Source organism: Streptomyces sp. HNM0574, from assembly GCF_012726235.1.
Classification (GTDB): domain Bacteria; phylum Actinomycetota; class Actinomycetes; order Streptomycetales; family Streptomycetaceae; genus Streptomyces.
In genome coordinates, this window is record NZ_JAASAH010000001.1 from 229,007 (window position 1) to 285,589 (window position 56,583).

Sequence of the window (56,583 nt, forward strand, 5' to 3'; positions counted from 1 at the left end):
GCCGTGGAAGCTCTTTCCGGTCTCCTGGACGACCGACAGGTCGGGCACCTCGGGCACCCGCATGGCCTGGAGCGTGCCGCCCGCGTGGAGGGAGCCGTAGCCGCCGCGCGGCACCTCGGGCAGGAAGCGGTAGAAGAGCCCGAACGGCTTCTCGAAGGCGTCCTCCGTCTCGTAGACGACGCCGGTGCGCGGGTCGAAGGCGACGGCCTCGTGCTGGAAGCGGCCCATCGCCTTCAGCGGTTCGGTGGACGTCGGCCTGTCCTCGTCGTACCCGACCTCGAAGACGAAGCCGTGGTCCTTGGTGTAGCCCTCCTCGCCGGCCTTGAACTCGGTCTCCTCGCAGGTCAGCCAGGTGCCCCAAGGGCTGGGCCCGCCCGCGCAGTTGGTGGAGGTGCCGGCGATGCCGACGCGTTCGCCGAGCACCTTGTCGGCGGCGCCCCCGCCGCTCCGGCCGAGCTCCAGCAGGGTGCAGCCGCCCATGGCCTCGGGGTCGTACGTCAGGCCCCTCGCGCGCGGGACGGCGTGCTCGGCGTCCATCCGGTTCTCGTGGTTGCGCACGAGCCAGACGGAGCCCGCGGAGTCGCCGGTGGGGCCGAACGCGGCCATCCCGTCCGGATGGCTGGGGACGGCGCCCTCGCCGGAGCGGAGCTGCTCGCCCTCGCGGGAGAGGACCGTGTAGCGGAATCCCTCGGGGAGGTCGAGCAGACCGTCCGGGTCGGGGACGAGGGGGCCGTAGCCGGAGCGGCCGCCGGTGCCCTGCGCCGAGGCCGTGCCGGAGAAGACTTCGGAGAGGGCGCCGGAGAAGGCGATCCCCGCCCCCAAGGCGCCGGATCTTGCCAGAACTTGACGTCGCGTCGTGGCCATACGGCAACTCCCTGTTGGCTGACAGGTGGTGAGTGAGCCGTGTTTACCACGCACCGGCCACGGGAGCACTACTGGCGACACACCCTCTACGCGCGTCGTGGCGCCCCGTCCGTCCGGGACGGGTGCGCCGGGTGTGCCGCGGGGGACGGCCCCGGCCGGGGGCCGCCGGGGTCAGAGGGACTTGGCGTCGCGGGCGAGCGCGGTGAGGCGGGAGATCGCGCGGAAGTACTTCTTCCGGTACCCGCCGTTGAGCATCTCCTCGCTGAACAGCCGGTCGAAAGAGGCGCCCGAGGCCAGCACCGGCACCTCGCGGTCGTACAGCCGGTCGGCGAGCACCACCAGCCGCAGCGCCGTCGACTGGTCCGGAACGGGCTCGACCCCGGTGAGGCAGACCGCCTCCACGCCGTCCACCAGCGCGCCGTAGCGGCTGGGGTGGATGCGGTAGAGGTGGTCGAGGAGGTTGGGGAAGTCGTCGAGCGAGGCGTGCGGCCTGCTGTAGGCGGCACGCGTGACCTCGTCGTCCGTCCGCGGGGCCGGTGCCTCGGGCAGACCGCGGTGCCGGTAGTCCTCGCCGTCGATCCGGAGCGGGCGGAAGTGCGCGGACAGGCCCTGGATCTCGCGGAGGAAGTCGGCGGCGGCGAAGCGCCCCTCACCGAGCTTGCCGGGCAGGGTGTTGGAGGTGGCGGCGAGCGCCACGCCCTCCTCGACGAGCCGGGAGAGCAGCGAGGAGACGAGGACGGTGTCGCCCGGGTCGTCGAGCTCGAACTCGTCGATGCACAGCAGCCGGTGGCCGCTGAGGGTGCGCACCGTCTGCTGGAAGCCGAGGGCGCCGACGAGGTTGGTCAGCTCGACGAAGGTGCCGAACGCCTTCCGCTCGGGCGGGGCCGGGGTGGCGTGCCAGAGGGAGGCCAGCAGGTGCGTCTTGCCGACGCCGTACCCGCCGTCGAGGTAGACCCCGCGCGGCCCGGAGGGCGCTGCGGTCTTGGGCGTACGGCGGAACCACCGCTTCATCCCGCCGCCCGAGCCCCCGTCGGACGTTCCGCCGAGCTGTTCGGCGAACCCGCCGAGCACCCGTACGGCCTCGGCCTGGCTCGGCTGGCCCGGGTCGGGCACGTAGGTCGAGAACCGGACTCCGTCGAAGCGTGGCGGCGGGACCATCTCGGCGACGAGCTGGTCGGCGGGGACCTCCGGCTCGCGGTCGCACAGCGACAGCGGCGTGGTCTCGGCGTCTTCGGGTATCCGGGCGGTGGTGATCGACACGCTTGCCATCGTAAAGGCCGGGCGGTGACCGGTGTGCCGGTCGTGTGCCGTGCCACACTGCCGCCCATGCGACGTCTGTTCCCATCCACCACTTCTGTCACCAAGGCACCCGCGTCCGGCGGGACCGTCACCGAATCCCCGCAGGGCCAGTGGAGCCTTGAGTCCCTCATGGACGCCTACGCGTACCCCGAGGCCCCGACCGGTCCCGGCGGCTCCTGGCTGCGCGCCAACATGGTCGCCTCGCTCGACGGCGCCGCGCACCACGAGGGGCGCTCGCAGCCGCTGTCCTGCGAGGCCGACATGCGGATCTTCGGGGTGCTGCGGGGCCTCGCCGACGCCGTCGTCGTCGGGGCGCAGACCGTACGGCAGGAGGGCTACCGGCCCGCGCGGCGCCGGGAGGCGTTCGAGGAGCGGCGGGCCGCCGCCGGTCAGGGGCCCGCTCCGGCCATCGCCGTGGTGAGCGCCGGCCTCGAACTCGACTTCGGCCTCCCGCTGTTCACCGAACCGCTCGTCCCCACCCTCCTGGTGACGGGCGCCGCGGCGCCGCAGCAGGGTCTGGCGGAGGCGCGCAGGCGCGGGGTGGAGGTGGTCTTCGCCGGTGACGGTGCCGCCGTCGACCCGGGCCGGGTCGCGGGCGCGCTGGCCGAGCGCGGGCTGCGGCGGCTGCTGACGGAGGGCGGGCCGCGGATGCTGGGCCAGTTCACGGAGGCGGACGCGCTGGACGAGCTGTGCCTGACGATCTCGCCGCGGATCACGGCGGGGGACGCGCCCCGGATCGTGAACGGGTGGGGACACACGGTCCCCGCGGACTTCTCCCTCGAAGGCCTGCTCGAAGAAAACGGCTTTCTCTTCACTCGTTACAGCCGCGTACGGCAATAAGCGGAATGACACGTTCCGCTTAGACTGAGTTGGGCAGACTGAGAGGCGCAAGCTCCCCGTGAGAGCGGGGCAGGATGGTTTCTGTCGGGGCCCCTGGCGGCCCCGCGTGGAAGAAGGGCACCCGTCCGTGTTCACGACTGTGCTGATGATCGAGAAGCCGCTGGTGTCCGCAGACGTCGAGCTCGTCACCACCCTCCACGGCGACGAGCCCGTCTCCTTCGTGGTGCTCATGCAGCCGCGCGGCGACCAGGACCGGCTGCTGCGCGCACTGGACGACATCGCGCTCGGCGAACTGGAGGACGCCGTCACCGAGGGCGACGAACCGGAGGACGAGGAGGCGCTCCCGCCCGCCCAGCGCGCGCTGGAGCACTCGCTGAAGGCCCTGCGGAACGCGGGCAGCGAGGCGATCGGGCAGGTGACCGAGAAGCACCCGCTGGACGTGCTCCAGACCGTCGTCGCGCAGACCCGCGCCGACGAGGTCATCGTGCTGACCGCGCCGCACCTGGTGGAGGAGTTCTTCCACCGGGACTGGGCCTCCAGGGCCCGGCACAAGGTCGGCGTCCCGGTGCTCAAGCTCTTCGCCCACACCGACGACGGCCCCGCCGCCGACGGCGACACCGGCAAGGACGGCACCCGCGACGGCGCCGGCTGACCCGGGGCTCCGTCACGGACCGCAGCGGTCCGTGGTCCGGACGGACCGGCCGTCCCGTGCCCGGGTCAGGGGCGGCCGGGGCCCGTGCACCGCATAGGCTGGAGCGGCGCGATCCACGCTGTGGCGCGTGTACCGCAGAGAGTCCGAGCCCTGGAGATACCCGCATGGCAGCCGACCCGTCCGTCCCGAGCGCCCCGCAGGCCATGGCACGACCGCACTTCATCGGCATCGGCGGTGCCGGGATGTCGGGCATCGCGAAGATCCTGGCCCAGCGTGGTGCGCAGGTCGCGGGCAGTGACGCCAAGGAGTCGGCGACCACGCGGGCCCTGCGCGAGCTCGGGGCCACCGTCCACATCGGGCACGCCGCCGGACATCTGGCCGCCGACGCCACCTCCGTCGTCGTCTCCAGCGCCATCCGTGAGGACAACCCGGAGCTCGCCGAGGCCACGGCCCGCGGCATCCCCGTCATCCACCGCTCCGACGCGCTCGCCGCGCTGATGGAGGGGCTGCGCCCGCTCGCCGTCGCGGGCACCCACGGCAAGACGACCACCACCTCGATGCTCGCGGTCGCCCTCCGCTCCCTCGGGCTCGACCCGTCCTACGCCATCGGCGGCGACCTGGACGAGCCCGGCTCGAACGCGCACCAGGGCCGCGGCGAGATCTTCGTCGCGGAGGCGGACGAGAGCGACCGCAGCTTCCACAAGTACGCGCCCGAGGTCGCGATCATCCTCAACGTGGAGCTCGACCACCACGCCAACTACGCGTCCATGGACGAGATCTACGAGTCCTTCGAGACGTTCACCGAGCGGGTGCGCCCGGGCGGCACCCTCGTCGTCGCGGCCGACCACGAGGGCGCGCGCGAGCTGACCCGGCGGGTGGCCGGTCGCGCGGACCTGCGGGTGGTCACCTACGGCGAGGCCGAGGACGCCGACGTCCGCATCCTCGACGTCGTCCCGCACGGGCTCACCAGCGAGACCACCGTCCGCTTCGAGGGCCGCGAGATCACCTTCGCGGTGTCCGTCCCGGGCCGGCACTACGCGCACAACGCCGTCGCCGCGCTCGCCGCCGGTGCCGCGCTCGGCATCCCCGCCGAGGAGCTGGCCAAGGCGCTCGGCACCTACACCGGCGTCAAGCGCCGCCTCCAGCTCAAGGGCGAGGCGGCCGGCGTGCAGGTCATCGACAGCTACGCGCACCACCCGACGGAGATGACCGCCGACCTGGAGGCCATCCGCGCGGGCGCGGGCGAGGGGCGCGTGCTGGTGCTCTTCCAGCCGCACCTCTACAGCCGCACCCAGGAGCTGGCCACCGAGATGGGGCAGGCGCTCGCGCTCGCGGACGCCTCCGCCGTGCTCGGCATCTACCCGGCCCGCGAGGACCCGATCCCGGGCGTCACCAGCGAACTGATCACCGACGCGGCCCGCGCGGCCGGCGCCGACGTGCGCCCCGTCGCGTCCATGGCCGAGGCGCCGGACGTGCTGGCGGGAATGGCGAGGCCGGGGGATCTCGTTCTCACCATGGGTGCGGGGGACGTGACGGACCTGGGGCCGGAGATCCTCGGCCGGCTGGAGAAGTGACAGCCGCCCGGGAGTTTGGAGCGAGCATGGCGTACGAGATCGACAAGCCGGACGAGCAGTGGCGGGCCGAGCTGACGCCCGAGGAGTACCACGTGCTCCGTGAGGCGGGCACCGAGCCGCCGTTCGTCGGCGAGTACACCGACACCACCACGACGGGCGTCTACGACTGCCGGGCCTGCGGTGCCGAACTCTTCCGTTCCACCACGAAGTTCGCCTCGCACTGCGGCTGGCCGAGCTTCTACGACCCGGCGCGCACGGACGCGGTGGAGCTGATCCGGGACGAGTCGCTCGGCATGGTCCGCACCGAGGTGCGCTGTGCGCGCTGCGGCTCGCACCTGGGGCACGTCTTCGAGGGCGAGGGCTACCCGACCCCGACGGACCAGCGGTACTGCATCAACAGCATCGCCGTCCGGCTCGTCCCCGGCGACGAGTAACGGCACTGGCGAGAAGCCCGGCCGCCCCCCCTCGGCGAGGGGGGCGCGGCCGGGCTCTTTTTGTGCGCGCGGGCGCGTGCGAGGGGCCGCACGCGCGGGCGGACGGGGGCAACCGGGCGGCACACGGGGCGAGTCGGTGCGTACGCGCGGGCGGCGCGTGTCACCGGGACGACACCGGGAGCTCATGTGCGCCACAGGAATAAGTGGCCGGGGCACAGCAGTTCGTTTGTACGCTGCACGAAGTACCCCCGCGATCGTTCTGTCCTGCCCCGCCTCCGTGCCCCGCCGTGGCCACGGGCGGGGCACCACCACGTACGGAGGCCCTCCTTCATGTCCCAGGTCCAGTCAGCCCGCCGGTTTCCGGCACCCGAGGAGCAACTCGCCGGCTCCGGGCCGGGAAGCGCGCCGGCCGGGGCGGTGGGCGAGGACGGGGGCGCGGCCGGGCGCTGGATCGTTCCCGTGCTCGCCTTCGCGGGCATCTCCGTCGCCGTCATGCAGACCCTGCTGGTGCCCGTCGTCGCCCAACTGCCCGCGCTGCTCGGCACCGCGACCTCCAACGCCGCCTGGGTGATCACCGCGACGCTGCTCTCCGGCGCGGTGGCGACGCCCATCATGGGGCGGCTCGGCGACCTCTACGGCAAGCGGCGCATGACCCTGGTCAGCCTCGGGCTGATGGTGGCCGGCTCGCTCGTCTGCGGCGTCACCTCGTCCCTCGTCCCGATGGTGGCCGGGCGGGTGCTCCAGGGCTTCGGCATGGGCGCCATCCCGCTCGGCATCAGCATCATGCGGGACGAACTGCGGCCGGAGCGGCTCGGTTCGGCGATGGCGTTCATGAGCTCCTCGCTCGGCGTCGGCGGCGCCCTCGGCATGCCGCTGGCCGCGTACGTCGCCCAGCACACCGACTGGCACGCGCTGTTCTTCGGCGCGGCCGGACTGGGCGCCCTCGCGATGGCCCTGGTGCTGTGGCAGGTGCCGGAATCGGCCCACCGGGCGCACGGGCGCTTCGACGTCCTCGGGGCACTCGGCCTCTCGGCCGGGCTCGTCGCGCTGCTGCTGCCCGTCTCCAAGGGCGGCGACTGGGGCTGGGGCAGCCCGCTCACCCTCGGGCTCCTCGCCCTCGCCGTCGTCCTCTTCCTGCTGTGGGGCGTCTTCGAACTCCGCACCACCGACCCGCTGGTGGACCTGCGCACCACCGCGCGGCGCCAGGTGCTGCTGACCAACCTCGCCTCCATCACGGTCGGTCTGGCCTTCTACGCGGCCACGCTCGTCCTGCCGCAGCTGCTCCAGCTGCCGCCGTCCACCGGGTACGGGCTCGGGCAGAGCATGCTCGTCGCCGGACTGTGCGTCGCCCCGATGGGGCTGGCGATGATGATGGTGTCCTCGCTGTCGGCGCGAATATCCGCCGCGCGGGGCCCGAAGGTCTCGCTGATGACCGGGCTGGTGCTGCTCGCCGTCGCCTATCTCGCCGGGACGCTGCTGATGGACGCCGCCTGGCAGGTGGTGATCACGGCCGTGCTGATCGGCGTCGGCATCGGCATCGCCTACTCCGCGATGCCCGCGCTGATCATCGGCGCCGTGCCGCAGTCCGAGTCCGGGGCCGCCAACGGGCTGAACACGCTGATGCGTTCGATCGGGACGTCGACGTCGAGCGCCGTCATCGGCGTCGTCCTCGCCCGGATGACCATTCCCCTCGGGGACACCCGGGTCCCCGACATCTCCGGCTTCCGCACGGCCTTCCTGATCGCCGCCGGAGCGGCCCTCCTGGGCCTCCTCATCGCGGCGTTCCTTCCCGGCCGGAGCGCGGGACGGCGGGAGGACGCGCCGGAGGAGGCGCCGTCCGTCCCGGAGCCCGTGGCGCGCACGGCCGTTCCGGACCGTGAGGTGCGGGACGGCGTCCTGCACGGAACGGTGTGCGACGAGGCGGGCGAGCCGCTGCCGCACGCGGTGCTCACCCTGCTCGACCACGCCGGACGGCAGCTGTCCCGCGCGGCCGCCGACGCGGACGGCACCTGGACGCTGTGGGCCGCCTCGCACGGAAGCCGCGTCCTCGTCGCCGCCGCCCCCGGCCACCTGCCCGAGGCCGCCACCGTGACGGTCGCGGGCGGCGGGCCGGTGCGGCGTGACCTGGTCCTCCGGCCCGGGGTCGCGGTGCGCGGCGCGGTCCGGACGCCCGCCGGGCGCCCGCTGGGGGACGTCCGGGTCTCGCTCGCGGACCGCAGCGGCACCGTCGTGGGGACGCACACCACCGGAGCCGACGGGGCGTACGTCTTCACCGGGCTCGCGGAGGGCGCCTACACGATCGTGGCCCACGGTTACGGGGCGGCCGCGGTGCCGGTGAGCGTCGACGGCGGCGCCGTGCACACGGGCCACGACATCCACCTCGGGCACGAGAGCGAGGAAGCCGGCCGGGTGTGCTGACCGGTGCGCCGTCGTGCCCGAAGCGGCCGGTTCGGGGACGCGGTCAGCCGAGCACCGCGGCGGACCGTGGGGGAAGGACGAGGGCGCCGTCGGTGTGGACGGGGCTCGCGCCGCTGTCCGGGTCGCGCCAGGCGGCCAGGAGGCCGGCCTCCGCCGCGGGGGACGGGACGTGTGCGGGCTCGCCGGAGAGGTTGACGGCGATGTGCAGCGGGCCGTTCCGCAGCAGGAACCAGCCCTCCTCGGCGCTGTACCGGGTGGCCGCCTCGCCCAGCGGGGCGCGCGCCACCGAGGGGTGGCGGTGGCGGAGTGCGATCAGGGTGCGGTGCCACTCCAGCAGCGCGTCGTGCGGGGGCCGCGCCGGTTCGCTCCAGTCGAGGCAGGAGCGGTCGCGGGTGGCCGGGTCCTGCGGGTCGGGCACGTCCCGTGCCGTCCACCCGTGCGCGGCGAACTCGCGTCTCCGGCCGGTCCGTACGGCTTCGGCCAGGTCCGGGTCGGTGTGGTCGGTGAAGAACTGCCAGGGCGTACCGGCGCCCCATTCCTCGCCCATGAACAGCATGGGGGTGCCGGGGGAGAGCAGGACGAGCGCGGCGGCGCAGGCGAGCAGTCCGGGCGGCAGGCCGGCCGAGAGGCGGTCGCCCCGGGCGCGGTTGCCGATCTGGTCGTGGGTCTGTGCGTAGGCCAGGAAGCGGTGTGCCGGGGTGGTGCCGGTTTCGGCGGCGGCGCCGTGCCGGCGGCCGCGGAAGGACGAGTACGTGCCGTCGTGGAAGAACGCGCCGGTGAGGGTCTTGGCCAGGGCCGCCATCGGGTCCCGCGCGAAGTCCGCGTAGTAGCCCTGGGACTCGCCGGTCAGCGCGGTGTGCAGGGCGTGGTGGAAGTCGTCGTTCCACTGGGCGTGGACGCCGTGCCCGTGCGCCGTCCTGGGCGCGGTGGTGCGCGGGTCGTTGAGGTCGGACTCGGCGACGAGGAAGAGCGGGCGGCCGGTGCGGTGCGCCAACTCGTCCACCGCGCGGGAGAGTTCGGCGAGGAAGTGGTCGGCCCGGGTGTCCGCCAGCGCGTGCACCGCGTCCAGCCGCAGCCCGTCCAGCCGGTAGTCGCGCAGGAACGCCAGCGCGCTGCCCGCCAGATACGCGCGGACCTCGTCCGACCCCGGCCCGTCCAGGTTGACCGCCGCGCCCCAGGGCGTGCGGTACCGCTCGGTGAAGTACGGGCCGAACGCGGGGAGATGGTTGCCCGAGGGGCCGAGGTGGTTGTGCACCACGTCCAGCACGACGCCCAGGCCGTGCCCGTGCGCGGCGTCCACGAACCGCTTCAGCCCGGCCGGTCCGCCGTACGGCTCGTGCACGGCCCACGGCGCCACCCCGTCGTAGCCCCAGCCGTGCGTGCCGGGGAACGGGCAGACGGGCAGCAGTTCGACGTGGGTCACCCCGAGCCGGGCCAGGTGCGGCAGCCGCGCGGCCGCCGCGTCGAAGGTGCCCTCGCGGGTGAACGTGCCGATGTGCAGCTCGTACAGCACCGCGCCGGGCAGCGGGCGGCCGCGCCACGCGTTCCGCCAGCCGTGCGCGCCGTGGTCGACGACGGCGCTGAGCCCGTCGGGGCCGTCGGGCTGGCGGCGGGAGCGCGGATCGGGCAGCACGGGCCCGCCGTCCAGCGCGAACCCGTACCGCGTGCCCGGCCCCGCGGGCGCCTGCCCGGCCCACCATCCGTCCCGCGCCGGGTCGCGCTCCAGTACGCGCTCATGGCCTCCCGCGTGGAGCACGACACGACGCGCCTGGGGCGCCCACACCTCGAACCGCATCCGCCCATCGTCGGCCGCCGCCGGCCCCCGCGCCATGACACCGGAGGGGGACGTGTCGCGGCGGCCGGCTCAGTGCTGGTGCAGGCCCCGTCCCGCGAGGGTCAGGTACGCCTCGCCGACCGCCTCCGACAGGGTGGGATGGGCGTGGATGTGCTGGGCCACGTCGGCCGGTTCCGCGTCCCAGCCGACGACCAGCTGACTCTCGGCGATCATCTCGGAGACGTGCGGGCCGACCAGATGGACGCCCAGGACCCGCCCGTCACCGCCCCGTTCGGCGACGACCTTCACCATGCCGCCCTGCCCGTGCACCATTCCCTTCGCCGTCGCGGTCAGCGGCAGCGTGTTGACGGCGACCTCGCGGCCCCCCTCGCGCGCATGCTCCTCGGTGAGGCCCACGGACGCCGTCTGCGGGCTGGAGTAGGTCACACGCGGGACGGCGGCGTAGTCCACGGGCCGGGACGGGAGTCCGGCGAGCGTCTCGGCCACCAACAGGCCCTCGGCGAAGGAGGCGTGGGCCAGCCCGAGGGACGGCGGCGGCAGCAGGTCGCCGACCACGTGCACGCCGGCGGCGGCCGTCTCCAGGCGGGACCAGTCGGCGGGCGGCAGGTGCCCGCGGCCGTCGGTGGCGAGGCCGGCGGCGGCCAGGCCGAGCCCGTCCGTCACGGGGGCGCGGCCGACGGCGACGAGGAGCCGTTCGGCCTCCAGCGCCGTGTCACCGCCGCGTGCCGTGTGCACCCGCGCGGTGACGCCGCCGGGGTGCCGGGTGGCGTCCGTCAGCCGCGCCGAGGTCAGCACCCGCACCCCGCGCTTCTTCAGCCCCCGCGTCAGATGGCGGCTCACGTCCGCGTCCTCCAGCGGCAGCAGCCGGTCCGCGGCTTCGACGAGGGTGACCTCGGCGCCCAGGGAGCGGTGGAAGGAGGCGTACTCGACGCCGATCGCGCCGCCGCCCAGCACCACCACGCTCGCCGGGAGCCCGGGCGCGAACAGCGCGTCGTCGCTGGTGACGACCCGGTGCCCGTCCGGCTCCAGGCCGGGCAGGACGCGGGGCGCCGAGCCGGTGGCCAGAACGACGCCGCGGCGTGCCGTGAAGGTGCCGCCCGGCTCGCCCGTGACGCGGACGGTGCGGGGGCCGGTCAGCTCCGCCGTGCCGCGCAGGACGCGCACGCCCGCGCGCTCCAAGTGGCCCTCCACACCACGGTGGTTGCGGGTGACGATGTCGTCGCGGGTGGCGGTGAGGGCGCCCCAGTCGACGCTGTCGAGGGACGCCTTCACGCCCCAGCGCTCGCGTGCCTCGGCGATCCCGTCGACGAGCTCGGCCGCGTGCAGCATCGCCTTGCTCGGTACGCAGCCGCGGTGCAGGCACGTGCCGCCGACCAGATCGCGTTCGGCGAGGGTGACGGTGAGCCCGAGTGCGGCGGCGCGCAGTGCGGTGCTGTAGCCGCCCGTGCCTCCGCCGATGACGATCACATCTGCGCTGTCTTCGCTCATGTCCCCAGCTTCCGCCGGGACTTCACGATGAGTCCAAGGCAATGTTTCGATGGGACGGATGAAGGGCGCTCATGCCCGGTCACCGTTCCGGGCACGGCTCACGGGGGAGAAGCATGACGCTGCGGCAGATGGAATACCTCGTGACCGTCACCGAACAGCAGTCCTTCACCCGGGCCGCCGAGACGCTCAACGTCACCCAGTCCGCGCTGTCCCACCAGATCAAGGCGCTGGAGGGGGAGTTGGGCGGTCCGCTGCTGGAGCGCCTGCCGCGCGGCGTACGGCTCACCGCGATGGGACGCGCCTTCCTGCCCGGCGCCGAACTGGCCGTGCGCAGCGCCCGCCAGGCGCGTCGGGCCGCGCGCGCCGCCACCGGGGCACGCGGTGGCGAACTCCAGATCGCCACCCTGCACGGACTGGCCATCGGCGTCCTGCCACCTGTACTGGCCCGCATGCGGCGGCTCTGCCCCGAAGTGCGGCTCGTACTGCACGAGTTCGCCACCGACGAGCAGCTGACCGAACAGATGGAGCGCGGCGTGGCCGACGTCGCCGTGGGCTACCGCACGGACGGGTGGAGCGGCCCGCTGTGGACGGTGGGGGAGGAGCGGATCGTGCTGGTGGTCCCGCGCGGTGACCCGCTGCACGGCAGGGCCTCTGCCCGGCTGGAGGAGCTCGCGGAACACGACTGGGTGCGCTGCGGAATGGAGCCGTGGGTGGAGGGCGAGCGGTTCCTCGACCTGGTCTGCGGCAGGGCCGGTTTCCGGCCGCGCACCGCCGTGTGGACGGAGCACTCCACCACGGCCGCGCGCGCCGCCGCCGAGGGCGCCGGAGTGGCGATGCTGGCCGCGCATCTGGTGCCCTCGCTCGTCCCCGCGGACCAGCTCCTCGCGGTCGACCCGCCGTGGCAGCGTCCCATCAGGGCGTTCTGCCGTACGGAGCCCGCCGGTGCCGCGGATGTCCTGCTTCGGACACTGAACGGGGCCCTGCCTGGACAGCGACTTTCCGCGTCCTGAAAATACTGCTCATGACATCGCTTGAGTCCGGCCCGAATCCGCCGCGGGTCTCCGACGCGGAACGGGAGCGTGCTCTGGAGGTGCTACGGGAGGGCGCCGTTCAAGGGCGCATATCCCAGGACACGTTCGTCCGGCGCACGGACGCCGTCCTGCACGCGCAGTGGCAGGACGATCTGGAGGCCGTGCTGCGCGATCTGCCCGGGCGCAGGCCGCGCGGCGGCCGGCTCACCGGTTTCGTCGGCCGGCTGGCCGCCTTCCCCCGGACGCTGCGCCGCGCCTGGCAGGCCGAGCGGCTGCCGGAACTGCTGCTGCCGCTCCAGCCCCAGCCGCTGTCCATCGGCCGCGCACCGGGGTCGATGCTGCGGCTCACCCACTTCACGGTCTCGCGGACGCACGCCCAGCTCCGCACCACCTCGCGCGGCGACTGGAGCCTGCGCGACCTGGGGTCGAGCAACGGGACGTGGGTCAACGGGAGCCGGCTCACCGGCTCGGTCTCCGTCCGGCCCGGTGACCAAGTACGTTTCGGCCAGGTCGCGTTCCGGCTCGCGCTGCCGCGGCAGCGCGGAGGACAGCCGCCCGGCGCGCTGTCCCCCGCGCACGGCCCCGGCCCGTACACCGGCGGCGCGACCCCGCCCCTCCGGCACCCGCACCGCCCCGACCCCCCTCCCGGGGCGCCGCCGCAGCCGCCGGGGCCACCGGCCGAGCCCCCGCCCCGCGCCTGACGCGGGCCGCTCTCAGGCGCGGACGAGCAGTGCCACCGGCGCGTCCTCGGTCAGCAGTCCGGACAGCGGGCAGCGGCCGCCCTCGACGGTCCGGCGGGAGAGCAGGTCGTGCCAACTGCCCTCCGGCAGCCGCAGTTCCGTCCGGCCCCAGCCGCCCGCCTCGCGCAGCCGCAGACCCAGCCGGGTCACCGCGGTGATCGCGCGGCCGCCCCGGACGAAGGCCACGCAGTGCCCGGCCGCCTCGCCCTCCGCGGTCAGCGGCTCGTACGTGGCGTGCTCCGTGAACCACTCGGGGTGGGCGCGGCGCAGCCCGAGCGCCGTCCGGGTCAGCCCCAGCTTCTCGCTGTCCAGTCCGGGACGTGCCGGTGCGCCGAAGGCGACGGGGCGCCGGTTGTCCGGGTCGACCAGCGCCGCGTACAGCCGCTCGGTCCCCTGGTAGACGTCCGGTACGCCGGGCACGGTCAGGTGCAGCAGGGTCTGGCCGAGCACGTTCGCCCGGACGTGGGGCGCCAGTTGGCGGGCGGCGCCGGCGAGAGCCCGCGCCGTGGGGTCGTCCTGCCCCGGGGCGGCGCGGCGGGCGACGGTCTCCGCGTAGTGGGCGACGGCCTCCTCGTACGCCATGTCGGGTTCGGTCCAGGTGGTGCGCAGGCCCGCCTCCCGCACGGACTTGAGCAGTGCGTCCTTCCAGCGCGCGGGGTCCGGGGGGCCGGGTTCGTCCACGGCGTGCAGGGCGAAGGCCGTCTGGAGGGCGGCCCATTCGGTGTGCCGGTCCGGTGGATCGTCCACTGAGCCACCGTCCGCCGCCCGTACCCCGGCGACGATCCCGGCCCAGCGCTCCGGGCACTCGCTGAGCACCATGAGCGCGGCCCGGACGTCCGCGCTGCGCTTGGTGTCGTGGGTGGAGAGCACCGTTCCCGTGGCCGGGTGGTCGCGGGCGACGTGGAGACAGTGCGCGTGGAACTCCGCCGGGGAGACGGCGGGTTCGCCCGGCGAGCCGCCGACCTCGCAGGCCGACAGCAGCGGCGCCCAGCGGTAGAACGCCCGGTCCTCGACGGCCTTGGCGCGCAGCGCCGAGGACACCTGCCCGAAGCGCCGCGCGAAGTCGTCCCGGTGCGGCCCCTCGCCGAAGCGGCCCAGCGCCAGCCCGAGCACGACGTCCACCGCGGCGGCCTCGTCCGGCGCCCCGCAGTCCGCCCGCGCGCCCTCCGCCGCCGACTCCAGCAGCGCCCGGTCCGCTTCGTCCACCGGCGCACCGGGCACGACGTACGGGCGGTACACGGGGAGCCGCACGAGGACGCGGTGCAGCGCGGTGTGCAGTGCCGCGTACGTGTGGTCGCGCAGGGCGAGTTCGGGAGCCGCGGCGCAGCAGGCGGCCGCCGCGCGGGCCAGCCGGGCGGTCTCGGCGGCCAGGTCGTGCGCGGCGACCTGCGCGGCGGCGTGCCGCTCGGTCGGCTCCCACTCGCCGCCGCTGAGCGGCTCGGCCCGGGTGGCGTGCTGGTAGACGGCCGTCAGTCCGGCGTGGCCGACCGGGTCGGTGAACAGGCCGTCGACGCGGTGCAGCGTGTCGTAGCCGGTGGTTCCGGCGACGGGCCAGCCGGCCGGGAGCGTCTCGTGCCGTCCGAGGATCTTCTCCAGGACGGTCCACCGTCCGTCGGTCGCCTTGTGCAGGCGCCGTACGTAGCCGCCCGGGTCCGCGAGCCCGTCCGGATGGTCGATCCGGAGCCCGTCGAGCACGCCCTCGTGCAGCAGGTGGAGCACCTTTCCGTGCACCGCGTCGAAGACGTCCGGCTCCTCCACCCGTACGCCGATCAGCTCGTGAACAGTGAAGAAGCGGCGGTAGTTGACCTCTGTCCTGGCCAGTCGCCACCAGGCGAGCCGGTAGTGCTGTGCCGCCAGCAGTTCGGGCAGCGGCAGGCCCCCGGTGCCGGGGCGCAGGGGGAACGTCCGGTCGCCGTAGTGCAGCGTTCCGTCCCCGGTGCGCAGCCGGGGCAGTTCCTCGTGCACCGGCCCGGCGAGGACGGGGAGCAGCAGCCTGCCGTCCTGTGCCGCCCAGTCGACGTCGAACCAGTGCGCGTACCGCGACTGGGGCCCCTCGCGCAGCACTTCCCACAGCTGGTGGTTGAGCCGGGTGTCGGCGGGGACGGCCATGTGGTTCGGGACGATGTCGAGGACGAGCCCGAGACCGCGCGCGTGCGCGGCGGCGGCCAGCGCCCGCAGCCCGTCCTCCCCGCCGAGTTCCGCGCGGACGGAGGAGTGGTCGGTGACGTCGTACCCGTGCGGTGAGCCGGGGACGGAGGTGAGGACGGGGGAGAGATGCAGATGGGAGACGCCGAGGGCGGCGATGTGGGGCAGCGCCTCCTCGGCGGCGGCGAACGGGAAGTCGGGCCGCAGCTGGAGCCGGTAGGTCGACCGCGGCGTGCGGGGGCGTGGGGGGACGGGTGGCGGCGTGGGCGTCATGCGGGCTGTGTACCCGCGTCCGGCCGCCGTGCCCGTCGCGTTCGGCCGCTCAGGTCCAAGTGCCCGCCGTCCCGGTGAGCGGGCGGCCCGAAGTTGACGGGGCGCCGGAGCCGGCCGTGACGTCCCGCCCGGGGAAGCGGCCCGGCGAGAGCGCCGGCGGAGCCGGGCGCCGCCTCACAGCGGCCGGCGGAGGACGACCAGGCTGCGGTCGGCGAGGGTGATCCGGTCGCCCGCGCCGACCTTGCACGGCTCGACGGCGGACGGCGGGCCCTCCTGGGCGGTGTCGAGGACGACGTGCCACTGCGTGCCGTGGTCGACGGGCGCGACGAAGTCCAGGGGCGCGTGGTGGGCGTTGAACAGCAGCAGGAACGAGTCGTCGGTGATCCGCTCGCCGTGCGGCCCCGGTTCGGAGATGGCGCTGCCGTTCAGGAAGACCGTCAGCGACTTGGCGTGCGCGGCCTGCCAGTCCTGCTGGGTCATGACCTCGCCCTCGTGGGTGAACCAGCCGATGTCCGACAGCTCGTCGCGGGTGCCCTCCACCGGACGCCCGTGGAAGAAGCGCCGCCGCCGGAACACCGGGTGGTCCCGCCGCAGCCACACCATCTCCCGGACGAACGCGCACATCTGCTCGTCCGCGCGGGCGTCGGTACCGGCGCCGGTTTCCGGCCAGTGCACCCAGGTGAGTTCGCTGTCCTGGCAGTACGCGTTGTTGTTGCCGTGCTGGGTGCGCGCGAACTCGTCGCCGTGGCTGAGCATCGGGACGCCCTGCGACAGCATCAGCGTGGCGACGAAGTTCCGCATCTGACGCCGCCGCAGCCGCAGCACCGCAGGATCGTCCGTCGCGCCCTCGGCGCCGCAGTTCCAGGACCGGTTGTGGTTCTCCCCGTCCCGGTTGCCCTCGCCGTTGGCCTCGTTGTGCTTCTGGTCGTAGGAGACGAGGTCGTGCAGGGTGAACCCGTCGTGGCAGGTGACGAAGTTGACGGACGCCAGCGGGCGGCGGCCGTCGTCCTGGTAGAGGTCCGAGGAGCCCGTCAGCCGGGAGGCGAACTCGGCCAGGGTGCGCGGTTCGCCCCGCCACATGTCGCGGACGGTGTCGCGGTAGCGGCCGTTCCACTCCGTCCACAGCGGCGGGAAGTTGCCCACCTGGTAGCCGCCCTCGCCCACGTCCCAGGGCTCGGCGATCAGCTTCACCTGGCTCACCACCGGGTCCTGCTGCACCAGGTCGAAGAAGGACGACAGCCGGTCCACCTCGTGGAACTGGCGCGCCAGTGTGGCCGCGAGGTCGAAGCGGAAGCCGTCCACGTGCATCTCGGTGACCCAGTAGCGCAGCGAGTCCATGATCAGCTGAAGCACGTGCGGGCTGCGCATCAGCAGTGAATTACCGGTGCCGGTCGTGTCCATGTAGTAGCGCGGATCGTCCGTCAGCCGGTAGTACGAGGAGTTGTCGAGACCCCGGAAGGAGAGCGTGGGACCCAGGTGGTTGCCTTCTGCCGTGTGGTTGTAGACCACGTCGAGGATGACCTCGATGCCCGCCTTGTGCAGCGCCCGCACGGCCTGCTTGAACTCCAGCACCTGCTGCCCGCGGTCGCCCCAGGACGCGTAGGCGTTGTGCGGCGCGAAGTAGCCGATGGTGTTGTAGCCCCAGTAGTTCGACAGTCCCGCGTCGGCCAGCCGGTTGTCCGTGACGGACTGGTGCACCGGCATCAACTCCAGTGCGGTGACGCCCAGTTCGGTCAGATGCTCGATGACCGCCGGGTGGGCCAGCGCCGCGTACGTGCCCCGCAGCTCCTCCGGAAGCTGCGGGTGCAGCATGGTGAGGCCCTTCACGTGCGCCTCGTACAGCACCGTCCGGTGGTACTCGGTGCGCGGCAGCCGGTCGTCGCCCCAGTCGAAGTAGGGGTTGACCACGACCGAAGCCATGGTGTGCGGCGCGGAGTCGAGGTCGTTGCGCCGCTCCGGGGAGCCGAAGTGGTAGCCGTAGACGGCCTCGTTCCAGTCGATGCTGCCGCTCATCGCCTTCGCGTACGGGTCCAGCAGCAGCTTCGCGCTGTTGCAGCGCTTCCCCTCCTGCGGCGCGTACGGGCCGTGCACCCGGAACCCGTACCGCTGTCCCGGCATGACGCCCGGCAGGTACGCGTGCCGCACGAAACCGTCCGACTCGCGCAGTTCCACGGCGGCTTCCGAACCGTCGTCCTGGAGCAGGCACAGCTCGATGCGGTCGGCGGCTTCGGAGAACACGGCGAAGTTCGTGCCGGCGCCGTCGTAGGTGGCGCCCAGGGGGTACGCCCGTCCCGGCCAGACCTGCATGCGGTCGTCTCTTCCTGTCGCGGTCACCTCGGATGTGCTGCCCCGGTGCATCCTTGCGCAGCGGCCGTGAAGCGGCCGGACCCCGGGGCCAACTTCCCCCGTACGGACGTACGAGAGCGGGAAGTTGATAGGGGTTCCGGGTGCGCGCGAACCGGCGCCGCAGTAGTCTTCCTTGATCGAACACAGGGGTCCGGAAGGCGGTGCACAGGTGGGCGCGGGAGGGCTTGAACTCCCCCCAGGTGAGAGCGGTGACGACGAGGGCGCCGAGGTACCGTCGGGGACGGTGTCCCTGGCGCGCCCCATGGAGATCGGCGCGGATCTCGACTGGGGCGCGGACGCCTGGGCGGAGGTGCGCACCAGGGCACAGCGTGCGGGACGCGCCTATATCTGGCTCAATCTGGTCGAACAGCGGCTCCGCGCCGTCGTCTCCGCCGTACTCCGCCCCATATACGAGCCCGTGCACGGCGACGAGTGGGTCATCGCCGCCGCCGGACCCACCGGGCAGGAATGGGTGCAGCGCGCCGTCGCCGTACGCGAGGTGAGCAGGCGCAAGGGCTATCTCCTCGACCCCGCCGACGACACCGTCCTCTCCTTCCTGACGCTGCCGCAGCTGCGCGAGCTGATGGTGCAGCACTGGCCCTGTTTCGAGCCGTACTTCGAGGACCGGCGGGAGCTCGAACTCGCCCTGGACGAACTGGAGGTGGCGCGCAGCGCCGTCGCCAGGAACCGCGCGCTGTCCGAGACGGTGCTCGCCCAGGCGGAGCGGATGTGCGCCCGGCTGCTGGAGCTGCTCGGCGCCTCGGGGGAGGGCCGGCGCTCCGCGCACCGGCTGCCCGTCGACGCGGTCGAGGAGCTGGTCGGCGACCGGTTCGCGGACGTCGTCGGCGTCCACGCGGACCGGGTGCGGCTCCAGCGGAGGCTGCCGGCCGAGGACCTCTTCGGCGGCGCCCGCCGGCTCGACGCGATCGGCATAGGGCTCAACCTGCTGGTGCAGAACTACTCGGGCCGCAGGCTGCTCAGGCTCGCCGAGTCGGGCTGCCGCGTCCGGCTGCTGTTCCTCAACCCGGCGAGCAGCGCGATGCGCAGGCGCGAGCGCGAACTGGGCATCAAAAAGGGCGAGTTGAGCCGCACCGTCGAGACGAACATCCTGCACATGCGGCGGGTGCGGGCCAGGCTGCGCGATCCGGGCGCGTTCGAGATACAGGTCTTCGACGAGACGCCGCGCTTCACCGCGTACATGGTCGACGGGGACGGCCCGGACGGGCTCGCCGTCGTCCAGTCCTATCTGCGCCGGGTGCGCGGGATGGAGGCGCCGGTGCTCGTGCTGCGGGGCGGCGGACGCGATCTCGTCCAGCGGCGCGAGGACCGCGACAAGCCGCAGGACGAGGGCGTGCACGGCCTCTTCGGCACGTACCGCGAGGAGTTCGAGGCCGCCTGGACGGACTCCCGCCCGGTGTCCTGACCTCGTACGGGGGTGACGGATGTGTCCCCGTGCGCTGTGCGACCTTGCGGTGCGCCCCCGCGCTCCGCGCCGCCGGTGGTGTCCCCGCGCGGTTCCGGCCGGAATTCGACCCCCCGAGGTGTCCGTCCCGCCCCGAACGGCCCCGTCCGCAACGGCCGTCGCTCTTCTAAGCTGCCTCGTATGACGACATATGTGGCACTGCTGCGTGGCATCAATGTCGGCGGCAGCAAGAAGGTTCCGATGGCCGAGCTGAGACAGCTGCTCACGGGGCTCGGCTGGACGGGCGTGCGCACGTACCTCCAGAGCGGCAACGCGGTCTTCATCACGGACGACGGCGACCCCGGCCCGTTACTGGAACGCACGCTCGCCGCGCACTTCGGCTTCGAGGTCAGGTGCCTGGTGCTCACCGCCGCGGAGCTGCGCGCCGTGGCCGCGGCCTGCCCGATCCCCGCCGACGAGCTGGATCCGGCCAAGGTGCTCGTCATGTTCCTCGAACAGGCCCCGGAACCGGGCGCGTTGGACGGAGTGGACCGGGAGGCCCACGCGCCGGAGGAGTTCCGTCTCGTCGACCGGGCGGTCTACTGCCACTTCCCCGACGGAATGGGACGCAGCAAGCTCCCCGACGCGCTCGCCGCCGCGCTGCCCGGGACGCTGATGACCGGCCGCAACTGGCGCACCGTCCGACGGCTGATCGAGCTCACCAGCTGACCGCGCGTGGCGCCGCCGGGCGTCCGTCCGTTCCGGAGCGTCCTCCGGGTGCGTGGGACGGCACCGGCCGGGGCGGTGCCGTCCCACGCGCCGTTCATCGCACGGGGGTGAAGTCGCGGGAGCCGAGGTACTCGGGGCGACGGGCGGGTGCGGCGAAGGGCTCCACCGTCGTGTTGTGCACGCTGTTGAAGACGATGAAGGCGTTGCACCGGGGGAAGGGCGTGATGTTGTCGCTGCTGCCGTGCATGCAGTTGGAGTCGAACATGACGGCAGAGCCAGCGGCGCCCGTGCAGAGCCGGATGCCCTGCTCCCCGGCGAAGCGGGCCACCGCCGCGTCGGAGGGCAGTCCCGCGCCCTGGTTCTGGAGCGAGGTCTTGTAGTTGTCCTCGGGGGTCGCGCCCGCGCAGCCCAGGAAGGTCTTGTGCGAGCCCGGCATGATCATGAGGCTGCCGTTGGTGTCCTCGTTGTCCGTCAGCGCGAGGGAGAGGGACAGCGTCCGGGGCGCGGGGAGCCCGTCCTCGGCGTGCCAGGTCTCGAAGTCGGAGTGCCAGTACCAGCCGGAGGCGCCGAACCCGGGCTTCATGTTGACCCGGAACTGGTGGAGGTAGACCTCGGAGCCCAGCACCTGCCGTGCGCGGTCCACCACGCGCGGGTCCCGCACCAGGTCGTCGAAGACGGCGCTGACCTTGTGCGGCTCGAAGATGCTCTTCACGGCGTCCGACTCCGGTTCGACGACGGCGCGGCCGTCGGCCCGCAGCCCCGGATCGGCGGCGAGCCGGGCCAACTCCCGGCGGCAGTCCGTCACTTCCGCGGGTGTGAGCAGCGCGTCGACGCAGAGGAAGCCCTCGCGCTCGTAGCGGGCCAGGTCCGCGGCGCCGACGGGGCCCGGAGCGCCGGGTTCCGACCACACCACCGGGTCGGTGCGGGGCATCACCACCTCGGACGATCCGCGCGTCGGATAGCGGTCGGTGAGGTGCTCGTTGACGGAGGTCACGGAATCACTCCTCGACACGGGGCCGGAAATTCGGTGCTGCGAGTATCCACCAGAGAAGCGGGCCGGCACCCGCATCACCGCGCGGGACGGGGCCGGACCGGCCACTGATCCGCCGGGGAATTCGTGTCCGGTGCGCGGGACGGAATCGTGAACGCGTTGACGCCGTACGGCATTTGCTGGCATGCTCGTCCGTGTGAATCAGTCTGCGAATCTTGTTGTGCGACTGCATGTCGATCTGCGACAGCACGCCAGCGCCATCTGTGCCGCCGGCCACTGAGTCGTGCCCGCGCGCCGTCACCGGCTGATTTCTCACCGCTCCTGACTCCACCCGCAGCATTCCGGCCGTTCAGCGGCTGACGAGCGGGCGTGGGCACCGGCTTTCCCCTCCGGGTGCCGCCGTTCTCCCGATGAACGCGGCACCCCGGTTTCCCCTGCCGTTTCCCGTCAATTCCCGGATTTCTCCGCGCCGTTCCCGTCCGCATTTCCGACGCTCCGTCCAGTGACGTGCCGAGCGTTCTCCGCGGCTGCCCGGGCGCGATTCCGCATACCCACGGAGCATTCCCGTGCGCAGCACTTCCCGACGAGATTTCCTCGTCCTGCTCGGCGCCGCGGCCGGTACGGCCGGCTGCGGCTCCGCCCTGGGCGGCGGCCCCAGGCCCACCTCCACCCTCCGGTACCAGGGCTGGGCCGGAGTCGTCACACCGGCCGAACTCGCCGAGGACCTGGGCTACCTGGGCGGCGTCACCCTCCAGTGGGTCGGCAACACCACCAGCGGCCCCCAGGACATCCAGTCGGCCGCCACCGGGGAGGTCGACTTCGGCGGGGCCTTCAACGGGGCCGTCGTGCGGATGGCCGCGGCCAAGGCCCCCGTGAAGGCCGTCATCAGCTACTACGGCACCGACGAGGAGCGCTACACCGGCTTCTACGTACGGGAGGACTCCGCCGTACGGGAGCCGCGCGACCTGATCGGCAAGAAGGTCGCCATGAACACCCTGGGCGGCCACTCCCAGGCGATGCTGGACACCTATCTGCGCAGACACGGTCTGGAACCGTCGCAGATCGATCAGGTCCAGCAGGTCGCGGTGCCGCCGGTGAACATCGAACAGTCCCTCAGGAAGGGGCAGATCGATGTCGCCGCACTCAGCGACATCACCCGGGACAAGCTGCTGGAGCGCGGCGGCGTCCGCGAACTCTTCAACGATCACGACATGCTGGGCAGCTTCAGCGCCGGCACCTACGTCATGGCCGACCGCTTCCTGGAGCTCAACCCGGAGACCTCCCGCACCTTCGTCACCGGCGTGGCACGGGCCCTGGAATGGGCGCGCGCGAGACCCCGCGAGGAGGTGATCGACCGGATGGTGCGCGTGGTCCGGCGCCGCAAGCGGAACGAGGACGCCGACCCGCTGCGCTACTTCCTCTCCTACGGCGTCGCCGGCACCGGCGGCCGTATCGCGGAGAAAGAGCTCACCGTCTGGGCCGACTGGCTCGCGGAACGCGGCGACATCAACCGTGACCGGTTCTCCGTCCGGGACATCTACACCAACGCCTACAACCGCTACCGGGCAGGGAGCCGAGCCGCATGACAGCGACGACAGAGGCGAGAGAGCGCACCGGAATCCGGCTGGAGGGCGTCGGCAAGACCTTTCCACCGCCCTCCGCGGCGTCCGGAGCACCGGGCCTGCGGCGGCTGCTGAGGCGCGGACGGGCGGGGCACGGCGGCGCGGAGGGGCGGAAACCGTCGCGGGTGACGGCGCTCACGGACATCGATCTGGACATCCCGGCGGGCGAGTTCACCGTCGTCGTCGGGCCGAGCGGCTGCGGGAAGTCCACCCTGCTCGACCTCCTCGGCGGGCTCAGCACCCCCACCTCGGGCCGCATCCTGCTCGACGGCCGGCCGGTCACCGGGCCCGGACTCGACCGGGGCATCGTCTTCCAGCAGTACGCGCTGCTGCCGTGGCGCACCGCCCTGGGCAACGTCGAGTTCGGCCTGGAGGCCACCGGCGTCCCGCGTGCGGAACGTACCGAACGTGCCATGGACGTGCTGGAGCTGGTCGGACTGTCCGGCTTCGAGGACCGGCACCCGCACGAGCTGTCCGGCGGTATGCGGCAGCGGGTCGCCATCGCCCGGAGCCTCGCCTACGACCCCGAAGTGCTGCTCATGGACGAGCCGTTCGCGGCGCTGGACGCGCAGACCCGCGAGTCGCTCCAGGAGGAGCTGCTGCGCATCTGGGAGCGCACCGGAAAGACCGTCGTCTTCATCACGCACGGCATCGACGAGGCGGTGCTCCTCGGTCAGCGCGTCGCCGTCCTCACCTCCCGCCCGGGGCGCCTCAAGGACGTCGTCACCGTCGGCCTGGGCAGCCGGACGGACGGCGGGGACGTGCGCTCCAGCGCGGAGTTCGCACGTCAGCGGCACCGGGTGTGGGAGCTGCTGCACGACGAGATCGCCACCGCGCACCGCCAGGAGAGGGAGCCGGAAACCCGATGACCGCCACCACCCGGAGCCGAACCGACGCTCCCCGCACCGCCGTTGACCCTCCTCGTCCCCCGCGCGCCGCCACCGCTCCTCTCCCCGGAGCGGAACGGCCCACCCTTCCTGCCACCCCGCTGTTCGCCGGTCTGTCCGGCGTGCTGCGGGCCGGGCTCACGCGGTCCGCCGCGGTGCTCGTGCTGCTCGCCGTGTGGGAGCTGGCACCGAGGCTCGCGCTGGTGGACCGTACGTTCCTGCCGCCGGTGTCCGAGGTGGCCGTCGCCTGGTGGGAACTCCTCCTCGACGGGCAGCTGCTGGAGGACACCGGCGCCAGCCTCGGCCGGTCGCTCACCGGTTTCGTGCTCGCCGTGCTCCTCGCCGTCCCGCTCGGGCTGCTGATCGGCTGGTACCGGCGCGCGGCCGACCTGCTCTCGCCCGTGCTGGAGATCTTCCGGAACACGGCGGCGCTGGCGCTGCTCCCGGTGTTCGTGCTGCTGCTCGGCATCGGTGAGACGTCGAAGGTGTCCATCGTGCTCTTCGCCTGCACCTGGCCCGTCCTGCTGAACACCATCAGTGCCGTGCGGAGCGTCGATCCGACGCTGCTCAGGCTGGCGGCCTCCATGGACCTGCCGCCGCTGCGGCTGTTCCAGAAGGTGATCCTGCCGGCCTCGGTGCCCACGGTCTTCACGGGCATCCGGCTGGCGGGCTCCTCGGCCGTCCTGGTGCTCGTCGCGGCCGAAATGGTGGGCTCCAAGGCCGGGTTGGGCTTCCTGATCAACAACTCGCAGTTCAACTTCGCCATCCCGCAGATGTACGCCGGGATCGTCACCATCTCCGCCGTCGGACTCGCCTTCAACCAGCTCCTCGTGGCCCTGGAACGCCGGTTCACCGCCGGCCGCCCCGAGGCACGGGGCTGACGCCCCACTGTCCGTACCTCCCGCACCTCCCGAGAGGAACACGTCATGACCAGTACCGCCTTCGACGTCCGCCGTGTCGGTGGCCGGATCGGTGCCGAGATCCTCGGCGTCGACCTGTCCGCCGAACTGGACACCGCCCTCGTCGCCGAACTGAACACCGCCCTGCTGGAGCACAAGGCGCTCTTCTTCCGCGGCCGGCACCTCCGGGACGAGGACCAGCTGCGGTTCGCCTCCCTCTTCGGCGAACTGACAGCGGCCCACCCCACCGTCCCCTCCGTGGAGGGACAGCCGCAGATCCTGCCCGTGGACGGCGGCGAGGGCATCCGGGCCAACCGCTGGCACACCGACGTCACCTTCGTGCGGACCCCGCCCAAGGCGAGCACCCTGCGCGGCCTCGTCGTCCCGCCGTACGGGGGCGACACGCTCATCGCCAACACGGCGGCCGCCTACGCCGACCTGCCCGAGCCGCTGCGGGAGTTCGCGGACCGGCTGTGGGCCGTCCACACCAATACGCACGACTACGCGGAGCCGAAGACGGAGGCCGCCGCCGAGCACCGCAGGGTGTTCACCTCCAGGAAGTGGGAGACCGCCCACCCGGTGGTCCGCGTGCACCCGGAGAGCGGTGAACGGGGCCTGTTCATCGGCGGGTTCGCGCAGCGGATCGTGGGGCTGGGCGCCGAGGAGTCCCGGGACGTGCTGCGCATCCTCCAGGCGTACGTCACCCGCCCCGAGAACATCGTGCGGTGGAGCTGGGAGCCCGGCGACCTGGTGCTCTTCGACAACCGCAGCACCCAGCACTACGCGCCCGACGACTACGGCGACCTGCCGCGCCGCCTGCACCGGGTGACCGTCGCCGGTGACGTGCCCGTCGGCGTCGACGGCGGGCGCAGCCGCATCGTGGAGGGCGACGCGGCGTCCCACTACACGCCCGCGCCCGCCGCCGCCTGAGCCGGGCCGGCCCGTGCACCACGGGCGCGGCGGCCCCCACACGCACCACCGCCGCGCCCGTTCCCGCCCCGCATCCCACGTCCCACAACCCCGAGGAGAGTCCCCCATGTCCGCACTTCCCGCAGCCGACGGCCGCCACCTCAGCGTCGTCCCCGGCGTCCGCTCCGCCCAGGCCCCCGCGCAGGGACGGCCGGACGGTGACGCCGCGCCGTCCTCGCCCGCGCCGCTGGTCGGCTATGTCGTCCTGGTGCCGGAGGGCACCGATCCCGCCGAACTCCTCGCCACCCAGGGCCTGCGCGCCGAGGTCCGCCCGCTGCTCCAGCCCGGCGAGGGCCCCGCCGCCCCGGCAGGGCGTCCCGCCGCCGTGACCACCGACGCCGGTCCGGTACCCGATCCGGCCGGGCCGCCGGGCGGCCTGCGGGTCGACCCCGTGCGGCACACCGCCGAGGTGGACGGTGCGCAACTGGACCTGACCTACCTGGAGTTCGAGCTGCTGGCCCACTTCGTCGCCCACCCGCAGCGCGTGCACACGCGGGACCATCTCGTCGCCACGCTCTGGGGCTACAGCCACATCGGCGACGGGCGCACCGTGGACGTCCACATCGCCCGGCTGCGGCGCAAGCTGGGGCCCGGACACCGCGACAGCATCGTCACCGTCCGCCGCGTCGGCTACAAGTACGTGCCGAGGACGGCCGAGTGAGCCCCGGGGACTGTCCCCGCCCCGCCTGTCCGCCCGACGTCCCCACGGCACACGGCTCGGCCCGTCACCGAAGACTCCGGTGACGGGCCGAGCCGTTTCGCTGCCGCCGGTCGGTCAGACCTGGTACCGCTGGGCGGCCGGGCGCCCGGTGACGTGCTCGGCGATCCAGCGCGAGGTCTCCGTCAGGCCGTCCCGGAGGGACATCTCCGGCCGCCAGCCGGAGAGTTCACGCGCGAGCCCGTTGTCCGAGAGCAGCCGCTCCACCTCGCTGCCGGCGGGCCGCAGCCTGGAGGTGTCGGTGACGATCCGCGCGGCGCTCCCGGTGATCTCGGTCAGGAGGGCGGCCAGGTCGCCGATGGAGATCTCCTCACCGGTGCCGAGGTTGACGGTACGGCCCACCGCGGCGGGGGCCTCGGCCAGCGCGAGGAACCCGGCCGCGGTGTCCGTGACGTAGGTGAAGTCCCGGGTGGGGGACGTCGAGCCGAGCCGTATCTCCTCGGCGCCCGCGTGCAGTTGGCGCAGGATCGCGGGGATGACGGCGCGTGCGGACTGGCGCGGACCGTAGGTGTTGAACGGGCGCACGACCGTCACCGGCAGCTCGAAGGCGTGCCAGTACGACAGCGCCATCATGTCCGCGCCGATCTTGGAGGCCGAGTACGGCGACTGCGGCTGGAGCGGGTGCGACTCGGAGATGGGCGCGGTGCGCGCGGTGCCGTACACCTCGCTGGTGGAGGTGTGCACCAGCCGGCCGACGGCGTGCCGCCGGCAGGCGGCGGCCACATGGTGCGTCCCGACCACGTTCGTCGCCACGTACGACTCGGGGGCGCGGTAGCTGTACGGGATGCCGATCAGCGCCGCCAGATGGAACACCGTGTCGCAGCCCGCGACGGCCTCGTCTACCACGCCCGCGTCCCGCACGTCGCCCGTGACGGCCTCCACCGTGCCGCTCTCCAGATGGTGGGCCAGAAAGCCGCGTTCCGCGTACGGCTTGTAGTGCGACAGGGCGCGGACGCGTGCACCGCGCCCGACGAGCAGGTCGACGAGTGCGCTGCCGATGAAGCCCTCGGCTCCGGTGACGAGAACCTTCCGGTTCTTCCAGTGGCCGTTCATGCGTGACTCCTTGTGCTGTCGGGGGTGGGGGCGGTCCGGGAGCACCGGGGCCGCGTGGGCGTTCCGGTGCGTCCCGTGGCCAGGTCGACGGCCCAGGCGGCGACGGACTCCGCGGCGCGCGCGTGGTCGTCGCGGCGGGCGAGGCGCGCCATCGTGCGCAGCCGCGCCGGGTCCGCGAGGAGCGGGCCGAGCGCCGCCTCCAGACCCGCCGCGTCCGTCTCCCCGTCCGGGAGGAGCAGCGCGGCGCCGGACGCGGCGAGCGCACCGGCGTTGCGGGTCTGGTGGTCGCCGGGCGCGTGCGGGTAGGGCACGAGGACGGAGGGCAGGCCGAGGTGCGTCAGCTCCGCGACAGTCGAGGCGCCGGCCCGGCACACGGCCACGTCGGCGGCCGCGTACGCCAGGTCCATGCGGTCCAGGTACGGCACGGCGGTGGCGGTCTTCTCGCCGCCGTTGCGGGCGAGTTCGGCGACGACGTCCGGGTGCCGCTCCGGGCCGGTCTTGATCAGCAGCCGGACGTCCTCGCGGCCCCGCCACCGCGCGGCCAGGCCGACGGCGGCGTCCGTGAGGCGGGTGGCGCCCAGGCTGCCGCCGTTCACCAGCACCAGCCGGCAGTCGCCCGGCAGCCCGAACCGGGCGCGGGCCCGGGCGCGCAGCTCCGCACGGTCCAGCCGCGCCACCGACTCCACCAGCGGCATGCCGACGACCCTGCGGTCCCGGCCGCCGGGGAGCTCGTGGCCCGCCTCGTCGAAGGCGAGCGCCACATGGTCGGTCAGCCGGGCGGCGAAGCGGTTGGCGCGGCCCGGCACGGCGTTCGACTCGTGCACCAGGCAGGGCACGCGCCCCATCCGGGCCCCCAGCACGGCGGGCGCGGACGGATAGCCGCCCATCCCGATCACCACCTGTGCGCCGGTGCGGCGGAGGACGCCGCGGGCCTGCGCACCGGCGCGCAGCAGGTCGGCGGGGAGCCCGAAGCGCCGTACCCCGAGCGACCGGTCGAAGGGGATCATGTCGACCGTGTGCAGCGGGAATCCGGCGCCGGGCACGAGTTCGGTCTCCAGTCCGCGCTCGGTCCCGATGAACGCCACGCGGCAGTCCGGCACCGCGCGGCGCAGTGCCTCGGCCACGGCGATGCCGGGATAGATGTGTCCTCCGGTGCCGCCCGCGCCGATGACGACGGACAGTGCCGGAGCTTTCCGGGGCGAGGGCCCGGGTGCGGACAGGGCGCGCGGCGTGTGCGCGGCGGGGCCCCGGCATCCGGTGTTCGCGGTGTGTGCAGCCATGCCACAGGACGGTGACCGTGCAGCCTGAGAGGAACCTGAGACCCCGGAGGGGGTCGTCTAAGGTGCAGATCCTCCGCCCACCCGCCCGTCCGCGGGCGCCGCCCCGGCGGCCCGGAAGAAAGCCGGCGCATGACTCACAGTCCGCACCCGAACCCGCCAGCCCAGCCCTCCCCGTTCTCGCCTCCGCCCGGCGAGGGGCACAAGGTGCTCGTCGTCGACGACGACCCCGAGGTCGCGGAGGCCATCGGAGCGGCCCTGGAGACCGAGGGCTACCGCGTGCACCTGGCGTACGACGGCGCGGAGGCCCTCCAGACGGTGGGCAACTGGGGCCCGGACGCGGTCCTCCTCGACCTGCTGATGCCCCGGCTGGACGGACTCGCCGTCTGCCGCAGGCTGCGCGCCCTCGGCGACCGCATCCCGATCCTCGTGGTGACCGCGCGGGACCGGGCCGGCGACCGGGTGGACGGCCTCGACGCCGGGGCCGACGACTACCTGAGCAAGCCCTTCGACGTGGCCGAACTCCTGGCCCGGCTGCGGGCCCTGGTCCGCCGCGCCTACCCGGAACCCCCGGCCGAACTCACCGTCGGCGACCTGTCCCTGCGCGCCGAGACGCGCAGCGGGCGGCGTGCGGGACGGCAGATGGACTTCACGCGCACCGAGTACGCCGTCCTCGATCTGCTCATGCGGAACGCCGGGAACGTCGTCCCGAGGGACGTGATCATGGATCACGTGTGGGGCTGGGACTTCGGCCCGGCCGCCAACTCCCTGGAGGTGTACATCGGTTACCTGCGCCGCAAGCTGGAGGCCGGGGGAGAGCCGCGGCTGATCCACACGGTGCGGGGCGTGGGCTACCGGCTGGACGCCGTGGAGCGGGCGTGAGCGGGGAGCGCGGGCGGCGGGTGGCGCTGCGGACCCGCCTCGCGGTGGTGACGTCCGCCGCCGTGGCGCTCGTCGTCGTTCTCACCAGCCTCGCCGCGTTCCTCGCCGTGCGGCACGAACTGGGGCGGCAGCTGGACCGCAACCTCGCCTCGGAGGCGGCCCGGGTGCGGGCGCAGGCGAAGGATCCGGAGGCGTGGTGGCCGTCCGGCTCCTGCCGGTACGCGGGCGGGCCGGCGTGCATCCAGGCCGTCGACGCCGACGGGGACGTGGTCACCGAGGGCGACGAAACCCTCCCCGTGGACGAGGGCGCCCGGCAGGTCGCGAGCGGCCGGCGCGGCGCGTACTACCGGGACATCACCCTGTTCGGCCGCCCCGTACGGCTGCTGACCGCGCCGATCCCGCACGACCGCGCGGTGCAGATCGGGCTGCGCTCCGATCCGGCGGACCGGGCGCTGCTCCGGGTGGGCGCGGTGCTCCTCGTCGTCAGCGTGGGCGGTGTGCTGCTGGCCGGGCTGCTGGGCTGGGCCATCGCGCGGCACGGGCTGCGGCCGGTGGGGCGGCTGACGGCGACCGCCGAGCGGATCGCCGCGACGCGGGACGCGAGCACGCCCATCGAGGTCACCGGCGCCGACGAACTCGCCCGGCTGGCGGCCTCGTTCAACACCATGCTGGCCGAACTGGACGCCTCGGTGACCGCGCAGCGGCGGCTCGTCGCGGACGCCTCGCACGAGCTGCGCACCCCGCTGACGAGCCTGCGCACCAACATCGCCGTCCTCGCCCGCGCCGACCGGATCAGCGAGGCGCAACGCGACCGCGCGCTGGACGCGCTGGACCGCGAACTGACGGAGATGACCGGCCTGGTGCGCGATCTGGTCGACCTGGCACGGGGCGAAGAACCGGCCGCGCTGCTGGAGGACGTCCCCCTGGTGCCGCTCACCGCCCACTGCGTACGGACGGCCGAACGGCACTGGCCGGACGTCACCTTCCACCTGCACACACCCGCGGACGGAAGTGGTTCAGCCACTGGGCCGGTGAGTGGCTCAGCCAGTGGGCCGGTGGAGGCCGCCGTCGTCAGCGGGTTGCCGGCCCGGCTGGAGCGGCTGATCGGCAACCTGCTCGACAACGCGGCCAAGTTCAGCCCGGACGGCGGCGCCGTCGAGGTCGCCGTGTCCGAGGAGCCGGGCGACTGGATCGAGCTGACGGTCCGGGACCACGGTCCCGGCATCGCGGACGAGGACCTGCCGCACCTGTTCGACCGCTTCTACCGGTCCCGTTCGGCGCGCGCCCTGCCCGGCTCCGGCCTCGGCCTCGCGATGGCCCGGCAGATCGCCCTCTCGCACGGCGCCACCCTCACCGCGGCCAACCACCCCGCGGGCGGCGCCCACTTCACCCTCCGTATCCCGTCCGCCGTCTGAGCCGCCCCGGCGCCGCCCGCGCCGTCTCAGGTTCTTCTCAGCCTCGGTCTCCAGCGTGGGGCACCTCACCGCCCCACTCGCTCCGGAGGTGCCGATGCGCGCACGCGAACCAGGTCACGGGACACGGGACGGGCGCGGACGCAGCAGGCACGCGCGTCCGCGCCGCAGGCCCCGCCGCCGTACGCTGCGGACCGCCGGAGCCGTGGCACTGGCCCTCATGGTGCTCGCGGGCGGACTGGCGTACTGGAAGCTCGGTGCGGGGCTGCGCACCGTCGACGTCAACGGGCTGCTGGGCGACCGCCCTTCGCACCGGGACGGCGACGGCTCGGTGAACATCCTGCTCATGGGCAGCGACACCCGCGGCGACGGCAACGGCGCGTACGCGGGAGGCGCGGACGACGGCGCCCGCTCCGACACCACCGTCCTGCTGCACGTCGCGGCCGGCCGGAAGCGGGCCACCGCGGTCAGCATCCCCCGCGACACGGTGGTGGACCGCCCGCGCTGCCGGACGGCGGAGGGGAGGACGGTGCCCGGATCGGCCCACGAACCGTTCAACTACGCCTTCGCGTACGGGGGTCCGGCCTGCACCGTGGCCACGGTGGAGCACGTCACGGGCCTGCCCGTGGACCATTTCGCGGTGCTCGAATTCCGGGGGATGGCGGCGCTGACCGACGCCGTGGGCGGCGTCGAGGTGGACGTGCCCGACGGGATAGCGCCCGGTTACGGGGTCGATCTGGAGCCGGGGAAGCGCCGGCTGGACGGCAGGCAGGCGGTGGCCTTCCTGCGCCTGCGGCACGTCGGAAAGGACCAGAGCGACCTCCGGCGGATCGAGCGGCAGCAGGAGTTCTTCTCCGGCTTCGCCCGCGCGGCCCGGAGCAGCGCCGTACTGACCCGGCCGGACCGGCTGACGGAGCTGATGGACGCCACCGGCAGGGCCGTGGTGACCGACGAGGAGCTGGGCAGCCCCTCGGCCCTGGTCGCGCTGGCCTGGAAACTGCGCGGGCTCGACCCCGACCGCATCCGGTACCTCACACCGGAGCTGGAGCCGGACCCGGACAACCCCCGCGCCTGGGTCCGGTTCGCGGACAGCGCGTCCGGTCTGTGGCGCTCCCTCCGATGACCGGACGTCAACCGACGGTTGACGTCACGAGGGGGTCAACCTACGGTTGACGCATGGATGACTCGACGCGGAATCCGACCCGACTCACGCATCCCGTACGGCTCGACGACCTGATCGCGGCCATCAGGGCGTCCCACGACACCACCCTCGACCAGCTCTCCGGGGCGGTCGTCGCGGCCGACCACCTCGGTGAGGTCGCCGACCACCTCATCGGCCACTTCGTCGACCAGGCCCGCAGGTCCGGCGCCTCCTGGACGGAGATCGGGCGCAGCCTGGGCGTCACCAAACAGGCGGCGCAGAAGCGCTTCGTCCCCAAGGACGAGCCGTCCGGACCGGACCCCTCGCAGGGCTTCGGCCGCTTCACCGACCGGGCGCGGAACGTCGTCGTCGCGGCGCAGAACGAGGCCGGCGCGGCGGGCGGCCGGGAGATCTCCCCGGAGCACCTGCTCCTCGGGCTGCTCTCCGAACCCGGGTCCCTGGCGTTCCGGGCGCTCACCGCCCGAAGCCTCACCCCGGACGCCGTCCGGGAAGCCGCCACCGAGCGGCTCCCCGCACCCTCGGGCGAGCCCGTCCCCGAGCTGATCCCGTTCGACGCGGGGGCGAAGAAGGCGCTGGAGCTCACCTTCCGCGAGGCGCTGCGGCTGGGCCACCAGTACGTCGGCACCGAGCACATCCTGCTCGCCCTCCTCGAACTGGAGGACGGGCAGGGCACGTTGTCCGGTCTCGGCCTCGGCAAGAGCGCCGTGGAGCACACCGTCGGCGAACTGCTCACCGCCCTCGCCGCCGAACGCGCCAAGCGTCCCACCGAACCGGGGCACTGACCCCGGGCGCGCGCCCCGGCTCAGGCGCTGAGCGCCCCCGCGGCGGCCGGCTGCCGCAGCGGTGTCGTCGCAAGGGTCTGCGTGTAGCGCAGCGCGAGCAGAGCGGCGAGTTGGGGGCAGTCGCCGAGCACGGGGGCCAGGACGTCGGCGCCCGCCTCCCGCGCACCCGCGGCGATGCGGTCGGGCAGGAAACCGGGCGCGATGACGTACGGAGCGACCACCACACGGCCGACGCCGTCCGCGCGCAGTGCGCGTACCGCGTCGGCCGTGCGGGGAAGGGAAGCGGAGGCGAAAGCAGGTCGCACGGTGCACCAATCAGCTGTGCGCCGCCACTCCCGCGCGGTTTCAGCGATGACTGCGATCGCCTCCGGGTCTGAGGATCCCGCCGAGGCCAGCACGACGCCGGTGGACGGCTCCGTGCCCGGCCGCACCCCGGCCTCGCGCAGGCGCCGCTCCAGCGCCGAGACGAGCAGCGGATGCGGCCCGAGGACGGGGGCCTGACGGATGGTGAGACCGGGCAGCGCGTCCGTCACCTCACGCAGCACGGACGGGATGTCCGACTTGGCGTGGAAGGCGCGCGTCAACAGCAGCGGGAGCGCGACGACTTCGCGTACGCCCTCGCGGTACAGCCGGCGCAGCACGCGCGGCACGGTCTCGGTGTGGAAGTCCAGATGGCCGACCTCGACCCGGAGCCCGCGGTGCATCGCCCGCACCCGCGCGCAGAGCGCGGCGACGGTCGCGGCGTGCCGGGGGTCGCGGCTGCCGTGGGCGATGACCACGAGTGCGGGCCGGGTCGTGTCGTACATGGTGAGCGGTTTCCGTTCTCCTGCGGCTGCGGCTGCGGCTGCGGCTGCGGTTCGGTCGGATGCGGCGGTGGTCAGGGGGCGTTGCCCAGCAGTCCCCGGTTGCGCAGGACGCGGCGTTCGACCGGCGCGAAGAGGAGCAGCTCGATACCGATGCCGACGAGCAGGATCAACAGGATCGCGCCGAGTACGAGTGGCATGTCCTGGAACGCCCGCCCGGTCTCCAGCAACTGGCCCAGCCCCGCGCCCAGTTCGGGCGAGGTCGCGATCAGCTCGGCCGCCATGAGCGAGCGCCACGAGAACGCCCACCCCTGCTTGAGCCCCGAGATGTACCCCGGCAGCGCGGCGGGGAGCAGCACGTGCCGGACGCCGCGGAGACCGGTGGCGCCGATGACCTTGCCGGCGCGCAGATGCAGCGGCTGGATCCGGTCGACGCCCGACACCAGACCGTTCGCGATGGACGGCACGGCGCCGAGCAGCACCACGGCGTAGATGGTGGCGTCCGTCAGCCCGAACCAGATGATCGCCGCCGGGACCCAGGCCACCGACGGCAGCGACTGGAGCCCGGACAGGATCGGACCGATCGCCGCCCGTACCGGCCTGACCCGGGCCACCAGCAGGCCCAGCGGCGTCCCCAGGGCGACCGCGACCAGGAAGCCCAGCGCGCCGCGCGAGATGCTCTGCCAGATGATCTGCAGGATCGTGCCCTTGTACCACTCCTCGGCGAGGGCGTCCCACACCATGAGCGGACTCGGCAGCTGGTGCGGCTCCTTGAGATGCAGCGCGAAGGCCAGCTGCCACAGGCCCAGTACGAGCACGACCGCGAGGAGCGGGGGCAGCACCTTGGAGCGCAGGATCTCGCTCACCGGGACGCGTGCCGCGGTGTGCGACTCCAGGGCGTCGAGCCCCGCCTCCAGCCCGGCGAGATCACCGGCCGCTTCCTGCCCGCCGTCCGCTGGGGCCGCGGCGCCGTCGGACGCGCGGTCCGTCCTGGTTCCGGGCTCGGTGTCAGTGCTGGCCATGGCGGCGGATCTCCCCCCTGAGCTGTTCGGTGATCTCTACGGACAGGCCGGCGACGTCCGCGTCCTCGATGCGCCGCGGCTGCGGGAAGCCGACCTGCCACTCGCGGGCCACGCGCCCGGGGCGGGAGGAGAGCAGCACGACGCGTTCGGCGAGACGCACCGCCTCCCTGACGTTGTGGGTGACGAAGAGGACGGAGACGTTCGTCTCGGCCCAGATGCGGGTGAGTTCCTCGTGCAGCACGTCCCGCGTGATGGCGTCCAGCGCGGCGAACGGCTCGTCCATCAGCAGCAGCCGGCTGTCCTGCGCGAGCGCGCGGGCGAGGGCGACGCGCTGGCGCATGCCGCCGGACAGCTGGTGCACGCGCTTGCCGTGCGCGCCCTTCAGCCGCACCAGCTCCAGCAGGCGCTCGGCCTCCTCCCGGCGGTCGCCCTTGGCCACCCCGCGCATCTTGAGGGCCAGTTCGACGTTCTTGCCCGCGGTGAGCCACGGGAACAGCGCGTGCTCCTGGAACATCAGCGCGGGCCTGCCGCCGGGGACGTCGATGGTGCCGGAGGTCGGCTTGTCGAGCCCCGCGACCTGGTTCAGCAGGGTCGACTTGCCGCAGCCCGAGGCGCCCAGCAGCGTCACGAACTCGCCCGGCGCGACGTCCAGACTGATGTCGTCCAGCACCAGCTGCTCGGCGCCGGGGCGGCCGAAGGATTTGGAGACACGGTCCAGACGGACCGCGTACGGGGCGTCGGCGCGCGCCCCCTCGGTTCCGGGAGCGGCGGACGCGCGGCTCCCGGCGGCTGCCGTGGCAGTGGTGTGGTGCTCCGGGGCCTGGGGCTCGCTGCTGAGCGTGGTGCTGGGCATCGCTGTCACCTCCGGTGCGGTGTGCGGCTACGGGTGAAGTGCGGTACGGGCGGGCGGAGTCGGCGGTGGGGCGTGCCGCCCGGCGTGCGGCGGGGGAGTCGGGCTCCCGGGGGAGCGGGGTGCGGAAGCTGTGGTCAGGGGCCCTTCTGGAGGCCCGCGTCGTCCACGGGCGGCCTGCCGTCGTCCCGCAGCACCGCGTTGAGCGGCCGCAGGTCGTAGATCCCGTCGATCCGGTCGGAGTCCGCGAGGCCGGTGGCCTCCGCGTGCTCGGCCTGCCGCTTGAGCGTCGAGGCCAGCGGGTCGTCGGTGATCTCGATGTTCCGGAACGCGCGGTCCAGGACGGGGCGCGGCAGGGGCTTGCCCGCGTCCCGCTCCAGCGCGGTGTTGAGCCGCTCCTTCGCCTCCGAAGGGTGCGCGCGGATCCACGCGTTGGTGCGCACGGAACCGCGGAGCACCGCCTCGACGGCGTCGGGGTGCTCCTTCAGGAAGTCCTGCCGCACCACCAGATGCGTGGTGACGAACCGGCCCTCGTCCCAGAGCTCCTTCTCGTCCAGCAGCACCTTGCCGCCCTTCGCGACGAGTGCCGAGGCGGTCGGCTCCGGGACCCAGGCCCCGTCCACCCCGCCCTGCTGGAAGGTCGTCGGGATCTCCTTGTTGTCCTGGCGGAGGACGGAGACGTCGCCCTCGCCGGTCCGCGCGTCGACCTTCAGGCCCCGCTCGGCGAGGTGGTGGAGCAGCGCCACGTCCTGGGTGTTGCCGAGCTGCGGGGTGGCGATCCGCTTGCCCTTCAGGTCGTCCGCCGACTTCACCCGGTCCGGGTCGACGACGAGCGAGGCGCCGCCGGAGGTGGCACCGGAGACGATCCGCAGGTTCTTCCCGCGCGCCTGGAGATAGCCGTTGACCGTCGGCGAGGGACCGACCCACGCCATGTCCACGGCCTTGGCGTTGAGCGCCTCCACCGCGGAGGGGCCGGCGTTGAACACCTGCGTGGTGACCCGGGTGCCGCCCAGCTCCTCGGGGATCGCACCGCCGGTACGCAGCCCCACCAGGGGCGTCGCGTGTGTGACGTTCGCGAAGTAGCCCAGCCGCACCTGGTCGAGACCGTCCGTCTTCGGCCCCTTGCCCGGCGCGGGCCCGCCGCTGTCGGGGACCGGCTTCGAGCCGTAGCCGCAGCCGGTGAGCAGCAGCGGAACGGTGACCAGGGCGACGGCCGCCACGAGGGCGCGCACGGGACGTGCGAGCCGCGGAGGGCGGCGGGACGGTCGGGATCGGCCTGGTGCGGTCACGGGGCGGGTCCTCTCAGCGGGGCGGGCGGTACGGCGGCGGGCGCGAGGGATGACGGGCGACGCCGGTGCGGGCGGCGGCCGTTGACGGCACCGGCGACGCCTGAGACGTCACCGGCACCGCCGTCGCCCTCGGCGGCACGGTCAGCGGCAGCATCGGCCGACCCCGCCCTGGCCGCTGCCGCGCATCCCGCTGCCGATCCGGCCGCCGGTCTGGTCGAACGTGGAGAAGACCTCCGTGGAGAGCAGCCTCCTCCCGGAGTTCCGCGCCCCCGGCACGCAACCCCGACCGCTCGCCGCCGCCCGCATGCTCAGAAGTCCCAGCCGTCGTCGTCCGCGCCGCCGGCCTCGTCCGCCGCTTCGCGGGCGCCCTGCGCGGCGTCGGCGAAGGCGCGGCCCGCCATGCCGGCGGTGAGCGTGGTGCCGTCGGAGGGGTCGATCAGGAGGAAGGAACCGGTGCGCCGCGAGTCGGTGTAGTGGTCCACGGGCAGCGGTTCGGCCGTGCGCACCACCACCCGGCCGATGTCGTTGGCCTCCAGCGCACCCGGCTCCGGGTGCTGGGAGAGGTCGTCGAGGGTGAGCCGGGAGGGGATCTCCTTGACGATCGCCTTGACCGTCCGGGTGGTGTGCTTCAGCAGCACCCGCGCCCCCGGCCGCAGCGGGCTGTCGGAGAGGTGGCACACGGTCGCGGTCAGGTCCTGGGTGGGACGCACGGCCGCGTCCACCGGGACGATCATGTCGCCCCGGGAGATGTCGAGTTCGTCCTCCAGCAGGACGGTCACCGACTGCGGCGCCCACGCCTCGTCGACCGACTGACCCAGTGCGTCGATTCCGGCGATGACGGAGGTGCGGCCCGAGGGCAGCACGGTGACCTCCTGGCCGACCCGGAGCACGCCCGAGGCGACCTGGCCCGCGTAGCCGCGGTAGTCCGGGTGCTCGGCTGTCTGCGGGCGGATCACGTACTGGACGGGGAAGCGCGCGGGGTCCTCGCCCGGGTCGTCGGTGACGGCGACGGTCTCCAGGTGCTCCAGCACCGTCGGCCCGCCGTACCAGTCCATGTGCGCCGAGGGCGTCACCACGTTGTCGCCGACCAGCGCCGAGATGGGGACGGCGGTCACCTCGGGGACGCCGAGCGAGGCGGCGTACTCGGTGAACTCCCGCGCGATACGGGCGAACACGGCCTCCTCGTAGTCCACCAGGTCCATCTTGTTGACGGCCAGGACGACGTGCGGCACCCGCAGCAGCGCGGCCACGGCGGCGTGCCGCCGGGTCTGCTCCACCACGCCGTTGCGGGCGTCCACCAGGACGACGGCCAGCTCGGCGGTGGAGGCTCCGGTGACCATGTTCCGGGTGTACTGCACGTGGCCCGGGGTGTCGGCCAGGATGAACCGCCGCTTGGGCGTGGCGAAGTAGCGGTAGGCGACATCGATGGTGATGCCCTGCTCCCGCTCGGCGCGCAGCCCGTCGGTGAGCAGCGCCAGGTCCGGCGCGTCCTGACCGCGGCCGAGGGAGGCGCGTTCGACGGCCTCCAACTGGTCGGAGAGGACGGACTTGGAGTCGTGCAGCAGCCGGCCGACGAGGGTCGACTTGCCGTCGTCGACGCTGCCCGCCGTGGCGAAGCGCAGCAGGGAGGTGGCGGCCAGGGCGTCCGCCACCGCGGGGGTGGTCTCGGATGCGGTCATGATCAGAAGTACCCCTCGCGCTTGCGGTCTTCCATGGCGGCCTCGGAGAGCTTGTCGTCGGCCCGGGTGGCACCCCGTTCGGTCAGCCGGGACGCGGCGATCTCCGTGATGACCTTCTCGATGGTGTCGGCGTCCGAATCCACGGCGCCGGTGCAGGACATGTCGCCGACCGTGCGGTAGCGCACCTGCCGCGTCTCGACCGACTCCGCACCCGCCGGACCGCCCCACTCGCCCGGAGCGAGCCACATGCCGTTCCGGGAGAACACCTCACGCCGGTGCGCGTAGTAGATCTCGGGGAGGTCGATCTTCTCGCGGGCGATGTACTGCCACACGTCCAGCTCGGTCCAGTTGGAGAGCGGGAAGACGCGGACGTGCTCGCCGGGGGAGTGGCGGCCGTTGTACAGCTGCCACAGCTCGGGCCGCTGCCGGCGCGGGTCCCAGCCGCCGAACTCGTCCCGCAGCGAGAACACCCGCTCCTTGGCGCGGGCCTTCTCCTCGTCCCGCCGGCCGCCGCCGAAGACGGCGTCGTACCGTCCGGTGCCGATCGCGTCGAGCAGCGGCACCGTCTGGAGCGGGTTGCGGGTGCCGTCCGGGCGCTCCTTCAGCTCGCCCCGGTCGATGAAGTCCTGGACGGAGGCGACATGGAGGCGCAGTCCGTGCTCCGCCACCACCCGGTCCCGGTACTCGATGACCTCGGGAAAGTTGTGGCCCGTGTCCACGTGCAGCAGCCCGAACGGCACCGGCGCCGGCTGGAACGCCTTCAGCGCCAGGTGCAGCATCACGATGGAGTCCTTGCCGCCGGAGAAAAGGATCACCGGCCGCTCGAACTCGCCCGCCACCTCACGGAAGATGTGCACACCCTCCGACTCCAGCGCGTCCAGGTGCGACAGCGCGTAGGGATCGCCGGTGTCCTGCGGCGCGGTGGTCACGCTCGCGTCGCTCATGCCAGTCCCCTCTCGGTGAGCAGCGCGTACAGCGCCGCCGCGGATTCCTCGACGCTCTGCCGGTGGGTCTCGATCCGCAGGTCGGGGACCCGGGGCGGCTCGTACGGGTCGTCGACGCCGGTCAGTCCGGCGATCTCACCCGCCGCCTGCCGCGCGTACAGGCCCTTCACGTCCCGCTCGGAGCACACGTCGACCGGGGTGGCCACGTGCACCTCCAGATAGCCGGTTCCCTCGGCCTGGTGCCGCTTGCGCACCGCCTCGCGACTGTCCTCGTACGGGGCGATCACCGGGACGAGCACCTTCACGCCCTGGGACGCCAGCAGTTCGGCGACGAAGCCGATGCGCTGCACGTTGGTGTCGCGGTCCTCGCGGGAGAAGCCCAGGCCCGCGGAGAGGAAGGTGCGGATCTCGTCGCCGTCCAGCACCTCCGTCCGGTGGCCCTCGGCGGCCAGCCGCTCGGCCAGCGCCGTCGCGATCGTCGTCTTGCCCGCGCTGGGCAGACCCGTCAGCCACACCGTGGCCCCCGTGTCCGCGCGGACCGACGTCTCGGTCATCTCCTGCTCCCTGCTCACTGTCTCTTCGCTCATCTGCTCTCCCGGTCCTCTGTCCAGGCACCGACTGGGGCACCGCGCCTCACCGCGCGGGACGCACCGGTCAGAGGTGGAGTCCGCACTCGCGCTTGCCGGTCCCCGCCCAGCGGCCGGCGCGGGCGTCCTCTCCGTCCCGTACCCGGCGGGTGCACGGGGCGCATCCGACGGAGGCGTAGCCGTCGGAGAGCAACGGATTGGTGAGGACGCCGTTTTCGGCCACGTACGCGTCCACGTCGTCCTGCGTCCAGCGGGCGATCGGGGACACCTTGACCTTCTGCCGCTTCTCGTCCCAGCCGACGACCGGGGTGTTCGCCCGGGTCGGGGACTCGTCGCGGCGCAGGCCGGTGGCCCAGGCCGTGTAGCCCTCCAGGCCCTCCCGCAGCGGCTGCACCTTCCGCAGCGCGCAGCAGAGGTCCGGATCGCGGTCGTGCAGCTTCGGCCCGTACTGGGCGTCCTGTTCGGCCACGGTCTGCCGCGGCGTCAGCGTGATCACCTCGACGTCCATGACGGCGGCGACGGCGTCCCGCGTCCCGATGGTCTCCGGGAAGTGGTAACCGGTGTCGAGGAAGACGACCGGAACCCCGGGGAAGGCCCGCGAGGCGAGGTGCGCCACGACCGCGTCCTCCATGGACGAGGTGACGCAGAAGCCCTTGCCGAAGGTGCCGGCCGCCCAGCGCAGGATGTCCGGCGCCGGGGCCTCCTCCAGTTCGCGGCCCGCTTCCTCGGCGAGCTGCCGCAACTCCTGTGCCGTGTACTCCCGCACGGTCGTCATGACGCGCGTCCCCCTTCCGGTGCATCCGGGACCCGCTGTGCGAGCCCCTTGCTGAGCAGGCCGAGGAAGGACAGCGCGAACGCGCGGTTGCACGCGGCGCACTCCCACGCGGCACCCTTCCCGCGCGCGTCCGCCTCGGACGGGCGCAGGTCCTCGTCGCCGCAGTACGGGCAGTGGAACGGGGCGGCACGCTCGCTCATTTGAGGGCACCTTCCTCGGCGCGGGCCGCCCACTGCGCGAAGCGTTCGCCGTCCTCGCGCTGTGCGTCGAAATTACGCAGCACCCGCTCGATGTAGTCGGGCAGTTCGTCGGCGGTGACCTTGAGTCCGCGGACCTTCCGGCCGAACCCGGGCTCCAGCCCGAGGGAGCCGCCCAGGTGCACCTGGTAGCCCTCCACCTGCTCACCGTCGGAGTTGGTGACCAGCTGGCCCTTGAGGCCGATGTCCGCGACCTGGATGCGGGCGCAGGAGTTGGGGCAGCCGTTGAGGTTGATCGTCACCGGCTGGTCGAACTCCGGGAGCCTGCGCTCCAGTTCGTCGATGAGGGACGCGCCGCGGCCCTTGGTCTCGACGATGGCGAGCTTGCAGAACTCCAGTCCGGTGCAGGCCATGGTGCCGCGCCGGAAGACGGAGGGCCGCGCCGAGAGGTCCAGCGCCTCCAGCCCGTCGATCAGCGACTCGACCTGGTCCTCCGCCACGTCGAGCACGATCATCTTCTGCTCGGCGGTGGTGCGGACGCGGCCGGAACCGTGCGCCTCGGCCAGGTCGGCGATCTTCGTCAGCTTGGAGCCGTCGACCCGTCCGACCCGGGCGGCGAACCCGACGTAGAACCGGCCGTCCTGCTGCCGGTGCACGCCGATGTGGTCGCGCCACTGCTGGACGGGCTTCTCGGGCGCGGGGCCGTCGGCGAGCTTGCGCAGCAGGTACTCGTCCTCCAGCACCTGACGGAACTTCTCGGGGCCCCAGTCGGCGACGAGGAACTTGATCCGGGCGCGGGTGCGCAGGCGCCGGTAGCCGTAGTCGCGGAAGATCGACACGATGCCCTCGTGCACGTCCGCGACGTCCTCCAGCGGCACCCAGGCGCCCAGCCGGACACCGATCTTGGGGTTGGTGGAGAGGCCGCCGCCGACCCAGACGTCGAACCCGGGCCCGTGGTCGGGGTGTTGGACGCCGACGAAGGCGACGTCGTTGATCTCGTGCGCCACGTCGAGCAGCGGCGAGCCGGAGATCGCGGTCTTGAACTTGCGGGGCAGGTTCGAGTACGCGGGGTTGCCGACGACGCGGCGGTGCACCTCCTCGACGGCGGGCGTGCCGTCGATGATCTCGTCGGCCGCGATGCCGGCGACGGGCGAGCCGAGGATGACGCGCGGGGTGTCGCCGCACGCCTCCGTGGTGGACAGGCCGACGCCCTCCAGGCGGCGCCAGATCTCCGGCATGTCCTCGACGCGGATCCAGTGGTACTGGATGTTCTGCCGGTCGGTGATGTCGGCGGTGCCGCGGGCGAACTCCTGCGAGATGTCGCCGATGACGCGCAGCTGCTGGGTGGTCAGCTGGCCGCCGTCGATCCGGACGCGCAGCATGAAGTGCTCGTCGTCCAGCTCCTCCGGCTCCAGCACGGCGGTCTTGCCGCCGGAGATCCCGGGCTTGCGCTGGGTGTAGAGGCCCCACCAGCGCATCCGGCCGCGCAGGTCGGCCGGGTCGATCGAGTCGAAGCCGCGGTGCGCGTAGATCGTCTCAATGCGTGTCCGCACATTGAGACCGTCGTCGTCCTTCTTCGTCTGCTCGTTGCCGTTCAGGGGCGTCATGTGCCCGGCAGCCCACTGGCCCTCGCCGCGGTGGCGTCCGGCCTTCCGGCGGGTCGGTGCGGAAGCGGGTTGCTTGGGGGTATCGGCCATGGCGGTGTGGTCCTTCGGGCAGGCGGGGGCAGTCATCGGGCAGGCGAGCAGGCAGGACCTGCCTCGGCCGGTGCGGGACACGGAAAGCGGCACACGTGTCCCCCGGCGAGGGAACTGCGGGAAATCAGGAGGCAGGAGCGCTCGCCTGCGACAGTGCGGGCGGCTCGGAAAACGGCGGTGCTGGGACTGTCAGCCCGCCAGACAGATGGCGCTGGACATGCGGCCCAGGTCGACGTGGCGTCGACTCACCAAGGCAATTCCGGCGCGAGACATGACGGAAGCGTTGCACGGGCGTGAGACGGCAGTCCACCATTATCCAGAATGCGAAACAGAAAATCTCACATACAGAGATCCTGTGGCTTCGGTCACATCTGCCGCACGCCCCCTTGTGCCCTCACCGGAAGCGCGCAACGGGCCCTGAAGTGCGGGGTGTTCGGCGCTCCTCCCGGCCGCCGGACGGCCCCGGACGGGAACGCGCGCGGGCCCGCCGGGGCGCCGTGCGGCGGCCTCCGGCGGGCCCGGAAAGAGGCGTCAGGCGTGGGCGCCGGGCCAGGGGCCCGGGGTCCGGAGCAGCGGCTCCTCGCCGGTCTCCGTCGCGAAGAGGCGGAAGCCGCGCCGCTGGTAGTTGCCCATCGCGTGCTCCCCGTCCTTGCTGCAGGTGTGCACCCACACCCGGCGGGTCGGGGTGCGGCCCTGGACGCGCTCGCCCATGTCCCAGGCGCGGGCCGTCCCTTGGGACAGCAGATGGCCGCCGAGCCCGCGGCCCCGGAAGGCGGGGAGCAGCCCGAAGTAGCTGATCTCCACCGTCCCGGCCCGCTGGGTCTGCGAGCCGTCCAGTTCGATGAAACCGGCCGGGGTCCCGTGCACGTGGGCGACCCAGGTCTCCACGCCGGGACGGCCGAGGAACTCGGCCCACTGCGCGTACGTCCACGGCAGCCGGTCGGTCCAGGTGACGTCGCCGCCGGCGGCCGTGTAGAGGAAGCGGCTGAACTCGGGGCTGGGCACCCCGGCGCGTTCGATCCGTATTCCGGACGCGTCGTCCGGCATGCGGGCCGGGACGAGGTCGTCCGGGGACGTCTGCTCCAGCGACCAGGTCGTCACCGTCAGCGTCGCCGCGCCCGCCGCGTTCTCCGTGCTGTCGATCCCGTTCATGCCGTTCATCATGACGCCCCGTTCCGGCGCACCCGGAGGCCCCGTACCCGGTTCAGCGCCGCGGCCGTCTCGAAGCGGCGCGGGACGGCGAAGTCCTCGTCCCGGACGGCCAGGAGGGGATCGGCGCCGTCCGCCGCGAGCGCGGCGTCCAGCAGGTCCAGGGCCTCGGCCAGGGTGCGTTCGCCGTCCAGGAAACCGCGCCGCACCATCAGCTCCAGCGCGAGCCCGATGCCCGACACCTGCCGGGCGTCCGCGATCTGCTCCACCGAGCGCAGGTCCACGTCGTGCTCGCCGAAGGAGAGCACGTCCTCGCCCCGCGCCCGGATCTTCGACCGCCCGCGCACCCCGGAGTCCAGGGAGGCCGGATCGGGCCGCCGGTGGACGACCGCGGGGAACGCCTCCGCCTCCGCGCGGCGGCCCGTCGGCACGGCGGCCACCTCGCGGGCGCGCTCCGTCGCGTCCGACGGGCGGTACGCGTCGAGCATCAGCACCTTGTCGGCGACCTCCAGATAGTCGCCGGAACCGCCCATGACCAGGACGGTGGAGACCCCGTGGTCGCGGTGCAGCGAGCGCACCGAGTCGACCAGCGGCGTGAGGGGCTCGCGGTCCTTCGCCACCAGGGCCTGCATCCGCGCGTCCCGGATCATCAGGTTGGTCGCCGCGGTGTCCTCGTCGATGAGCAGCACCCGCGCACCGGACTCCACCGCCTCGCACAGCGACGCGGCCTGCGAGGTGGAGCCCGAGGCGTTGTCGGTGGAGAAGTCGGTGGTGTCCGCGCCGGTCGGCAGATGGTCGACGAAGGCGTGCACGTCGACCCGCTCCACCGTGCGCCCGTCCTCGGCGCGCAGCTTGACCGTGTCGGGACGGGACACCACCAGCTCCCGCCCGTCGCCCGGCACGTGGTCCCAGATCCCGGTCTCCAGCGCGCGCAGCAGCGTCGACTTCCCGTGGAAGCCGCCGCCGACGATCAGGCTGACGCCCTCGGCGAGCCCCATGCCGGACACCGGGCCCGCGTGCGGCAGTTCGATCGTCACCCGCAGTTCCTCGGGCGAGGAGAACGGCACCACACCGGAACCCGTGGCGGGCCGGTCGTCCACCCCGCTGCGGCGCGGAAGGACGGCACCGTCCGCGACGAACGCGATCAGCCCGCGCTCCGGGAGCGCGGCGCGCAGCGCGTCGGAGTCCTCCACCGTGTCGACGAACCGCCGCACCGCCTCCGGGTCCAGCGAGGAATGGAGCAGCGCGCGCTCCGCGACGTCCGGGACGAGGCGGCACAGCAGCCGGTGCGCAGCGCGCCCGTCGATGCGCCGGCCCTGGCCGGGGAGCGCCGCGCCGAAGCGCAGCGTGACGCTGCCGTCCTCGGCGTCCACCCGGCACGAACTGCGGTCCAGCACCTCCTGGCCGCCGCCGTCGATCTGGAGGGCGCGTTCCCCGCGCGCGGCGGCGACGGCCCGCCGCGCGAGGTGGCTCGCCAGGGCGCGACGGCGCACGCGGGTGTTCCACAGGTCGCGCGGGAAACCGGCCACGTCACCGGGCACGTGCACCGCGAGACGGGCGGGCGGCGCGTACGGGTCGGACTGCCCGCGCACCAGCTCCAGGGTGGCGCCGGTCGACTCGGCGCCGGGCAGCCGCCAGGTACCGACGAGCCCCTTGTAGCGGCCGTACTGTCCGCCGTCGAGTGCGCGCAGTTCGTCGTCCAGCCCGGAGCGGATGCCCCGGGGGCGCGGAGCGGGACCGTCCGGCCGCCCCCTGCCCCGCTCCCGGGGGCCGCCCTGCCGGGGGCCGCGACTGCTGTGGGGACGAGGTCCGCCGCCGGAGCGTGGCACGTGCGTTGCACCTTCCTGTGGCCGTGCGCGGCCCGCCGGGCGGGCCGTCCGTCTTCCGCCCGGCGCGCTGGGGACGCCGGGCGTTCTCATCCTCCCCGCAGCGCCTCCGCACGGCCAAACGCGGGCCCGGGGGCTCAGTGCGTGACGGCGTGCTCCGTGAACCGGCCGCAGTCGCGGAACCCGAGCCCCCGGTACAGCGGTTCGCCCTCGCCGGACGCCTGGAGCACGGCGAGGGCGAACCCCTCCGCGCGGGCGGTGGCGAGGGCGGCGCGGGTGAGCGTGCTGCCGTGGCCGCGTCGCCGGTGGCCGGCCAGCGTGCAGATGTTGTACAGCCCCGCGACCCCCGCGTGCAGGAAGACCTCGGCGCAGGCGACGGGGAGGCCGTCCGCGTACCCGACGAGATAGCGGGCCGCGCAGTCCCCGGCGAGGGCGTACGGGGCGGCCCGGGCGAAGAAGTCGTGCACCGTCTCGGAGGGCGGGTCCCAGTTCGCCGCCAGGACGGTGGCGAAGTCGGCCAGTTCCCTGGCCTCCGTCACCACGCGTACGTCCAGCGGCGTGCTCCCGCCCGGGGACGGGGCGTCCCCGAGGGCGGCCCACATGCCCGTCTCCTCCTCGGCGGCGGGGAGGCCGAGTGCCGTGAGGCGTCCGGCGAGTCCGGGCGGTGCGGAGGCGGGGCCGACCCACCAGGAGAACGGCCGCCCGGTGGCGGCCAGTCGGCGGGCCACCTCGGCGATCCGCGCGTCGGCGCCGTCCTCCGGGAAGCCGGCCGCGGCGACGATGTTGAAGGTGTCGTCCGGGAGGCCGCTGTCCGCGACCAGCAGGTCGGGGCTCTCGGTGACGGTCATGCCCGGGATGCGGCGGTGCAGATGGCAGGCGTGCTCGGCGAGATTCCGCTCGGCGGCCGCGCGTACCTCTTCCGCGGCGCCGTGACCGTGGGTGTCCGTGAGGGGGGAGTCGCTCATGGGCCGACTCCACCACGCCGCGGCGCCGGGGGCACGCGCATTTCCCACCGCTCAGTCCGGCGGCCCGAGTTCGCCGGAACCGCGGGGGACGAGGCGGGTTGCGACGGTCGTCGTACGGGCGGCCGAGCCGTCGCCGTCCAGGCGGGAGAGCAGGTGTCCGGCCGCGGCCGAGCCCATCGCGGCGGGGTCGGGGGCGACGACGGTGAGGCCGGGTTCGACCACCCCGGCGAGCGGCAGGTCGTCGAAGCCGACGAGCGCGACGTCCCGGCGGCCCGCCGCGGCCAGCGCGGGCAGTGCCCCGAGCGAGGCGAGGTTGTTCGCCGTGAACAGCGCGGTGGGCGGGTCGGACAGCGCGAGCAGCCGGTGCACGGCCGTGGCGGCGGCCTCGGCGCCGTGCGCGTCGGCGACGAGCCTGCGGTCGTACGGCAGGCCCGCCTCCGCCAGGGCGGCGCGGTAGCCGCGGAGCCGCTCCTTGCGGGTGTAGAGCGCGGCGGGCCGGTCGCCGAGGAAGGCGATACGGCGGTGCCCGCGCGCGGCCAGGTGCGCCGTACCGGCCCGCGCGCCCTCGGAGTTGGCGCTCACCACGGTGTCGGCGGTGAGGCCGGAGGCGGGGCGGTCGAGGAAGACCAGCGGCAGCCCGCTCGTCCGCTCGCGGCGCAGGTAACGGTGGTCGCCGCCGTGCGCCGGGACGACGACGAGCCCGGAAACCCGCCGGGCGAGGAAGGAGTTGACGAGCGTCCGCTCCTTCTCCGGGCCGGCGTCGGAGGAGGCCAGCAGCAGCGTCAGGCCGCGGTCGCGGACCGCCGTCCCGATGCCGGAGGCGACGGTGCCGAAGAAGGGGTTGGCGATCTCCGGGACGATCAGGCCCACGGTCGCGTCCCGGCCGCCGGTGCGCATGGTGCGCGCCAACAGGTCGGGACGGAAGCCCAGTTCGGCGACGGCGGCGAGCACCCGCTCACGGGTCGCGGGGGAGACCGGACCGTCCTCGTTGAGCACCCGGGACACGGTCTTGGCGCTGGTGCCCACCCGCTCGGCCACATCGGCCAGCGTCGGCCTCCGCGACCGCGAACCGCCCACCGTCCCCGCTCACTTCCCGCGGCGCAGCGAGTGGCGCAGTACGTCGCCGATCTCGCGCTCGGTGAGGTTCTCCGCACCGAGCAGCGCTTTCGCGCACAGTCCGTCCGAGGTGGCGACCAGGCTCTCGACGGCGAGCGGGTCGTCGGTGTAGCCGCGCGCCACGTCCGCGACGGTGTCCTTCCAGCGCGTGGCGATGGGGCGCAGGGCCGGGCGGCGGGAGGCGAGCAGCGTCAGTTCGCGTTCGGCCAGCGCGCGGTGGCGTTCGGGGCCGCCCGCCGCGGCGATCAGCTGGGCCAGCGCCTCGATGCCGTCCCGGCCGGAGCCGAGCAGTCCGCGGAGTTCGACGATGTAGGCGTCCAGTGCCTCGGTCAGTGCCGCGACGAGCAGGTCGTCCAGGGTGGCGTAGTAGTAACAGACGGAACTGGCGGGCACTTCCGCTTCACGCGCCACCGAGCGGTGGGTGACTCCGGCGACGCCCTCGCGTTCGACGATGCGCAGGGTCGCGGTGATGATCAGCTCTCGCTTGCGTTCGCCGCGTGCCCTGCGGCCGTCGGTCATGGCCTTGGCGGGCTGGTTCACTGCGTGTCCCCATCCGTTGACCGCCGACTCCGTGCTCCGGTGCTGGGCACCGTACCAGCAGAGTCTTCGGCCCCCACGGGCGCGGGCGGGCGGCCGGAACTCAGGGGTGGCCGAGCTGGAGTGCCACCACTCCGAGCACGGCGAGGCCCACGCCGGCGTACTGGGTCCTGGTCATGCGGTCGCCGAGGAACACCGCGCCGATCAGGGCGACGGCGGAGACTCCGGCCGCCGCCCAGATCGCGTAGGCGACCCCGATGGACAGGCCCTCGCGCAGCGCGAGGGAGAGCAGGTAGTAGGCCCCGACGACGCCGACGACGGTGACCGCCGTGGGCAGGGCGCGGGTGAAGCCGTGCGAGAAGCGGGTGGCGAGGGTGCCGAGGACCTCGGCGGCGACGGCGCAGGCGAGCAGGGCGTAGGCGAGCGGCATGGGGGGCGCCTCCGGTGAGCGGGCCAACAGGGCTGTGCGGTGCGGTACTTGGCGGGCCGGCGTGGGGCCGGGTCGCGCCGGACAGAGTACTTGAACTGTCGTTCACAAAAATCTAGTGTCGTGGTCCCGCGCGGTCCAGTGGCCCGGAGAATCCGGTGCCCCGCCGGGAAGAGGGGCGGGTGGAGACATGGCCTGGTGGTTCCTGTGCGCCGCGGTGGCCTCGGAGGTGGTGGGCGCCACGGCGACCCGGGCCTCGGACGGGTTCACCGAACCGGTGCCCACGGCCGTCGCGATCACGGGCGTGGTGGGCGCGTACTACTTCCTCTCCCTCGCGCTGAAGCGGGGGATGGGCCTCGGGAAGGCGTACGGGGTGTGGGCCGCGCTGGGCGTCGCCACCGTCGCCCTCATCGGCGCCGCGCTGCTGGGCGAACCGCTGTCGCCGCTGCAGATCGCCGGGCTGCTGCTCGTCGTCGCCGGGGTCCTCGCCCTGGAGTGGGGAGGCGAGCGGGAGGGCGGTTCCGGGGCGTGAGGGTAGGGGTGTCAGCGTTGACATCCCGTCCCGACCGGTGGTGGACTCCCGCGACCGTTCCCTCCGGAGCCGGGCCAACTCACCGCGGCCCGCCGCCCGTTGGACGGAGGGAGAGCACGCGCCCACGTCCCCGCGCCCCCGCGCGCGGCCGCACCCCGGAAAGGCCGCCGATGACCGCCAACCGCCCCGCCCCGTCCGCCGCTTCGCCCTCCGGACGCCCGGCCCCCGCGCCGGTCGCCGTGCTTGGCGAGTGCGTCGCCGACGCCTTCGTCACCGGTTCCGGCACGGACCCCGGCAGGCCCTCGCTGGGCCTGGAGGTGCTGCCGGGCGGCAGCCCCGCCAACACGGCCGTCGCGCTCGCCCGGCTGGGGACGCCCACCCGCTTCCTGGGCCGGCTGTCCGACGACGTCTTCGGCCGGCTCTTCCGCGACCACCTCACCCGGTCCGGCGTCGACCTGGGCGGCACCGTCGCCGCCCCCGAGGCGGGCACCCTCGCGGTCGCCGAGCTCGACGAAACCGGCCGCGCCGCCTACGCGTTCCACGCCGAGGGCACCGCGGACTGGCAGTGGACGGCGAGCGAACTGGCGACCGCCGCCGCGCCGCCCGTGTCCTGCCTGCACACCGGCTCCCTCGCGCTCGCCAAGGCGCCCGGCGGGCCCGCCGTCGAGGAACTGCTGGCCGAGGTGCGGGAGAGGGCCACCGTCTCGGTCGACCCCAACGTCCGTCCGCTGCTCGTCGACCCGGCCGAGGTCAGGGCGCGGATGCCGCACTGGTGCGCCGCCGCCGACATCCTGCGGCTGTCCGACGACGACCTCGCGCTGCTGCACCCCGGTGCCGGCCCGGAGCGCGCCGCCGACCTCTTCCACGCGGACGGCGCCCGGCTCGTCCTCGTCACGCTCGGCGCCGGCGGCGTCTTCGCGTCCCTGGACGGCAAGCGGCTGCGCGTCGCGGCACCCGCCGTCGACGTCGTCGACTCCGTCGGCGCGGGGGACTCCTTCACCGCCGGGTTCCTGCACGCCCTGCACGGCGCCGGGCTCCTGGGCGGCCGGCTGGAGCACCTGGACACCGAACAGCTCGAAACCGCCCTCCATTTCGGCACCCGCGTCGCCGCGGCGGTCTGCACGGTCCGCGGCGCCAACCCGCCGTGGGCGGACGACCTCTGAGCGTCCCGGCCCCGTGCGCGCGCCCGAGGGGACACGCGGGCGCACGCGCCGATGAATCGCGCCCCTCGCCCCGGTCCGCATAGTGGGTCCGCGCGGCACCGTCCGCGGGACGCCGCAGGAGCCGACCGTCAAGGGGCCACCATGAGAGATCTGATCGTCACGGAGAACATCACGCTCGACGGCGTCATCGACGCGGAGGGCGGCTGGTTCGGCCCGGCCGGCGAGGGCACGGCGGACGGGGCCGACCAGTCGGACGTGGAGGCCGAACTGCGCCGCCAGCGGCAGACCGCCGACGCCTTCCTCACCGGCCGCGCCACCTTCGAGGCCATGCGGGGCTACTGGCCGCGCCGTACCGACGACACGACGGGCATCAGCGAGTACTTGGACAACGTCTCCAAGTACGTCGTCTCGCGCACGCTCCAGGACCCGGAATGGCAGCACACCACCGTCCTGCGCGGCCCGCTGGAGGACGAGATCCGGGGGCTCAAGTCGGCCGCCGGGAAGGACATCGTCACCACGGGCAGCATCCGGCTGGTGCACGGACTGATCGAGGCGGGGCTCGTCGACGAGTACCGGCTCTTCGTCCACCCGGTCCATCTGGGGCGCGGACGCCGCCTGTTCACCGACGTCGGGGAGACCAGGAAGCTGCACCTCGCGGAGGCCCGCCCCTTCACCTCCGGAATCGTCCTCCTCCGCTACCGGACCCGGTGACGCCCCGGGTTCACACAGCCGGCCGGGCGCGCTCCGTGACGCTCTCCAGGTCGAGACCGTGCGGGAGGGTGCCGAAGGCGGCGCCCCAGTCGCCGCCCAGACGGGAGGCGCAGAACGCGTCGGCCACCGCGGACGGCGCGTGCTGCACGAGCAGCGCCCCCTGGAGGACCAGCGCGAAACGTTCGACGAGCCGCCGCGCGCGGGTCTCGATGCCCTCCAGATCGGCGAGTTCCGCCAGCAGGTCCCGGATCGCGCCGTCCAGCCTGTGGTCGGCGCCGCGCGCCCGCCCGATCTCGGTGAGGAACGCGTTCAGCGCCTCGGGGGAGCGTTGCAGCGCGCGCAGGACGTCGAGCGACTGGACGTTCCCCGAGCCCTCCCAGAGGGAGTTGAGCGGCGACTCGCGCAACAGCCGCGGCATGCCCGACTCCTCGACGTAGCCGTTGCCGCCGAGACACTCCAGCGCCTCCGCGACGAGCGGCGTACAGCGCTTCGTCACCCAGTACTTGGCCGCCGGCAGCGCCAGCCGCAGCAGCTGCCGCTCGTGCTCGCCGCCCGCCTGCGCCGCGTCGTGCGCGGCCGCCAGCCGCAGGTCCAGCACCGTGGCGGCCTCGGACTCCACGGCCAGGTCGGCCAGGACGTTCCGCATCAGCGGCTGGTCGACGAGCTGCTTCCCGAACGCGCTGCGGTGCGCCGCGTGGTGCGTGGCCTGGGCGACGGACTGACGCATCAGCGCGGCCGACCCCGTGACGCAGTCGAGCCGGGTGGCGGCCACCATCTCGATGATGGTGGCGACGCCGCGGCCCTCCTCGCCCACGCGCTGCGCCCAGGTGGAACCGTCGAACTCGACCTCGGCGGAGGCGTTCGAGCGGTTGCCGAGCTTGTCCTTGAGCCGCTGGATGCGGAAGGTGTTCCGGCCGCCGTCGGGCAGGACTCGCGGCAGCAGGAAGCAGGTCAGCCCGCCGGGCGCCTGGGCCAGCACCAGGAAGACGTCCGACATGGGCGCCGAGCAGAACCACTTGTGCCCCGTCAGCGCGTACTCCCCCTCGCCCGCCAGCGGCACGGCCGAGGTGGTGTTGGCGCGGACGTCGCTGCCGCCCTGCTTCTCCGTCATCCCCATGCCCGCCAGCGCCCCGGCCTTCGCGGTGGCCGGACGGTCCAGGCCCGGCTCGTAGCTGTGCGAGCTCAGCAGCGGCTCCCAGACGGCGGCCAGTTCCGGCTCCCTGCGCAGCGCGGGGACGGCCGCGTGCGACATGGACAGCGGGCAGCCGTGCCCGGCCTCCACCTGCGACCAGACGTGGAACGCGGCGGTGCGGCGCAGCTGTCCGTCCGGGCGGGTCCACGGGTCGGTCAGCCCGGAGCGCACCCCGTGCTCCATCAGGCGGTGCCACGCGGGGTGGAAGCCGACCTCGTCGACCCGGTGCCCGTACCGGTCGTGGGTGCGCAGCACCGGCGGCACCTCGTTCGCCCGCGCGCCCCATTCCTGCGCCTCGGCCGAACCCGCCACCCGCCCGAGCGCGCTCAGCTCCGCGCGGACCTCCTCGGCCCGCTCGGGGGCCACGTGCCGGGCCACTCCCTCGGACAGTGCGGCGTCAGCGGCGAAGACGTCGTAGTCGGCCAGGGGCGGAGCCTGGTTGGTCACGGTGTGAGTCGAGGCTGACATGCCGGATACGTTAAGGACGTGCGAGCAGCAGAGGAAACCCCAGGAGGCCCTGGCGGGGCGTTCCGCAGGGCACGGGTCGTCTACCGCAACGTGTCGAAGCGGAAAGTGGCGTGGTTGCTGCTCAAGGACATCGTCAACTCCTGTATGGAGTACCGGGTCCTGGGCCTCGCGGCCGAGGCGGCGTTCTTCACCCTGATCTCCATCCCGCCCCTGCTGCTGGGACTCATCGGCATGCTCGGCTACCTGGACGCGTGGCTGAGCACGGACACCATCGACTCGATCCGGACCAACTTCCTCGACGCCTCCGCCACCGTCCTCTCCGAGAAGGGCGTCGACCAGCTGGCCCGCCCGCTCATCGACGACGTGATCAGCGGCGGCAGACCGGACGTCATCTCGATCGGCTTCGCCCTGTCCCTGTGGTCGGGCTCGCGCGCGGTGAACGTCTTCATCGACACCATCACCGTGATGTACGGGCTGGACGGCCACCGGGGCATCGTCAAGACCCGGCTGCTGGCCTTCCTGCTCTACCTGGTCGCGCTGCTCGTCGGGGCCGTGGCGCTCCCGCTGATGGTGGCGGGCCCGGACGCGGTGCTCCGTCTCGTGCCGCAGGCGCAGTGGGTGGTGACGGTCTTCTACTGGCCCGCCGTCCTGCTGCTGTCCGTGGCGTTCCTGACGACGCTCTACCACGTCTCCGTCCCCGTGCGTTCGCCCTGGCGGGAGGACATCCCCGGGGCACTGGTCGCACTGGTGATGTGGGTGCTGGGCAGTGCGCTGCTGCGGCTCTACATCACCAGCGCCGTGGAGGGGCCGACGTTCTACGGTTCGCTGGCCGCGCCCGTCGCCGTGCTGCTGTGGATCGGCGTCTCCGCGTTCGCCGTGCTGGTGGGCGCCGCGGTGAACGCGGCGATCGACCGGGTGTGGCCCTCGGTCGCGACGGCCGCCGCCCGCCGGATCTCCGAGCGGGCCCGCGAGGACGCGGCGGCCGAGGTCGTCGCCGCGGCGGCCCGCAGGGCCATGCGCGAGGCCGAGAGCGAGGGCGCCGCCTCCCCGGGCGACTCCGGCGACGCCCCGGCCGAGTTCCCCGAGCGCTGGACGCGGTTCCTTCCGCCCGCCGACGTACGGGCCCGCCTCCGCACCCGCAACCGCCCGTCGGGCGCGGTGGGCCGCGCCCCGGAACGCACCGGGGACGCGCGGCCCGAGCGTGACGGGGACGCGTAACAGCGGGGCCGGGAGCCGGTGTTGGGGTCCGGAAAACCGGTGTGCCCCGGCCCGTCCCCGGCCCCTACACTGACCCGCATGATGAGCGTTTTCTCCTGAGCAGGGCCGCGACAGCGTCCGGCCGCCTCTGCGCGCGGCCCGGCCAGGCTGTCGCACCGCCGATCAACGAGCACGGGCCGCCACCGCCCCGAGCCGTCACCGCGCCGCTTCCGCGCCGTGCGGCCGGGCCGTCGTGCCCGCCACCCCTGCCGAAACCTCTCAGGAGACCTGTCATGCCCTACCCGCACCCCCGCTCCGGCCGCCCGCAGGCGGACGCCGCCCCCGCCCTCGCCCGCCGCGTCGAGCGGCTCCGTGACATCGCCCGCGCCGAACCCCGGCTGGAGGGCGTACTGCTCTACGGCTCCTGGACGCTCGGCGAGGCGGACGCCTACTCGGACATCGAGGCGTACGTCTTCGTCCGCGACGAGGCGGCGGACGGCTTCGACGGCCGCGCCTTCCTCGCGCAACTGGCGCCGCTGGAGCTCGCGTACACCAACATGTTCGGCATCCTCGCCGTCGTCTTCGACGACCTGATGCGCGGAGAGTTCCACTTCGAGCCCGCGAGCGAGGGCATCCCGAGGATGGACTCCTGGCAGGGCATGGTCCACCTGCCCGAGCCGGAGGCGGCGGTACTGCTGGACCGCGACGGCCGGCTGACCGAGGCGGCCTCCCGCCTGGCCCGCCCGCTCGCGCCCGAACCGCGCGCCACCGCGCAGCGGCTCGCCGACGAACTGGCCAACTGGACGCTGATGCTCGCCCACGTCCTCGGCCGCGGCGAGACGGCACGGGCGCACGCGCTGCTCCAGACCATGGTCGCCCCGCAGCAGCTCCAGCTCTGCCGCCTGCTGCGTTCCTCGACGGAGCACTGGCTCACGCCCAGCCGGGCACTGGAGGCCGACCTCCCGGAGCGCGACCGCCGCCGCCACGCGGCGACGACGGGCCCGGCGGAGCCGCGCGCGGTCCGCACCGCGGCGGTGCGCAGCTGGGAATGGAGCCGCGAACTGATCGCGGAGGCGGCCGGACGCTGGGGCACGCGCGTCCCCGGCACGCTGCACGACCGCATCGCGGCCCTCCTCGCCTCCGGCCGCGACGGGGACTGACCCGACGCCGGGGCCCGCGCGGGCGCGCTCACGCGGGCCCCGGGAACGACCGTGCCCCGCGCCGGAGCCGATGGGGCTCCCGCACGGGGCACGGGCGGTGGAAGGTCCGGCTCAGGAGCCGGACGGGGAGGCCGCCTTCGCCTCCGCCGAACCGCTCCCCGCGTCGGGGTCCTTCGCCAGGCCGGACAGGGCGCCGGAACCGGGGCCCGAGCCGGTGAGCCGTGGACGCAGCCACAGGAAGTACACGGCGGACAGCAGGGCGAGCCAGACGGCGCCGACGACGAGCGCGACGCGGGTGCTCTCGTAGATGCCGAGGACGACGAAGACGCCCACCATGAAGGCGATCGTGATGATCTGCCCGTACGGCCAGAACGGTGCCGGGTATTTGAGCGCGGCGGCTTCCTCGGACGAGAGGTTGCGGCGGGCCTTGAAGTGCGTCAGCAGAATCATCAGCCACACCCATACCGTCGCGAATGTCGCGATGGAGGAGATGATCAGGAAGACCCGCTCGGGCATGAGGTAGTTGAGGACGACGCCGAGGAGCAGGGCGGTCATCATGATGACCACGGTCATCCACGGGACGCCGTTCCCGGAAAGGCGCCGCATGATCTTCGGGGCCTCGCCGCGCTGGGCCATCCCGTACATCATCCGGCCGGCCGCGAAGATGTCGCTGTTGATCGCGGAGAGCGCGGCCACGATGACGACGACATTGAGCACCGCGGCGGCGGACTTCAGGCCGACGGAGGCGAAGATCTCGACGAACGGGCTGCCGGAGGAGTCGATGTTCCGCCAGGGGTCGAGCGACATGATGACGGCCAGGGTCAGCACGTAGAACAGCACGATGCGCAGCGGGATGGAGTTGATCGCGCTGGGGATCGTCTTCTCCGGGTTCTGCGCCTCACCTGCGGTGACGCCGATGATCTCGGTGCCGCCGAAGGCGAACATCACCACCGCGAAGGACATGATGAACCCGTGCGCCCCGTGCGGGAAGAAGCCCCCGTGCTCCCACAGGTTCGAGATGCCGGCGCTGTTTCCCTCGCTGCCGATACCGAAGACGAGGATGGCCACGCCCGCCAGGATCATCGCCACGATGGCGACGATTTTGGCCAGTGAGAGCCAGAATTCCAGCTCGCCGAAGACCTTGACACTGAACAGGTTGAATACACCGATGATGACGACGGCGGCCAGCAACCATATCCAGCGCGGGACGTCGGGGAACCAGAACCCCATGTAGACGCCGAGCGCGGTGACGTCCGCGAGACAGACGATGATCATCTCGAACGCGAATGTCCAGCCTGTGGTGAATCCGGCGAGAGGTCCGAGGTATTTGCTCGCATACTCACCGAACGACCCGGCGGAGGGTGAGCTCACAGCGAGTTCGCCCAGAGACCGCAGCACGAGGAAGACGGCCGCTCCGCCCAGCAGGTAGGCCAGCAGGACGCCCGGTCCGGCGGCCTGGATGGATTCGGAGGAACCGTAGAAGAGGCCGGTGCCGATCGCGGAACCCAGCGCGATAAAGCGGATGTGCCGGGATCGCAGACCCCTGCTCAAACTCGTTGTGTCCGTTGTCAACGATTGCCTCCTCGGGCGGTATGTCCCGGGCGTGTGACGAG

The 56,583-nt window shown here is 73.4% G+C and carries 50 protein-coding genes (1 of these 50 running past the window's edge); 23 read left to right on the plus strand and 27 right to left on the minus strand.

Going from position 1 to position 56,583, the window contains the following annotated elements; genetic code table 11:
* Both HCC30_RS00905 and zapE read right to left on the minus strand, forming a co-directional pair.
* Nucleotides 1-864, minus strand: the 5' portion of a protein-coding gene (locus tag HCC30_RS00905; RefSeq protein ID WP_169439996.1) for an alkaline phosphatase PhoX. The gene continues 531 nt to the left of window position 1, outside the view; only the first 864 of its 1,395 coding nucleotides appear in the window; its start codon is at nt 862-864; the stop codon falls past the left edge of the window.
* Between the two features lie 171 nt (nt 865-1,035).
* Entirely contained in the window at nt 1,036-2,133 is a 1,098-nt protein-coding gene (gene zapE, locus HCC30_RS00910; RefSeq protein WP_169439997.1) for a cell division protein ZapE, read from the minus strand.
* Nucleotides 2,134-2,190: 57 nt separating this feature from the next.
* Here zapE and HCC30_RS00915 point away from each other — a divergent pair, with 57 nt between their 5' ends.
* The 5 genes from HCC30_RS00915 (at nt 2,191) to HCC30_RS00935 (ending at nt 8,081) form a co-directional block, all read left to right on the plus strand.
* A complete protein-coding gene (locus HCC30_RS00915) occupies nt 2,191-3,003 on the plus strand; it encodes a pyrimidine reductase family protein (RefSeq protein ID WP_169439998.1) in 813 nt (270 codons plus the stop codon).
* Between the two features lie 127 nt (nt 3,004-3,130).
* Nucleotides 3,131-3,655 carry an indole-3-glycerol phosphate synthase gene (locus tag HCC30_RS00920; protein WP_169439999.1) on the plus strand — a complete coding sequence of 175 codons (525 nt, stop codon included), beginning with the start codon at nt 3,131-3,133 and terminating at the stop codon, nt 3,653-3,655.
* 164 nt (nt 3,656-3,819) lie between these two features.
* A complete protein-coding gene (murC, locus tag HCC30_RS00925; protein WP_169440000.1) occupies nt 3,820-5,229 on the plus strand; it encodes a UDP-N-acetylmuramate--L-alanine ligase in 1,410 nt (469 codons plus the stop codon).
* Nucleotides 5,230-5,255: 26 nt separating this feature from the next.
* A complete protein-coding gene (gene msrB / locus HCC30_RS00930) occupies nt 5,256-5,663 on the plus strand; it encodes a peptide-methionine (R)-S-oxide reductase MsrB (RefSeq protein ID WP_169440001.1) in 408 nt (135 codons plus the stop codon).
* Nucleotides 5,664-6,155: 492 nt separating this feature from the next.
* Nucleotides 6,156-8,081 (plus strand): MFS transporter, encoded by a 1,926-nt coding sequence (locus tag HCC30_RS00935; protein WP_240979277.1) that lies wholly within the window; start codon nt 6,156-6,158, stop codon nt 8,079-8,081.
* A 43-nt stretch (nt 8,082-8,124) separates the two neighbouring features.
* On the opposite strand, the gene treZ is transcribed toward HCC30_RS00935, so the two are convergent.
* A complete protein-coding gene (gene treZ, locus HCC30_RS00940; RefSeq protein ID WP_169440003.1) occupies nt 8,125-9,876 on the minus strand; it encodes a malto-oligosyltrehalose trehalohydrolase in 1,752 nt (583 codons plus the stop codon).
* Between the two features lie 69 nt (nt 9,877-9,945).
* Nucleotides 9,946-11,364, minus strand: a complete 1,419-nt coding sequence (gene lpdA, locus HCC30_RS00945) for a dihydrolipoyl dehydrogenase (RefSeq protein WP_169440004.1) — start codon at nt 11,362-11,364, stop codon at nt 9,946-9,948.
* 113 nt (nt 11,365-11,477) lie between these two features.
* On the opposite strand from lpdA, the gene HCC30_RS00950 reads away from it, so the two are divergent.
* Both HCC30_RS00950 and HCC30_RS00955 read left to right on the plus strand, forming a co-directional pair.
* Nucleotides 11,478-12,374, plus strand: coding sequence for a LysR family transcriptional regulator (locus HCC30_RS00950; protein WP_169440005.1), 897 nt, complete (start codon nt 11,478-11,480; stop codon nt 12,372-12,374).
* 11 nt (nt 12,375-12,385) lie between these two features.
* Nucleotides 12,386-13,096 (plus strand): DUF1707 and FHA domain-containing protein, encoded by a 711-nt coding sequence (locus tag HCC30_RS00955; protein WP_169440006.1) that lies wholly within the window; start codon nt 12,386-12,388, stop codon nt 13,094-13,096.
* Between the two features lie 12 nt (nt 13,097-13,108).
* Here HCC30_RS00955 and treY read toward each other — a convergent pair whose 3' ends face one another.
* Nucleotides 13,109-15,553: a malto-oligosyltrehalose synthase gene (treY, locus tag HCC30_RS00960; RefSeq protein ID WP_169440007.1), complete on the minus strand. Its 2,445-nt coding sequence runs from the start codon at nt 15,551-15,553 to the stop codon at nt 13,109-13,111.
* A 174-nt stretch (nt 15,554-15,727) separates the two neighbouring features.
* Nucleotides 15,728-17,860, minus strand: a complete 2,133-nt coding sequence (glgX, locus tag HCC30_RS00965; RefSeq protein WP_169440008.1) for a glycogen debranching protein GlgX — start codon at nt 17,858-17,860, stop codon at nt 15,728-15,730.
* A gap of 208 nt (nt 17,861-18,068) precedes the next feature.
* On the opposite strand from glgX, the gene HCC30_RS00970 reads away from it, so the two are divergent.
* Together HCC30_RS00970 and HCC30_RS00975 are read left to right on the plus strand one after the other, a co-directional pair.
* On the plus strand, nt 18,069-19,322 hold the full coding sequence (locus HCC30_RS00970) for an SAV2148 family HEPN domain-containing protein (RefSeq protein WP_169440009.1): 1,254 nt from the start codon (nt 18,069-18,071) through the stop codon (nt 19,320-19,322).
* A 180-nt stretch (nt 19,323-19,502) separates the two neighbouring features.
* Entirely contained in the window at nt 19,503-20,030 is a 528-nt protein-coding gene (locus tag HCC30_RS00975) for a DUF1697 domain-containing protein (protein WP_169440010.1), read from the plus strand.
* A gap of 94 nt (nt 20,031-20,124) precedes the next feature.
* On the opposite strand, the gene thpD is transcribed toward HCC30_RS00975, so the two are convergent.
* Entirely contained in the window at nt 20,125-21,024 is a 900-nt protein-coding gene (gene thpD, locus HCC30_RS00980; protein WP_346776443.1) for an ectoine hydroxylase, read from the minus strand.
* A 563-nt stretch (nt 21,025-21,587) separates the two neighbouring features.
* On the opposite strand from thpD, the gene HCC30_RS00990 reads away from it, so the two are divergent.
* The 5 genes from HCC30_RS00990 (at nt 21,588) to HCC30_RS01010 (ending at nt 26,059) form a co-directional block, all read left to right on the plus strand.
* Nucleotides 21,588-22,607 carry an ABC transporter substrate-binding protein gene (locus HCC30_RS00990; RefSeq protein ID WP_346776444.1) on the plus strand — a complete coding sequence of 340 codons (1,020 nt, stop codon included), beginning with the start codon at nt 21,588-21,590 and terminating at the stop codon, nt 22,605-22,607.
* Nucleotides 22,604-23,512 (plus strand): ABC transporter ATP-binding protein, encoded by a 909-nt coding sequence (locus HCC30_RS00995; protein ID WP_169440012.1) that lies wholly within the window; start codon nt 22,604-22,606, stop codon nt 23,510-23,512. Before HCC30_RS00990 ends, HCC30_RS00995 begins: the two co-directional genes overlap by 4 nt.
* Nucleotides 23,509-24,411, plus strand: coding sequence for an ABC transporter permease (locus tag HCC30_RS01000; RefSeq protein WP_169440013.1), 903 nt, complete (start codon nt 23,509-23,511; stop codon nt 24,409-24,411). The genes HCC30_RS00995 and HCC30_RS01000 overlap by 4 nt, the downstream gene beginning before the upstream one ends.
* A gap of 45 nt (nt 24,412-24,456) precedes the next feature.
* Complete coding sequence (locus HCC30_RS01005) at nt 24,457-25,359, plus strand: TauD/TfdA family dioxygenase (RefSeq protein WP_169440014.1); 903 nt, start codon at nt 24,457-24,459, stop codon at nt 25,357-25,359.
* 106 nt (nt 25,360-25,465) lie between these two features.
* Nucleotides 25,466-26,059, plus strand: coding sequence for a winged helix-turn-helix domain-containing protein (locus HCC30_RS01010; RefSeq protein ID WP_169440015.1), 594 nt, complete (start codon nt 25,466-25,468; stop codon nt 26,057-26,059).
* A gap of 114 nt (nt 26,060-26,173) precedes the next feature.
* Here the strand turns inward: HCC30_RS01010 and HCC30_RS01015 are convergent, their stop codons facing one another.
* Both HCC30_RS01015 and murG read right to left on the minus strand, forming a co-directional pair.
* On the minus strand, nt 26,174-27,169 hold the full coding sequence (locus HCC30_RS01015; protein ID WP_169440016.1) for an SDR family NAD(P)-dependent oxidoreductase: 996 nt from the start codon (nt 27,167-27,169) through the stop codon (nt 26,174-26,176).
* Complete coding sequence (gene murG, locus HCC30_RS01020) at nt 27,166-28,449, minus strand: undecaprenyldiphospho-muramoylpentapeptide beta-N-acetylglucosaminyltransferase (RefSeq protein WP_169440017.1); 1,284 nt, start codon at nt 28,447-28,449, stop codon at nt 27,166-27,168. Before murG ends, HCC30_RS01015 begins: the two co-directional genes overlap by 4 nt.
* Nucleotides 28,450-28,578: 129 nt before the next feature.
* Between murG and HCC30_RS01025 the strand changes: the two genes are divergently transcribed.
* From HCC30_RS01025 to HCC30_RS01040, 4 genes are all read left to right on the plus strand, one after another.
* Nucleotides 28,579-29,328, plus strand: a complete 750-nt coding sequence (locus HCC30_RS01025) for a response regulator transcription factor (RefSeq protein WP_169440018.1) — start codon at nt 28,579-28,581, stop codon at nt 29,326-29,328.
* Nucleotides 29,325-30,743 (plus strand): HAMP domain-containing sensor histidine kinase, encoded by a 1,419-nt coding sequence (locus HCC30_RS01030; RefSeq protein WP_169440019.1) that lies wholly within the window; start codon nt 29,325-29,327, stop codon nt 30,741-30,743. The genes HCC30_RS01025 and HCC30_RS01030 overlap by 4 nt, the downstream gene beginning before the upstream one ends.
* A gap of 202 nt (nt 30,744-30,945) precedes the next feature.
* Complete coding sequence (locus HCC30_RS01035; RefSeq protein WP_169440020.1) at nt 30,946-31,863, plus strand: LCP family protein; 918 nt, start codon at nt 30,946-30,948, stop codon at nt 31,861-31,863.
* 53 nt (nt 31,864-31,916) lie between these two features.
* Complete coding sequence (locus HCC30_RS01040) at nt 31,917-32,684, plus strand: ATP-dependent Clp protease ATP-binding subunit (protein WP_169440021.1); 768 nt, start codon at nt 31,917-31,919, stop codon at nt 32,682-32,684.
* 20 nt (nt 32,685-32,704) lie between these two features.
* Here the strand turns inward: HCC30_RS01040 and HCC30_RS01045 are convergent, their stop codons facing one another.
* The 16 genes from HCC30_RS01045 to HCC30_RS01120 all read right to left on the minus strand — a co-directional run bounded on the left by HCC30_RS01045 (nt 32,705) and on the right by HCC30_RS01120 (nt 48,550).
* Nucleotides 32,705-33,490, minus strand: a complete 786-nt coding sequence (locus tag HCC30_RS01045) for a sirohydrochlorin chelatase (protein ID WP_169440022.1) — start codon at nt 33,488-33,490, stop codon at nt 32,705-32,707.
* Nucleotides 33,491-33,561: 71 nt separating this feature from the next.
* The gene (locus tag HCC30_RS01050; RefSeq protein ID WP_169440023.1) at nt 33,562-34,509 is read right to left on the minus strand and encodes an ABC transporter permease; all 948 of its coding nucleotides are present in this window, start codon (nt 34,507-34,509) and stop codon (nt 33,562-33,564) included.
* Nucleotides 34,496-35,362 (minus strand): ABC transporter ATP-binding protein, encoded by an 867-nt coding sequence (locus HCC30_RS01055; RefSeq protein ID WP_169440024.1) that lies wholly within the window; start codon nt 35,360-35,362, stop codon nt 34,496-34,498. Before HCC30_RS01055 ends, HCC30_RS01050 begins: the two co-directional genes overlap by 14 nt.
* A 134-nt stretch (nt 35,363-35,496) precedes the next feature.
* On the minus strand, nt 35,497-36,591 hold the full coding sequence (locus tag HCC30_RS01060; RefSeq protein ID WP_169440025.1) for an ABC transporter substrate-binding protein: 1,095 nt from the start codon (nt 36,589-36,591) through the stop codon (nt 35,497-35,499).
* A gap of 365 nt (nt 36,592-36,956) precedes the next feature.
* Nucleotides 36,957-38,327: a GTP-binding protein gene (locus tag HCC30_RS01065; RefSeq protein ID WP_169440026.1), complete on the minus strand. Its 1,371-nt coding sequence runs from the start codon at nt 38,325-38,327 to the stop codon at nt 36,957-36,959.
* A gap of 2 nt (nt 38,328-38,329) precedes the next feature.
* Entirely contained in the window at nt 38,330-39,271 is a 942-nt protein-coding gene (cysD, locus tag HCC30_RS01070; RefSeq protein WP_169440027.1) for a sulfate adenylyltransferase subunit CysD, read from the minus strand.
* Nucleotides 39,268-39,825, minus strand: a complete 558-nt coding sequence (cysC, locus tag HCC30_RS01075; protein WP_169440484.1) for an adenylyl-sulfate kinase — start codon at nt 39,823-39,825, stop codon at nt 39,268-39,270. Before cysC ends, cysD begins: the two co-directional genes overlap by 4 nt.
* Before the next feature lie 100 nt (nt 39,826-39,925).
* The gene (locus HCC30_RS01080) at nt 39,926-40,633 is read right to left on the minus strand and encodes a phosphoadenylyl-sulfate reductase (RefSeq protein WP_169440028.1); all 708 of its coding nucleotides are present in this window, start codon (nt 40,631-40,633) and stop codon (nt 39,926-39,928) included.
* Nucleotides 40,630-40,833, minus strand: a complete 204-nt coding sequence (locus HCC30_RS01085) for a hypothetical protein (protein ID WP_169440029.1) — start codon at nt 40,831-40,833, stop codon at nt 40,630-40,632. The genes HCC30_RS01080 and HCC30_RS01085 overlap by 4 nt, the downstream gene beginning before the upstream one ends.
* Nucleotides 40,830-42,527, minus strand: coding sequence for a nitrite/sulfite reductase (locus HCC30_RS01090; protein WP_169440030.1), 1,698 nt, complete (start codon nt 42,525-42,527; stop codon nt 40,830-40,832). The genes HCC30_RS01085 and HCC30_RS01090 overlap by 4 nt, the downstream gene beginning before the upstream one ends.
* Before the next feature lie 531 nt (nt 42,528-43,058).
* A complete protein-coding gene (locus tag HCC30_RS01095) occupies nt 43,059-43,679 on the minus strand; it encodes a GNAT family N-acetyltransferase (RefSeq protein WP_169440031.1) in 621 nt (206 codons plus the stop codon).
* An 8-nt stretch (nt 43,680-43,687) separates the two neighbouring features.
* On the minus strand, nt 43,688-45,505 hold the full coding sequence (locus HCC30_RS01100) for an ABC-ATPase domain-containing protein (RefSeq protein ID WP_169440032.1): 1,818 nt from the start codon (nt 45,503-45,505) through the stop codon (nt 43,688-43,690).
* Between the two features lie 134 nt (nt 45,506-45,639).
* The gene (locus HCC30_RS01105; protein ID WP_240979282.1) at nt 45,640-46,350 is read right to left on the minus strand and encodes a GNAT family N-acetyltransferase; all 711 of its coding nucleotides are present in this window, start codon (nt 46,348-46,350) and stop codon (nt 45,640-45,642) included.
* A 168-nt stretch (nt 46,351-46,518) separates the two neighbouring features.
* Nucleotides 46,519-47,505 (minus strand): LacI family DNA-binding transcriptional regulator, encoded by a 987-nt coding sequence (locus tag HCC30_RS01110; RefSeq protein ID WP_346776445.1) that lies wholly within the window; start codon nt 47,503-47,505, stop codon nt 46,519-46,521.
* Between the two features lie 48 nt (nt 47,506-47,553).
* Entirely contained in the window at nt 47,554-48,123 is a 570-nt protein-coding gene (locus HCC30_RS01115) for a TetR/AcrR family transcriptional regulator (protein WP_206323216.1), read from the minus strand.
* Nucleotides 48,124-48,223: 100 nt separating this feature from the next.
* A complete protein-coding gene (locus tag HCC30_RS01120; protein ID WP_169440035.1) occupies nt 48,224-48,550 on the minus strand; it encodes an SMR family transporter in 327 nt (108 codons plus the stop codon).
* Nucleotides 48,551-48,737: 187 nt separating this feature from the next.
* On the opposite strand from HCC30_RS01120, the gene HCC30_RS01125 reads away from it, so the two are divergent.
* The 3 genes from HCC30_RS01125 (at nt 48,738) to HCC30_RS01135 (ending at nt 50,953) form a co-directional block, all read left to right on the plus strand.
* The gene (locus tag HCC30_RS01125; RefSeq protein ID WP_169440036.1) at nt 48,738-49,079 is read left to right on the plus strand and encodes a multidrug efflux SMR transporter; all 342 of its coding nucleotides are present in this window, start codon (nt 48,738-48,740) and stop codon (nt 49,077-49,079) included.
* Nucleotides 49,080-49,249: 170 nt separating this feature from the next.
* Nucleotides 49,250-50,242, plus strand: a complete 993-nt coding sequence (locus HCC30_RS01130; protein WP_169440037.1) for a carbohydrate kinase — start codon at nt 49,250-49,252, stop codon at nt 50,240-50,242.
* Nucleotides 50,243-50,383: 141 nt separating this feature from the next.
* Nucleotides 50,384-50,953 (plus strand): dihydrofolate reductase family protein, encoded by a 570-nt coding sequence (locus HCC30_RS01135; protein ID WP_169440038.1) that lies wholly within the window; start codon nt 50,384-50,386, stop codon nt 50,951-50,953.
* Between the two features lie 10 nt (nt 50,954-50,963).
* On the opposite strand, the gene HCC30_RS01140 is transcribed toward HCC30_RS01135, so the two are convergent.
* Nucleotides 50,964-52,613: an acyl-CoA dehydrogenase family protein gene (locus HCC30_RS01140; protein WP_169440039.1), complete on the minus strand. Its 1,650-nt coding sequence runs from the start codon at nt 52,611-52,613 to the stop codon at nt 50,964-50,966.
* An 18-nt stretch (nt 52,614-52,631) separates the two neighbouring features.
* Here HCC30_RS01140 and HCC30_RS01145 point away from each other — a divergent pair, with 18 nt between their 5' ends.
* Together HCC30_RS01145 and HCC30_RS01150 are read left to right on the plus strand one after the other, a co-directional pair.
* Nucleotides 52,632-53,831: a YihY/virulence factor BrkB family protein gene (locus HCC30_RS01145; RefSeq protein WP_169440040.1), complete on the plus strand. Its 1,200-nt coding sequence runs from the start codon at nt 52,632-52,634 to the stop codon at nt 53,829-53,831.
* Nucleotides 53,832-54,103: 272 nt separating this feature from the next.
* A complete protein-coding gene (locus HCC30_RS01150) occupies nt 54,104-54,970 on the plus strand; it encodes a nucleotidyltransferase domain-containing protein (protein WP_169440041.1) in 867 nt (288 codons plus the stop codon).
* Nucleotides 54,971-55,081: 111 nt separating this feature from the next.
* Here HCC30_RS01150 and HCC30_RS01155 read toward each other — a convergent pair whose 3' ends face one another.
* Nucleotides 55,082-56,521, minus strand: coding sequence for an amino acid permease (locus HCC30_RS01155; protein ID WP_240979243.1), 1,440 nt, complete (start codon nt 56,519-56,521; stop codon nt 55,082-55,084).
* Nucleotides 56,522-56,583 lie beyond the last annotated feature (62 nt).

Bases quoted from the DNA above. Each gene is read 5' to 3' on its own strand.
- zapE (WP_169439997.1), bottom strand. From the start codon at position 2,133: ATGGCAAGCGTGTCGATCACCACCGCCCGGATACCCGAAGACGCCGAG.
- HCC30_RS00915 (WP_169439998.1), top strand. From the start codon at position 2,191: ATGCGACGTCTGTTCCCATCCACCACTTCTGTCACCAAGGCACCCGCG.
- murC (WP_169440000.1), top strand. From the start codon at position 3,820: ATGGCAGCCGACCCGTCCGTCCCGAGCGCCCCGCAGGCCATGGCACGA.
- msrB (WP_169440001.1), top strand. From the start codon at position 5,256: ATGGCGTACGAGATCGACAAGCCGGACGAGCAGTGGCGGGCCGAGCTG.
- HCC30_RS00935 (WP_240979277.1), top strand. From the start codon at position 6,156: ATGCAGACCCTGCTGGTGCCCGTCGTCGCCCAACTGCCCGCGCTGCTC.
- treZ (WP_169440003.1), bottom strand. From the start codon at position 9,876: ATGCGGTTCGAGGTGTGGGCGCCCCAGGCGCGTCGTGTCGTGCTCCAC.
- lpdA (WP_169440004.1), bottom strand. From the start codon at position 11,364: ATGAGCGAAGACAGCGCAGATGTGATCGTCATCGGCGGAGGCACGGGC.
- HCC30_RS00950 (WP_169440005.1), top strand. From the start codon at position 11,478: ATGACGCTGCGGCAGATGGAATACCTCGTGACCGTCACCGAACAGCAG.
- HCC30_RS00955 (WP_169440006.1), top strand. From the start codon at position 12,386: ATGACATCGCTTGAGTCCGGCCCGAATCCGCCGCGGGTCTCCGACGCG.
- treY (WP_169440007.1), bottom strand. From the start codon at position 15,553: ATGACGCCCACGCCGCCACCCGTCCCCCCACGCCCCCGCACGCCGCGG.
- glgX (WP_169440008.1), bottom strand. From the start codon at position 17,860: ATGCAGGTCTGGCCGGGACGGGCGTACCCCCTGGGCGCCACCTACGAC.
- HCC30_RS00975 (WP_169440010.1), top strand. From the start codon at position 19,503: ATGACGACATATGTGGCACTGCTGCGTGGCATCAATGTCGGCGGCAGC.
- HCC30_RS00995 (WP_169440012.1), top strand. From the start codon at position 22,604: ATGACAGCGACGACAGAGGCGAGAGAGCGCACCGGAATCCGGCTGGAG.
- HCC30_RS01000 (WP_169440013.1), top strand. From the start codon at position 23,509: ATGACCGCCACCACCCGGAGCCGAACCGACGCTCCCCGCACCGCCGTT.
- HCC30_RS01005 (WP_169440014.1), top strand. From the start codon at position 24,457: ATGACCAGTACCGCCTTCGACGTCCGCCGTGTCGGTGGCCGGATCGGT.
- HCC30_RS01010 (WP_169440015.1), top strand. From the start codon at position 25,466: ATGTCCGCACTTCCCGCAGCCGACGGCCGCCACCTCAGCGTCGTCCCC.
- HCC30_RS01015 (WP_169440016.1), bottom strand. From the start codon at position 27,169: ATGAACGGCCACTGGAAGAACCGGAAGGTTCTCGTCACCGGAGCCGAG.
- murG (WP_169440017.1), bottom strand. From the start codon at position 28,449: ATGGCTGCACACACCGCGAACACCGGATGCCGGGGCCCCGCCGCGCAC.
- HCC30_RS01025 (WP_169440018.1), top strand. From the start codon at position 28,579: ATGACTCACAGTCCGCACCCGAACCCGCCAGCCCAGCCCTCCCCGTTC.
- HCC30_RS01040 (WP_169440021.1), top strand. From the start codon at position 31,917: ATGGATGACTCGACGCGGAATCCGACCCGACTCACGCATCCCGTACGG.
- HCC30_RS01045 (WP_169440022.1), bottom strand. From the start codon at position 33,490: ATGTACGACACGACCCGGCCCGCACTCGTGGTCATCGCCCACGGCAGC.
- HCC30_RS01050 (WP_169440023.1), bottom strand. From the start codon at position 34,509: ATGGCCAGCACTGACACCGAGCCCGGAACCAGGACGGACCGCGCGTCC.
- HCC30_RS01055 (WP_169440024.1), bottom strand. From the start codon at position 35,362: ATGCCCAGCACCACGCTCAGCAGCGAGCCCCAGGCCCCGGAGCACCAC.
- HCC30_RS01065 (WP_169440026.1), bottom strand. From the start codon at position 38,327: ATGACCGCATCCGAGACCACCCCCGCGGTGGCGGACGCCCTGGCCGCC.
- cysD (WP_169440027.1), bottom strand. From the start codon at position 39,271: ATGAGCGACGCGAGCGTGACCACCGCGCCGCAGGACACCGGCGATCCC.
- cysC (WP_169440484.1), bottom strand. From the start codon at position 39,825: ATGACCGAGACGTCGGTCCGCGCGGACACGGGGGCCACGGTGTGGCTG.
- HCC30_RS01080 (WP_169440028.1), bottom strand. From the start codon at position 40,633: ATGACGACCGTGCGGGAGTACACGGCACAGGAGTTGCGGCAGCTCGCC.
- HCC30_RS01085 (WP_169440029.1), bottom strand. From the start codon at position 40,833: ATGAGCGAGCGTGCCGCCCCGTTCCACTGCCCGTACTGCGGCGACGAG.
- HCC30_RS01090 (WP_169440030.1), bottom strand. From the start codon at position 42,527: ATGGCCGATACCCCCAAGCAACCCGCTTCCGCACCGACCCGCCGGAAG.
- HCC30_RS01095 (WP_169440031.1), bottom strand. From the start codon at position 43,679: ATGAACGGGATCGACAGCACGGAGAACGCGGCGGGCGCGGCGACGCTG.
- HCC30_RS01105 (WP_240979282.1), bottom strand. From the start codon at position 46,350: ATGACCGTCACCGAGAGCCCCGACCTGCTGGTCGCGGACAGCGGCCTC.
- HCC30_RS01120 (WP_169440035.1), bottom strand. From the start codon at position 48,550: ATGCCGCTCGCCTACGCCCTGCTCGCCTGCGCCGTCGCCGCCGAGGTC.
- HCC30_RS01125 (WP_169440036.1), top strand. From the start codon at position 48,738: ATGGCCTGGTGGTTCCTGTGCGCCGCGGTGGCCTCGGAGGTGGTGGGC.
- HCC30_RS01130 (WP_169440037.1), top strand. From the start codon at position 49,250: ATGACCGCCAACCGCCCCGCCCCGTCCGCCGCTTCGCCCTCCGGACGC.
- HCC30_RS01135 (WP_169440038.1), top strand. From the start codon at position 50,384: ATGAGAGATCTGATCGTCACGGAGAACATCACGCTCGACGGCGTCATC.
- HCC30_RS01140 (WP_169440039.1), bottom strand. From the start codon at position 52,613: ATGTCAGCCTCGACTCACACCGTGACCAACCAGGCTCCGCCCCTGGCC.
- HCC30_RS01150 (WP_169440041.1), top strand. From the start codon at position 54,104: ATGCCCTACCCGCACCCCCGCTCCGGCCGCCCGCAGGCGGACGCCGCC.